Source organism: Plantactinospora veratri (genome assembly GCF_036421995.1).
GTDB lineage: Bacteria > Actinomycetota > Actinomycetes > Mycobacteriales > Micromonosporaceae > Plantactinospora > Plantactinospora veratri.
Genome location: NZ_JAZGQL010000001.1, coordinates 285,975 through 342,558 on the forward strand (window position 1 = coordinate 285,975; position 56,584 = coordinate 342,558).

The window sequence follows — 56,584 nt, forward strand, 5'->3', positions numbered from 1 at the left end:
TGATCACCACGATGAACCTGCCCCGCGAGGTCTTCCCGATCGGCCGGGTCGCCGGCCGGTTCGCCGAGTACGTCGCCGGGCTGCCGATCCTGGTCGCCGTCGCGATCGTCTACGCCTCGCTCGACAAGATCGAGTTCGGGGTGTCGCTGCTGGCACTGCCGCTGGCGATCCTCATCCAGGCGACCCTGCTGGTCGGGATCGCCCTGCTGCTCTCCTCGCTCAACGTGCTGATGCGGGACATCGAGCGGCTGATGCGGCTGGTCACCCGGGTGCTCTTCTACGCCACCCCGATCATCTATCCGCTGACCCTGGTCCGGGACTCCACGCTGCCGGACTGGGTCAAGATCATCTACGAGCTGAACCCGCTGGTCGGGATCTTCCAGCTCCACCACGCGGTCTGGTACCCCGACGAGTTCCCCGACGCCCGGCTGCTCGGAGTGGCGGTCGGCGGCAGCCTGCTCGTGCTGCTCGCCGGCTGGTGGGTGTTCCGCCGGCTCGAACCCGCCGTCCTGAAGGAGCTGTAGTGGCCGGGGCGATGGTGCAGGCGGAGAACCTGGGCATCCGGTTCGTCCGCAACCGGCGGCGCAACCTGCGGCTGCGGGAGATGTTCATCCACCGGGGCGGCCGGCAGCCCGCCGCCGGGGTCTTCTGGCCGCTGCGCAACGTCTCGTTCACGGTCGCCCCCGGCGACACCGTCGGGATCATCGGCCGCAACGGCACCGGCAAGAGCACCCTGCTCCGGCTGATCGCCGGGGTGCTGATCCCGGACGAGGGGCGGATCCGGGTCGGCGGGGCGGTGGCACCGCTGCTGGAACTCTCCGCCGGCTTCTCCAACGACCTGACCGGGCGGGAGAACGTGCACCTGGTCGGCTCGCTGCACGGGCTCAGCCCGAGCTTCCTGCGCCGGCACTTCGACGAGATCATCGAGTTCTCCGGCGAGCAGATCGCGAAGGCCATCGACACCCCGGTCCGGCACTACTCGTCCGGGATGAAGGTGCGGCTCGGCTTCTCGGTGATCGCCCAGCTCCAGCACCCGGTGCTGCTGATGGACGAGGTGACGGCGGTCGGCGACGCCGACTTCCGGAAGAAGTGCTACGACACCATCGACCGGCTGATCGCCGAGGGCCGTACCGTGATGCTGGTCTCGCACAACGAGAACGATCTCACCCGGTTCTGTAGCCGGGGACTCTACTTCGACGGAGGACGATTGCGGGTGGACGGCACCATACGCGAGGCTCTTGACGCATACCACGACGTGGTCAGGCCGTGATGCTGGCGATCCTGCTCACCCCCACCCGGCCGGGCGCGCCGCTGACCCGCCCCGACGGCATGCCGCTGGCCGCCGGACTCCGCGAGCAGTTGCGCGCGGCCGGCGCCCGGGACGTGGTCAGCACCGACGATCCGGGCGAGGTCGCCGTGCTGGTCGGCACCGCCCGGGAACCGGTACTCCTCTGCTCCGGCGACCTGGTCGCGCACACCGCCGTACTCCGGCACCTGGCCACCAGTCCGATGCCCGGCACCGTCGCCCTGGTGCTGCCCGAGCCGGGCGCCGGCCCGGTCGGGGTGGTCGAGGACCGCAACCAGGTGGTCGCGGTCGGCGCCCCCGCCGGGCAGGCCGGCGCCGTCGGCACGCTCACCGCCGCGCCGACCGGCGCCTCCGGCGGAGCGGTACGCGTCGGCGTGCCCGACCTGCCCGCACTGGTCGCCGCGGCCCGGGCCGTCGCCGAGGCGCCCGCCGGCCCGGCCCCGCTGCTGGACCGGCTGCTCACCGCGCTGACCCGCCCCGAACCGGCGACCGGCACCGGCATCACGATCTTCGCCCACCGGGTACGCCTGCTCGTCGCCCGTCGGGTCGCCGACCAGGCGGCGCTGGCCGAGGCGGAGGCGGCGGTGGCGGCGGTCGACTCCGACCGGGCCGAACTGCGGCTCTCGGTCAAGGAGAAGGACGACTTCTTCACGACGTACTTCGTCAGCACCTGGTCGCCGTGGGTGACGAAGCTCTGCGCCCGGCTCCGGCTCACCCCGACCGGGGTGACCGCGATCTCGGTCGCCTTCGCGCTGGCGGCGGCGGTGCTCTTCGCGTTCGGCGACCGGCCCGCGCTGGTGGCCGGCGCGATCCTGCTCTACCTCGGCTTCATGCTCGACTGCGTCGACGGGCAGCTGGCCCGCTACACCCGGCACTTCAGCCCGTGGGGTGGCTGGCTCGACACCATCGCCGACCGGGCCAAGGAATACCTGGTCTACGCCGGCCTCGGCATCGGAGTCGAACGGGCCGGCGGCCCCGGTTGGGCACTGGCGATCGCGGCGATCACCCTGCAGACCGTCCGGCACATGACCGACACCTGGTACGGCGCGCTGCACGACGAGGCGGCCAAGCGCCCCCGCCCGGCCGGGCAGGCCGGTACGGGTGGGCTCGGCGACCGGCTCAGCCAGGCGTCGAACCGGGTGCAGGCCGACACCGGCTCGTTCACGTACTGGGCGAAGCGGACCGTGGTCTTCCCGATCGGCGAGCGGTGGGCACTGATCGCGCTCACCGTGGCGATCTTCAGTCCGCTGGTCAGCCTGGTCGCCGTACTGGTCTGGGGCGGGTTGGCGGCGGCGTACACGCTGGCGCTGCGTACCCTGCGGGCCCGGTCGATGCGGGTGGCGGTACTGACCGGCGTCGACACCACGCTGCACCGCGACGACGGGCCGGTGGTCCGCTGGCTCGCCGCGCTCGGCCGGGGTGCCGGGCTGTCCGGGCCACTGCCGCTCGCCCTGCTCGGGGCGGCGGCCGGGCTGGCCCTGCTCGGCGCCGGGCTGACCGGGGTCGGCACCGGACCGGCACGCTGGCTGGTACCGCTGGCGGTGCTGGTCGCGCTCGTCGCCGGGCTGCCGGCGGCGGCACCGCACGGCGGCGCGCTGGACTGGCTGGTGCCGGCGGCGCTGCGGGCCGCCGAATACCTGCTGGTGATCGGGGCCGGGCTGCTGGTCGACGCGGACGGCGCGGTGATCTTCGCGCTCCTCTTCGTGCTCGCCCTGCGGCACTACGACCTCACCGCCCGGCTGGAGAAGCGGGAGCGTGCGCCACTGATGCACACGCTCGGGCTGGGCTGGGACGGCCGGCTGATCCTGCTCGCCGCCGCCGTACTCGTCGGCCCGGTCGCCGGCCGGGTGGCGCTGCTGCTGCTCGCCGGCTATCTATCGGTGATTTTCCTGGTGAACGCGCTCCGTGGCTGGGTACCCAGGGACATTCCCGCGCCACGGCAGCCGGCCGACGCCGCCGTCGGGTCCGGTGGCCACCCCACCGCCTCCGACACCTTCGCGACCGCCGGGGCCGGGGAGGGGTCCGCCGCGACCCCGGAGCGACCGGACCGGACCGGGACGCCGCAGCGGCGGGAGTGGGACGGATGACGCCGCCGGTGGGGTGACCGGGCACCCGCACGGGCGGCGCGGCGGAGAGGGACGCATGACGCTGCCAGCGGGGGTACGGCGCCGATGGCGCTGATCAGTTTCGTCGTGCCGGTCTACCGGGTGCAGGGCTACCTGCGGGAGTGCCTCGACTCGATCCTGCGCCAGCCGGTGACCGACGTCGAGGTGGTGGTGGTCGACGACTGCTCGCCGGACAGCTGCGGCGAGATCATCGCCGAGTACGCCGCCCGGGACGATCGGGTCCGGGTGGTGTCCCTCGACCGCAACGTCGGGCTGGGCGAGGCCCGCAACGTCGGCCTCGACCTGGCCACCGGCGAGTACGTCTGGTTCCTGGACAGCGACGACTGGCTGGTCGAGGGCTGCCTGCCGGCGGTGGCGGAGCGGCTGCGCCGGGTCGGGCCGGAGGTGCTGCTCGTCGACCACGTGCGGGCGTACTGGGACCACCGGACGCTCGGCAGCGGCCTGGACCGGGCGGTGCCGGACTCCGGCGCCGAGGTCTTCACCGTCCGGGACCGGCCGGAGGTGCTCGGCGTGCTGCACACCGCCTGGAACAAGCTGGTGCGCCGCAGCTTCCTGGTCGGGGCCGACCTGCGCTTCGGCCCCGGCTGGTACGAGGACGTGTCGTTCAGCTATCCGGTGCTGCTCGCCGCCGGCCGGATCAGCGTGCTGGACGTGGTCTGCGTCAACTACCGGCAGCGGCGGTCCGGTGCCATCACCCGGACCCGGGACGACCGGCACTTCGAGGTCTTCCCGCACTGGCACCGGGTCTTCGAGCTGATGGCGCGCTGGGGACCCGAGTACGACGACCTCCGTCCGCTGATCTTCGAGCGGATGGTCTGGCACTACCTGATCGTGCTCGGCAACGGGCGGCGCCTCTCCCCGGAACTGCGCCGGAGCTTCTTCGACCAGGTGGTCGCGGACTACCGGCGCTGGCTGCCGCCGGGCGGCTACCGGGTGCCGGGCGGGGTCGACGGGCTGAAGCACCGGCTGGTGGCCGGCGGGCACTGGCGGACGTACGCCGTGTTGCGCGCGCTGCACCACTCCCGGCGGCGGGGCGGGGCGGGGCGGCTCGTCCGGCGGTCGCTGCCGTTGTCGCCGTCGCGCCACCCGACCGCCCCGGTGGCGCTGTCCCGGCTGCCGGCGGCGCTCTCCGAGGCCGCCCGGCTGGGCCGCAAGGCGCTGCTCCGGGCCTACTACCACGCCCAGTTGCGCCGTCCGGTCGATCCGGCGCTGGCGCTCTACGCCGCGTACTGGTACCGCGGCTACGCCTGCAACCCGGCGGCGGTCTACCGGAAGGCCCGGGAGTTGGCCCCGTGGATCCGGGGCGTCTGGGTGGTACGCCGGGACCGGGTCGCCGACCTGCCGCCCGGGGTGCCGTACGTGGTGGCCGGCACCCGGGCGTACTTCCGGGCGCTGGCCCGGGCGCGGTGGCTGGTCAACAACGTGAACTTCCCGGACTACGTGGTCAAGCGGCCCGGTTCGGTGCACCTGCAGACCCACCACGGCACCCCGGTCAAGGTGATGGGGCTGGACCAGCAGCGCTATCCGCACGGCGCGGCCGGACTGGACTTCCCTGGGCTGCTGCGCCGGATCGACCGCTGGGACTACAGCGTCAGCGCCAACACCTTCTCGACGCAGATGTGGGAACGGGCCTATCCGGCGGAGTACCGGACGCTGGAGGTCGGCTATCCGCGCAACGACCGGCTGGTGAACGCCGGGCCCGCGCAGGTCGAGGCCGTCCGGCGCCGGCTCGGCATCGACTCCGGCGAGCGGGTGCTGTTGTACGCGCCGACGCACCGGGAGTACCGGCCCGGGTACTCGCCGCCGTTCGACCCGGCCGCCCTGCTGGAGGTACTCGGTCCGGCCGGCCGGCTGCTGGTCCGGGGCCACTATCTCGACCCGGGTGCCTGTCCCGCCCCGGCAGCCGCGGCGGGTCGGGACCGGGTGCGGGACGTGACGGACCATCCGTCGGTGGAGGAGCTGTACCTCGCCGCCGACGTACTGGTCACCGACTATTCGTCGGCGATGTTCGACTACGCCACGCTGGACCGGCCGATCGTGGTGTACGCCCCGGACTGGGCCGAGTACCGGCGCGAGCGCGGGGTCTACCTGGACGTGCTCGCCGAGGGGCCGGGGGTGGCGGTGACGGGCTTTCCGGAGCTGTTGGCGGCGTTCCGCAGCGGCGCGGTGTACGCCCCGCCGGCCGCCCTGGCCCGGGGGCGGTTCCGGGAGCGCTTCTGCGCCCTGGACGACGGCCGGGCGGCCGAGCGGGTGGTCCGGCGGGTCCTCCTCGACGAGCCCGACTGAGCGGGCGCGGGACTCCGCCGCAGTCGTACACATGTTCCATCCACAGCCTGTGGATAGTACGTGTGTACGACGGGGGTGGGCTCAGTCGACCGGGGTGGACTGGCGGCGTACCCGCTGCCGGACCCGGTCGGCGGCGAGCCCGGCGTACCGGCCGGCGACGAACCGGGTGGCCGAGGCGAGCGACCGGATCCCGCCGACCGGGATCGTCTCCACTCCGGCCAGGGCCGCCCGCCGGGCCCGCTTGTCCGGCCGGACCACCAGGCGGGGCCGGGGGGAGACCCACTTGTTCTCCGGCAGCAGCCGCAGGTCGGCCACCCCGAAGTCGTCGCCGCTGACCCAGCGCCGCCCGGCCACCTCGGCGACCACCTCGTCGAGGGCCTCGTCCGGTCGGCGTACCCGCAAGGCACGGCTGCGCGCCGAGGTGCGCCAGAGCGACACCCCGTCGTCCGGTGCCGTCGCCCCGACGGTCAGCAGCCGGACCAGGCCGACCTGCCACTGGTCGGCGACCGCCAGCAGCCGGCGTACGGTGTCGGCGTCGACCCCCAGGTGCGACCCGAGTTCCAGCAGGTACGGCGAGGGGTACGCGGTCGTCGGCGGCTGCCCGGCCAACTCCACCCGGGGCTCCGAGCGGTACGTCGCGGCGAGCAGCCGCCGGTCCAGCAGCGGGTCGGCGAGTACCGAGCGGCGGTCCTCGGTCAGTTCGGCCCACTCCGCCACCAGCACCACCCGCAGGTCGGTCTGGTCACCGGCGAGCAGCCGGTCGACGCAGGTGCGGACCATCTCGTACGGCCCGTCGGCCCGGACCACCGCCACCACCAGCGGTACCGCCCAGCTCCGGTGTGCGGCGGAGCGCAGGTAGCGGGGCTGTGGCATCAGGTCGGCCAGGAACGGCCGGTTGTACCGGCGCAGCGCCTCGCCCCGGGTCATCATGTGCGACGGTCCGAGGTGCCAGCTCCGGGCCCGGGGTTCGGGCACGAAGACCGCACCCGCCTGGGCCAGCCGGTAACCGAACTCGGTGTCCTCGCCGAGCCGCAGTTCGGGGTTGAGCCCGCCGGTCTCGGTGTAGAGGCTGCGCGGCAGTGCGGCGGTGGCGCCGACGTGCGCCCGGAAGTTCAGGTGGTCGCCGCCCCGGAGCTGGTCGGTGTCGGCGATCAGGCGTTCGACGTACTCGTGCGGCTCGGAGTCGTCGAGCCGGAAGAGCCGGTCGACGGTGCCGGCCGCGCAGCTCTCGGCGACCTGTTCCGGGGTGGGCCAGCCGGCGTCCACGAAGCGCTTGTAGCCGAGGGTCACCACCTCGTCGCTGACGTGCTGCCAGCGGGCCTGCGCGGCCACGTGCTCGGGGAAGACGACCATGTCGGCGTCGAGCCAGTGCAGGATCTCGCCGTCGCTGCGCGCCGCGCCGACGTGCAGCGCGGCCGACCGGCCCCAGCCGTCACAGTGGTCGGCGACCCGGAGCAGCCGGCAGTTGTCGGGACGGATCGGGGGCAGGACCAGCGGCGGGTCGCTGCCGTCGTCGACCACCACCACCTCCAGCAACCCCGACGGGTACGTCTGGGCGCGCAACGCGGCCAGGGTGAGGTCGAGTGAGGGTTGGCAGTCGTGGGCCGGGACGATCAGCGAGACGGACCGGGTCGGCTGCCAGTCGCCCAGCTCGGGTGGGGTGAGCCGACTCCAGTCGTTCCGAAACAACCGGACCGGGGGATGGGCCGTCGTGGCCCGGGTGCGGCTGGACACGCCGCACAGTGTAACTACCCCGTCGCCGTGAGCTGATAATCGCGCGCCGCGTGGCGGGTGTCGGTCGAAATCGGCCGGCACGTCGACTACCGTAAGTGCCTTCGCGATAGCGCCACGTAGGCTGGCGCCGGTGCTCGGCCGACGAAGGGATCGGCGTGCCAGGCAGGGACGACCCGGAGAAGTACCTCCGCTGGCGGGTTGCCGTCGGCGAACCCGACGGCCGGCGGCGGTGGTCGCCGGTCATGTTCGGCTCCCGGCTGACCCGGATACCCGGCCCGCCCATGCCGACCCGGGTGCCCGCACAGGGCGCGGCCGAGCCGGTGACCCGAGACCGCTCCGGGCCCGCCTGGCAGCGGATCTTCGTTGCCCGGATGGCCGTCGCCGCCCGGTCGGTGACCTGGCTGCGGCACCTGCTCGACCATCCGGTCGGGCTGACCCGGGTACGCCGGGTCAACGTCGTCGTGCAGGACTGGGAGATTCCGCAGCGCGGCTGGTCCGGCCGGCTCGGCCCGGTACCGCACCTGCTCGCCCAGCGGATCACGCTGCCCCGGCACGACCGGGGCCGCGCGGTCGTCGAGATCGAACTGCGCTGGTCCGTACCGCTGCGCTCGGTGCTGGCGGCCGTGTTGCCGCTGCTCACCCCGGTCCGTCCACTGCCGACCCCGGGCAGCCCGGAGGTGACCGCCCAGGACGTCTTCCCGGGCTGGCTGGGCGCCGGCCCCGGCCTCGCGGTCGCCGCCGGGCAGTTGCCGGGCAACCCGGCGGTCCGACCGTACGACCTGGTGCTCCGGCCGGACGGCGGTGACCCGTCGGTGGCCGGCGACGGGGCGGGGACGGCGTACCGGGCCCGGCTGACCGTGGACCGGCTCGGCGTGCCGGACACCGAGGACGGCGGCCGGACCGGGCCGGTACTGCTCGACGCCGAACACGCCGTCCCGGTCGGCCGGTACGGGCCGTTCGGGCCGGATGCGCCCCGGGCCGAGCTGACCTTCTCGCCCGGACCGGACGGCGGGAGCTGGCGGATCCGGGGACCGGCCGGGCTGGACCGGCAGGGTCGGCTCGACCGGCCGTGGCTGACCGAGCAGGACTGGGCGGCGCTGGCCGGGATCGGGCTGCTGCACTGCGTGGTACCCGGACTGCGGCCCCGGGCCGAGGCCGCCCTGCTGCTGCACCTGGCGCTGGCCGGGGTACTGCTCTGGGCGCCCGGCCTGCCGGTCTCCTGCCGGGCGCAGTTGGCCGACGAGGTGGTCGAAGTGCTCCGCGCCCCGCTGCCCGACCGCCCCGGCGGCCGGCCCGACCCGCGGACCGAGCTGGAGTGGGAGGCCCGGGCGGTGCGCCAGCGCCGGGCGGTGTTGCGCCGGCACGCCCGGGGCTTCGCGCTGCCCCGGTTGGCGGCGGTGACCTTTCCCGGCCTCGGCGCGCTGCCGCCGGTCTCGGTGCTGCTGGTGACCCGGCGGCTGGAGCACGTCCTCGACGCGGTCGCGGCGGCGGCGGCACAGAGCTATCCCGAGCTGGAGATCGTGCTCTGCCTGCACGGCACGGGCCTGCCGGTCGAGCTGCGCCAGCGGCTGGCCGACTGCGGCCGGCCGGTGGAGGTCGTCGAGGTGCCGGCCGGGCAGAGCTTCGGCGAGGCGATGGTCGTGGCGACCGCCCGGGCCCGGGGCACCCTGGTCACGAAGTTCGACGACGACGACACGTACGGGCCGGAGCACGTCTGGGATCTCGTTCTCGCCCGGCACCACTCCGGCGCGACGATGGTCGGCAAGGCGGCCGAGTTCGTCTACCTCGGCGCGCTGGACACCACCGTGCGGCGGGACGCCGGGGCGGCCGAGAGCTTCGCCCCGGTCGTGGCCGGCGGCACGATTCTGATCGGCCGGGGCGATCTGGCCGAGGTCGGCGGCTGGCGCCCGGTGCCGAGTTCGGTCGACCGGGGACTCATCGACCGGGTCCGCCGGGCCGGTGGGCTCGTCTACCGGACCCATCCGCTCGGCTACGTCTATCAGCGTCGGCCGGCCGGACACACCTGGGATCCGGGGCTGGAGTACTTCCTGCGGGACGGCGGCGCGCAGTGGACCGGGCTGCCCCGGCACGGTGAATTCGGTACCTCCGGCACCGATCCGGGGCGCCCGACCAGCCGGTGGAAGTTTCATCAGCGGAGGTCGAATCGAGTCTGGTAACCGTCATGTCACAACGTGAACATGGCACGTTTACCCGATGGGATTCTGTGATGATCCTCGTCACAGTCATTCCCGGGGCCGGCCATAACGCTGCGGGGAGGTGACGGTGACTACCGTCGCGCTCAAAGACGTCACGAAGGTATTCCCGGATGGGACAGTGGCGGTCGACAACGTCAGTCTCGACGTCAACGACGGCGAGTTCATGGTGTTGCTCGGGCCTTCGGGCTGCGGAAAGTCCACCGTACTCAGGATGGTCGCCGGTCTGGAGGACCCGACGACCGGCGCCGTGATGCTCGACGGCGAACTGGCGAACGACCTGCCGCCACGGGATCGTGGAATTGCCATGGTTTTCCAGGATTTCGCGCTGTATCCACATATGTCGGTGGGGGCGAACATTGCCTTCCCGCTCCGGCTCTCCGGCGTCGAGGAAGGGGCCCGTGGCGAGCGGGTCGCCGACGTGGCGAGTGCGCTCGGGATCGGCGACGTACTCGGCCGCAAGCCCAGCCAGCTCTCCGGCGGGCAGCGGCAACGGGTGGCGATGGGCCGGGCGATCGTCCGGCGCCCCGGACTGTTCCTGATGGACGAGCCGCTCTCCAACCTGGACAGCGGCCTGCGGGCGGAGCTGCGGGCCGAGATATCCGGGCTGGTCCGCGAACTCGGGGTGAGCACCATCTACGTCACCCACGACCAGGCCGAGGCGCTGACCATGGCCGACCGGGTGGCGATCATGCGCAAGGGCGTCCTCCAGGACGTCGGGACCCCGACCCAGGTGTACGGCCGCCCGGCCACCCTCTACGTCGCGGCGTTCCTGGGCAGCCCCCGGATGAACCTGCTGGAGGCCACCGTCTACGTGCACCTCGACCGGTACGTCGCGCTCAACCTCGGCGAGCAGGCGCTCTATCTGCCCTGGGACGACATCCGGGCCCGGGCGGTCGCGCACTACCACGGCGAGCGGATCGTGGTCGGGATGCGGGCCGAGGCGCTGACCCCGGTGGCACCGGACACGCCGGGCGACGTGTTGCAGGGGCGGATCCGCTACCTGGAGCACCACGGGCACGAGTCGCTGGCGTTCCTCGACATCGGGGCGACCGCGATTGTCGTCGACGACCTGGGTGGCCCGGTGACCGACGAGCGCCCGGCCGGCGGTGGCCGGGGGCTGCGGCGGCTCGGCCAGGTGATGCAGCGGCTGACCGGGCGCGCCGTCGGGTCGGGTCAGCATCCCCAGGAGGAGCGGGGCGGCCGGGGCGGCAGCGTGCTGGACCCGGGCCGGCACCACCGCCGTCCGGCCGAGCTGGCGGTACGGTTGGCGCCGTACCCGGCGGTCACCTCGGGCCACCCGATGGCCGTCTCGGTACGCATGGACGCGGTGCACTTCTTCGACGAGCGCGGCGACCGGATCGACGTGGGGTGGCGCTGACCGACCCACGTCCCTTAGCGTCTGTCGATTCCCCCATTCATAGTGGTCCCGTTAGGAGAGCCGCTCGTGTCACAGGAACGACCCGGCCTGCTCGTGATCGAGCGGATACTCCGCGACCGGCAGAGCATCTGGCAGCAGATCGTCGCCGAGCGCGACCTGAACGCGCTCACCGGTCAGATGCTGGCCAGTTCGGCGATCGCGCTGGCCTGTTACGGCGCCGTGCTCGGTGCCTTCCACAGCGTACTGATGGCCCTGACCTCGGCGGTGAAGCTGCCGCTGCTCTTCCTGGTCACGCTGGCCATCTGCCTGCCGACGCTGTACCTGTTCAACCTGGTCTTCGGGGCCCGGCTGTCGATACGGCAGGCCATCTCGATGGTGATGGTGGCGATCACGGTCACCTCGATGCTGGCCGTGGCGTTCGCGCCGATCAGCCTCTTCTTCCTGATCACCGCGCCGAACTACGCCTTCTTCAAGTTGCTCAACGTGGCGATCCTGACCCTGTCGGCGCTGGTCGGGCTGCGCTTCCTGACCGGTGGCATGCAGGTGCTCAACGCACACGGCCTGCTCGCGCCGGCCGCCGCCGGGACCGCCGGCCAGCCGGCCGTTGCCGCTCCCGCGCAGGCCAGCGCCTGGGCGGCGCCCCAGCCGGTGACGGCGCCCCAGCCGGTCGCGGTCGGCGCCGTGAACGGCGAGACTCCGTCCCCGGCGAGCACGGCCAACGGGGACGGGCCGGCTCAGCCGGCACCGGCCACGGCCGCCCAGCCGGCGGTCGCCACGCCAGCCCCGGTCGAGGCGGCGGCCCCGGCTGCCGCGCCGACGGCTCCGTCCCAGCCGGCTGCGGTGCAGGTGCCGCCGGGCCAGGCGGTTCCGGGGCAGATGATCGGGGGACAGTTCGTGCCGCAGTACGGCTACCGAGTGCCGGATCCGCACCCGATCGGTCGGCCGGCAGCGCCGCACTCCACGTCCGGCGGCCCCCGTCCGGCGAGCATGACCCTGCTGCACATCTGGATCCTGCTCTTCGGGTTCGTCGGCACCCAGTTGGCGTGGACGCTGCGGCCGTTCTTCGGCGACCCGGAGCGGCCGTTCGCGCTCTTCCGCAGCATCGACGGGAACTTCTACGCGGAGATCCTGCACAGCCTGGGCAAGCTCTTCTGAGGTCGTCGGGGGCCTTGCCGACAAAAGTTACCAGCGAGTAGCGTACGGCCATGTCTCCCGACGTACAGCAGATCGCCGCCGGCCTGCTCGAGGCCGTACCGTTCGCCCGGACCCTCGGCTTCGAGCTGGTCGAGGTGACCCCGGACGGGTCCGGCGGGATCCTGGCCGTCGTCCGGCTGCCCGACTCGCCGCCGACGCACAACCACGTCGGCGGCCCGCACGCCGGTGCGCTGTTCACGCTCGGCGAGACCGCCTCCGGCGCGGTCGTGCTCGCCGCGTTCGGGCAGCTCTTCGCGCGCGCGGTGCCGCTGGCCACCCGGGCGGAGATCCGCTACCGGCGGCTGGCGATGGGTGCGGTCCGGGCGACCGCCCGGCTGGGCCGCCCCGCCGCCGAGGTGGTGGCGGAGTTCGAGTCCGGCGCCCGGCCGGAGTTCCCGGTCTCGGTGGAGATCGGCACCGAGGACGGCGTGTCGACCACCGAGATGACCGTGTACTGGACGCTCAAGCCGCGCTGACCACGGCTCCCCGGAGAGCCGGTCCGGGTCCCCCTGAACCGTCCCTGAGTTCCGCCGCCCGCGGTGGACGACGACCTCATATGAAGGCAGGCTACATGTAGTCAGCTGAGATATGGGGAGGTGTCGGAATGGCCGGCGGGGGATCGCGGCTCTGGCTGCGGGTACTGCTCGGAGTCTTCTCGGTCGTCCTGCTGTTCTGCGGGGTCGGCACGGCGGTGGGCACCTGGGTCTGGACCCAGAACGTCGTCGACACCCGTGGCGAGGTCGACTTCGTCAACCGGCTGGCCGTACCGCCACTGGCCGAGTCCCGGATCGACGGCCAGGGGCGCCGGGTCTTCGACCTGCGGGCCCAGCCCGGCCAGCGCGATTTCGGCCAGGGCGGCAGCACCGCCACCTGGGGCTTCAACGGCGAATACCTCGGCCCGACACTGCGGGCCAAGCGGGGCGAGCAGGTGCTCGTCAACGTCGTCAACGGGATCGGCCGGCCGACCAGCGTGCACTGGCACGGCATGCACCTGCCGGCGGCGATGGACGGCGGCCCGCACCAGATGGTCCGGCCCGGCGCGACCTGGTCGCCGCAGTGGAAGATCGACCAGCCGGCCGCCACGCTCTGGTACCACCCACACCCGCACGGCGAGACCGCCGAGCACGTGTACCGGGGACTCGCCGGGATGTTCATCCTGGACGACGAGCCGTCGGCCGCGCTGGCGCTGCCCCACCGGTACGGCGTCGACGACGTCCCGCTGATCGTGCAGGACCGCAAGTTCGGCTCCGACGGGCGGTTCGACGAGAGCCGCTCCAGCCTCGGCGGCGTCGGCATCCTCGGCGACACGCTCCTGGTCAACGGGACCGTCGGGCCGTACCTGGACGTCACCACCGAACGGGTCCGGCTGCGGCTGCTCAACGGCTCCAACGCCCGGACGTACGACTTCGGGTTCGCCGACGACCGCGCCTTCGCCCTGATCGGCACCGACGGCGGCCTGCTGGAACGCCCGCACCGCACCGGCCGGATCCAGCTCTCGCCCGGCGAGCGGGCCGAGATCGTGGTGTCGGTGCGGCCGGCGGAGCGGGTGGTGCTGCGCAGCTACCCGCCGGACCAGGGCGTCGAGTTCCTCGGCGGCCGCTTCACCGGCGGCGACGACACCTTCGACGTACTCGAACTGCGGGCCGCCGGCAACCTCGCGGCGTCGCCGGAGGTGCCGGACCGGCTGGTACCGGTCGACCGGCTCGACCCGGCCTCGGCAGCGCAGACCCGGCGGTTCCGGATGAACGGACGCCAGATCAACAACCGGCCCATGGACATGGACAGGATCGACTTCGCGGTCACCCGGGACACCACCGAGATCTGGGAGATCGAGAAGCAGGACGCCACGCCGCACAGCTTCCACGTGCACGACGTGCAGTTCCAGGTGCTCTCGGTGGACGGCCGGGAACCGCCGCCGGAACTGGCCGGCTGGAAGGACACCGTACTGCTCACCGCCGGCGACTCGGTGCGGATCATCGCCCGGTTCGCCGACTACACCGACCCGAACATGCCGTACATGTTCCACTGTCACCTGCTCGACCACGAGGACCTCGGCATGATGGGACAGTTCGTGGTGGTCGAACCGGGCCAGCGACCGGGCCGACCACCCGGCGGGCACGGGCACGCCCAGCACCGCTGACCGGATGGGCTCCCCCGGCGGCAGGATCGCCGGGGGAGCCCGACGGGCGCATCGGCGTGGCCGAACCCGAAACCGTGCCGCGCGATGGCTTCCCGGTTAGGTTGTTAGGCGTGTTGGGCCTACCCGCGCACGTGACCGCCTGCCTCTTCGACCTCGACGGCGTACTGACCCAGACCGCCCGGGTGCACAACGCCGCCTGGGCGGAGACCTTCGACGACTTCCTCCGGCGGTGGGCGGAGGCCACCGGTGAACCGTTCCGGCCGTACGACCCCGGGGACGACTACAACCGGTACGTCGACGGCCGCGCCCGGGCCGACGGGGTGCGTACCTTCCTCGCCTCCCGGAACATCACCCTGCCGGAGGGCGATCCGGACGACCCGCCGACCCTGGACACCGTCAACGGGGTCGGCAACCGCAAGAACGTCCTCCTGCTACAGCGCATCCACACCGACGGTGTGCTGCCGTACCAGGGATCGGTGGACTACCTGCACGCCGCGCGGGCGGCCGGGCTGCGCCGGGCCGTCGTCTCGGCCAGCGCCAACGCCGCCGACGTGGTCGCGGCGGCCGGCCTCGAACCGCTGATCGAGGCCCGGGTGGACGGCGTCGTCGCCCGGCTGCGCGGGCTGCGCGGCAAGCCCCGTCCGGACACCTTCCTGGCCGGCGCCGACCTGCTCGGGGTCCGCCCCGACCAGGCCGTGGTCTTCGAGGACGCGTTGGCCGGGGTGGCGGCGGGCCGGGCCGGAAACTTCGGCTACGTGGTCGGGGTCGACCGGGTGGGCCAGGCCGACGCGTTACGCGCACACGGCGCCGACATCGTGGTGCGCGACCTCTCCGAACTACTCACCGGAGCGGGCGGCGACCCGGCGGCGAGCGGTCGGGACGGTGCCGGAACGGCGCAGGCCGGGCCGGAGGTGGTCCGGTGACTGCGAGGAGGGGCCGATGATCCGGGAACGGGCCTATCCCGTCGAGCCGTGGCACGTCCGGGAGACCCGGCTCGACCTGGACGTACTCGCCCAGTCCGAGTCGGTGTTCGCGCTCTCCAACGGGCACATCGGGCTGCGCGGCAACCTGGACGAGGGCGAGCCGCACGGCCTGCCGGGAACGTACCTGAACTCCTTCTACGAGCTGCGGCCGCTGCCGTACGCGGAGGCGGGTTACGGCTTCCCCGAGTCGGGCCAGACGATCGTCAACGTCACCAACGGCAAGCCGATCCGGCTGCTCGTCGACGACGAGCCCTTCGACGTCCGGTACGGCGAACTGCTCAGCCACGAGCGGGTGCTCGACCTGCGCGGCGGCACCCTGCAACGGTCGGTCGAGTGGCGCTCCCCGGCCGGGCGTACGGTGCGGATCTGCTCGACCCGGCTGGTCTCGTTCACCCAGCGCTCCATCGCCGCGATCGAATACCGGGTGGAGCCGGTCGACGGCCCGATGCGGTTGATCATCCAGTCGGAACTGGTCGCCAACGAGCAGCTTCCGGCGCAGAGCCGCGATCCCCGGGTGGCGGCGGTGCTGGAGTCGCCGTTGCAGTCCGAGGAGCAGCTCGTGCACAGCGACGGCGCGCTGCTGATCCACCGCACCAAGGCGAGCGGGCTGCGGGTGGCCGTCTCGATGAGCCACGAGGTGTACGGGCCGGAACGCAAGCTGGTCGGCACGGAGGCGTACGAGGACTGGGCCCGGACCACCGTCACCTCGGTGATCAAGCCGGGTGAGCAGCTCCGTCTGGTCAAGTTCGTCGCGTACGGCTGGTCGAGCCGCCGGTCCCGCCCGGCGCTGCGCGACCAGGTGGCGGCGGCGCTGGCCGGCGCCAAGTTCTCCGGCTGGGACGGGCTCTGCACCGAGCAGCGCAGCTATCTCGACACCTTCTGGGACGACTCCGACGTGCGGGTGGAGGGCGATCCGGAGGTGCAGCAGGCGGTCCGGTTCGGTCTCTTCCACGTGCTACAGGCCGGCGCCCGGGCCGAGCTGCGGCCGATCGCGGCGAAGGGCCTGACCGGGCCGGGCTACGACGGGCACGCGTTCTGGGACACCGAGACGTTCGTACTCCCGGTGCTGACCTACACCCTGCCGTCGGCGGTCGCCTCCGCGCTGCGCTGGCGGCACTCCACCCTGCACCTGGCCCAGGAGCGGGCCCGGACGCTGGGCCTGCGCGGCGCCGCCTTCCCGTGGCGGACCATCCGGGGTCAGGAGACCTCGGCGTACTGGCCGGCCGGGACGGCCGGGTTCCACATCGCGGCCGACATCGCCGACGCGGTACGCCGGTACGTGCAGGCGACCGACGACGAGCAGTTCGAACGCGAGGTCGGGCTGGAACTGCTGGTCGAGACCGCCCGACTCTGGCGCTCGCTGGGGCACCACGACCGGCACGGCCGGTTCCACCTCGACGGGGTGACCGGGCCGGACGAGTACACGGCGGTGAAGAACGACAACGTCTACACCAACCTGATGGCCCAGCGGAACCTGCTGGCAGCCGCCGACGCCGCCGCCCGGCACGGCGAGGAGGCGTGGAAGCTGGGCGTCGACGACGAGGAGACCGCCGCCTGGCGGGACGCCGCGCACGACATGCACATACCGTACGACCCGGAGCTGGGCGTGCACCCGCAGGTGGAGGGCTTCACCCGCTTCCAGGAGTGGGACTTCGGGGGCACCCCGCCGGAGCAGTACCCGCTGCTGCTCAACTACCCCTACTTCGACCTGTACCGCAAACAGGTGATCAAGCAGGCCGACCTGGTGCTGGCGATGCACTGGCGCGGCGACGCGTTCAGCGACGAGGAGAAGGCGGCGAACTTCGCCTACTACGAGCGGCGTACGGTCCGCGACTCGTCCCTGTCGGCCTGCACCCAGGCGGTGCTGGCGGCCGAGACCGGGCACCTCGAACTCGCGCACGACTATCTGGGCGAGGCGGCCCTGATGGACCTGCACGACCTCAACCAGAACACCCGGGACGGCGTGCACGTCGCCTCCCTGGCCGGGGCGTGGATCGCCCTGGTGGCCGGGTTCGGCGGGATGCGCGACCACACCGCGACGCTCTCCTTCGCACCCCGGTTGCCGAGCCGGATCGACCGGCTGGAGTTCTCGCTCCGCTACCGGGGCGTGCACCTGCGGGTCGACGTACGGCCGCACGAGGCGACGTACGAGCTGCGCGACGGCGAGCCGGACGACGCCCTCGAGCTGCTGCACCACGGGGAGAAGGTCCGGATCACCTGCCTGGAGTCGGTGACCCGGCCGATCCCGCCGGCCCGCCCGACCGGTCCGCAGCCCGCCCAGCCGGCCGGCCGCGCCCCGGTCCGCCGCACCCCGGAGAGCGAACCCAGCTGACCGTCCCACCTCGACGGTCCACTCCGACAGGCCAGGGGTGGACCGGGGCGTGGCGGCTCGGCTCAGACCAGCGACAGGTGTACGTGGTTGGTGTGGTCGCTGGACGGGTCGCCGTGTGCGCCGCCGTACGACTTCCAGCCGATCGTCGGCAACCAGATCTGCCGGTACCAGATCACGTACAGCACCCCGAGCCGGTCGGCGTTGCGGACGAAGAACGCGGCGAGGTTGTTGCCGTACGTCCGGTCGGCGCCGGTGGCGGCACCCCGGAAGCCGCCCGCCTCGGCGGAGAAGTCGCAGGCCCGCCCCTTCGGGTGCTCGTACGGCCCACCGGAGCGGTAGCAGCCGGTGAAGCGGCCGAACCCGGCCCGGCGTGCCTCGGTGTAGGCGTGCAGGGTGCGTGGCGTGACGCAGCCCGTGGTGGTCGGGTCGGGCTGGCTGCACGACTGTGGTGGCCAGGAGCCGTCGGCGGCGCGCGGCGCGGGTCGGGCCACCGGTGAGCTGGCGCTGACGAAGCCTCCGGTGGAGGCGCCGCCGACCTGGGCCAGCGCCCGCTCGGCGGCCTGCTTCTGCCGCAGCATGATGGCGAGTTGGCGGCGTTCCTCGACCACCTCGGCGTCGAGGGCCTGCTTCGCTCGGGCGGCCCGCTCCCGGGCCTGGCTGAGTGCGCGCAGTACGTCGTTGTCCCGCAGGGCCACCGCCTCCAGGCCACGGGCGCGCTCCAGGAGTTCGTCGGCCGAGCCGCTGTGCAGCAGTACCAGCACCGGGCCGATCCGACCGGTCTGGTACGCCGTCCGGGCCACCTGTTCCACCCGGGGCCGCAACTGCGCGATCCGTTCCTCGACCCGGCGTAGCTCGGCGACGATCCTCGCCTGCCGGGCTTTCGCGTTGGCCAGCGCGTTCCTGGCCTGTAGGTAGCCTCGGCCGGTCGATTCGAGCACGTCCCGCAGGAGCGGGGTGTCGCCTTCGTCGCCGAGGACGGCGGGGCTGTTCGCCTCCGCGACGCCGGGCCGGAAAGCTGCCCCGGCGAGCGCGCCGAACGTGGCGAGCAGGGCCAGGGCCAGCGGAAACCGCCGACGTGTGGATCCCGTCATGCATGTCCCTCCGTCGCCCGCCTACCGAGTTAGCTGACGGGTTCGGGACGGAACAAGTCCCTACCGCGGTTGCGGACTCACCCCACCTACCTGGGTCCCCGGTTCACCCGAAGGTGATTCGGCGGCGGTCACGCCGGCGCGGAGGGGTGCGCCACCGGGCGAAACCGGGGTCAGCTTACCTGATCAACTAGGTCGAACAGGTGGATTTCGGAGCGACCCGGCGTGGAAGTTGTGCCGATCGTCGACTCCGGGCCGGGCGGCTACCTGCGGCCGCCCGGCCCGGTCCCGGCTGAGGTCAGCTCATGTCGTGGTCAGCCGCGCGCCGCCCACACCGGACTGTCCACGTAGTGGTTGTCGTAGCGGTCCTGGGTCTCGCCGACCTCCTGCCAGGTGGCTTCGCCCCGGTGCACCCGGTCGAGGAGCCGGTAGTAGTCGAACCGCGGCCTGCCGGGGGTGATCACGACGAGGAAGTCGGCGTCCTGACCGGCGGCGGGGGCGAAGGCGTGCGGGGTGTTCGGCGCAACGAAGAGCGTGTCTCCCTTGTGCAGGGTGTGCAGCGCGTCGCCGACGAGCATTTCGAGGGCGCCGTCGATAACGAAGAACAGCTCGCCGGAGCGGGTGTGCAGGTGCGGCGGGGCGCCGTCGGTGCCGCTCTTGAGCAGGGTGCGGTTGCTGGTCAGGGTGCCGCCAGTGTGCTCGGGGTCGAGTAGCAGGGTGATCACGCTGGTCGGGTCGCTCTCCAGAACCTCGGCTTCGGCTGCGCGTACCAGGGTCATTGTCGGCTCCTTCGTCGTCCGCTGATTCCTGGACATTACGAGTCCAGGATCAGGTCGCGCTAGCGATCATGACCGGCGTCACAAGTTCTGGACATGTAGAGTCCAGGACTATGCGGATGAGCCAGGGCGTCGAATGGGCCCTCCACACGTGCCTCAACCTGAGCTGGCTGGACGACCCGGTGCCGACCGGTACGCTCGCGGCGTTCTACGAGCTGCCGCCGGCCTACCTGAACAAGCAGCTCCAGGCCCTGGTCCGGGCCGGGATCCTGGTCTCGACCTCGGGGCCGCGCGGGGGCTTCCGGCTGGCCCGGGCCCCGGAGGCGGTCTCCCTGCTGGACATCGTCGCCGCGATCGAGGGCCCGGAGGAGCTGTTCCGGTGCGACGAGATCCTCCGCAAGGGGCCGGGGGAGCATGCCGGCGTCGACTATCGACAGTCCTGCGCGTTCGCCCAGGCAATGCGTGGCGCCGAGCTGGCCTGGCGACGGGAGCTGGCCGGCAAGAGCGTGGCGGACGTCCGGGCCGACGTCGAGCACGGGCACCCCGAGGCCCCGGCCAACACCCGGACCAGGATCGCGGAACTGCGCTAGCGCGGTCTTCGGTCACTTATGCGGGCGCCACGACGTGCGGTGGGCGAGCGGTTACGTCCCCGGTTCCCGTACGTACACGCCCTTGCCCTGATGGCCGACGATCAGCCCGGCCTCCCGCAACACCAGCATCGCGTTCCGGACGGCGGTGTTGCTGGCGTTGTACTGGGCGCGCAGTTCGGACACCGATGGCAGCTTGTCGCCGGGCTTGAGTTCACCGGAGGCGATCTTCGCTCTGATGTCGGCGACGATCCGGGTGTAGATGGGCTCGATCGGCATGGTGGAAAGCTCTCTGCTTGGCGGCCCACCAATTCGATCACGTCGCGATCCCCGGCATCAAGCACATGGTGCTTCTAGTGTTGACTGTGCGTACATTGTCCTCTAAGTTTTGCCTCTGGGAGACCTGCTTGGCGGCGGTGTCATCCCACGAACGAGGAAACCCGGACTCCTGGACGGGGGGCCACGGCGCTCCTCCCGGTCCGCAGCGCGAGAAAGGGCGGTGGACTACCCCGTTGCCGTACCGCCGATCGGGCTGCGGTGGCGGGGCGGAATGGGTCGGCCGGACCCGAGACGGCCGACCCATTCTTTCCAGGGAAAATCCCAGCAGAAGGGACTACGACGTGCGGCATCTGCTCCGGCGCATCCTGACCAGACCGAGAGCGTCCACCCGGTTGTACTCGGTGGTCGGCGGACACCGCTCCGCGTCGTACCCGCCGATGCGGCCCTGGCAGGTGCGGAGCCGGCGGTTCCGGATCACCTGGCGTGGCCTGGACCCCGACGAGGTGGTCACCTTCCTCGACCGGGTCGCCGACGAGATCGGCGGCCTCCAGGCCGAACTGGCCCGCAGCCGGCAGGAGACGGCCCGGATCAAGGACGCGCTCCGGCGCTGGCAGTCGGCCCAGGCGCGACAGCCGTTGGCCCGATGATGGCCGTCGAACTGCACCGGTACGTCATCCACCTGCCGATCCTCACGACCGACCTGCTCCGGGCCCGCGTCCTGGCCCGGACCGCCGCCCGGGCGCTGACCTTCCTCTGCGTCGACGCACAGGAGACCACCGTGTCGGAGGAGCAGCACCAGGACGTACGTCATCGGGTGTTCTGCCCCCGGCGGCTGCCCGACGGCCGACGCTGTGGCCTGCGGATCGACCACGACGTTCCGTGTACCGGGCGGCGGTTGCGGCGGCGTTCGATATGACGGCGACGGTCGCCGGTCAGCCGCGTGCGTCGAGCGGAACGTGCAGCTCCAGGTGCGCGGAGAGGGCGCGAAGGAAGTCCGGGGCGTCGAAGACGGCGCCCGCGGAGGCGACGCCGGTGGTCCTGGTCCGGCCGGTGAGGATGCGGTCGACGGCCTCCACCGCGAGCGGGGCGCTGATCGCGTAGATGTCCTGGCCAGCGGCGACCACCCGGCGTTCCGTGCCGCCGGAGCGGACGAGGACGTCGACGACGAAGGTCTGCGCGGAGCGGCCGCGCTCGTCGACGGCGGTCGGTGCCGAGGCGCCCGGCGCGGCCAGCTCCCTCGCCGCCGTGGCGGTCATGTAGGTGCGCACCTCCGGTACGGCCAGGTGGCTGGGCACGGTGACGATGTCGGCCATCGAGAACTCGCCGATGACCTCCTGGGCGCCGAGCGGAGCAGGGAAGGGCCACTCCAGGATCGGCAGGGCGTCGTCGTGGTACTCCAGCCGTCCGCCGGTGTAGCGGACGCGGCGGCCGCCCCGGCGCTGCCCGGAGACCGTGCCCGAGGCGAGCGTTCCGGCGGTGGGGTGCCAACCGCTCAGGCCGTACGCGATGTGCGCCTCGTCCGCCGCCGTCCAGTCACCCATCGCGGTGGTGACCAGCAGATCGCCGAGGCCGCCGTAGAAGGCCATCGCCGGGACCACCACGAGGTTCGCGGCGCGGGCCCGCTCGGCGAAGTGCGCGAACGTGTCGACGTTCGCCTCGATCTCGGCCGCGACGTCGACGTACGGGATACCGGCGCGCAGCGCCGCCTCGACCAGCGGGGCGGCGGTGCTGGCGAATGGTCCGGCGCAGTTGACCACGGCGGCCGCGCCGTCCAGCGCGCGGTCGAGCGAGGCCGGGTCGTCGACCGACGCCTGCCGCCCCTCCAGTCCCGGTCGGGTCTGCGCCAGTGCCAGCAGCCGGTCCCGGTCGCGCCCGAGGAGCAGCGGGACGTACCCCCGCTCGCGCAACTCGGCGACCACGAACCGCCCGGTGTGCCCGTACGCGCCGAAGACCGCCACCTGCCGACCCGATCCCATTACCGCTCCCACCAGCTCGAAGTGATCCACTACGGAGATCCTGTCCCCGTCGGCTCACCGATGCCAGTGTCCGGAACGACATGACCCGTACAATTTCCGACATGAGTTCTTTCCCGCGCTCGGTGGCGGTCGCCGCAACCGACGGGATGCTGCACTTCGAGCTGGCCATGGCCTACGAGGTGTTCGGCTCCGCGCCGGACGCCCTGCCCGGCCCCTGGTACGACGTCCGGGTGAGCGGCACCCACCCCGTCCGGGTCGGCCGGTTCCTGCTGGAGCCGGACTGCGGGCTGGACCGGCTGCCGGACGCCGACACCGTGATCGTCCCGGCCCTGGCGGACGTCGACGAGGATCCGCCGGCCGACCTGGTCGAGGCGGTGCGGGCGGCACACGAGTCGGGCGCCCGGGTGGTCTCGCTCTGCACCGGCGCCTTCGTGCTCGCCGCCGCCGGCCTGCTGGACGGACTGCGCGCCACCACGCACTGGGCGCACACCGAGCAACTGGCCGCCCGCCATCCCCGGGTCGAGGTCGACCCGGACGTGCTCTACGTCGACAACGGCAGCGTGCTCACCTCCGCCGGCAAGGCCGCCGCGATGGACCTCTGCCTGCACCTGGTCCGCCGCGACCACGGCTCGGCGGTCGCCAACGTGGTCGCCCGCCGCCTGGTCGTGCCACCGCACCGGGCCGGTGGCCAGGCCCAGTTCGTCACCACTCCGGTGCCTGCCCAGGACGACCATCCGCTGGCCGAACTGCTTCCCTGGGTGATGCGGCGGCTGGACCAGCCGCTCACCGTGGAGGACCTGGCGCGCCAGGCGAAGATGAGTTCACGCCACCTGGCCCGGCACTTCCACGCGGTGACCGGCACCACCCCGCTGCAATGGCTGCTGACCCAGCGGATCCGCCGCGCGCAGGAACTGCTGGAGACCACGGACGACAGCGTCGACACCGTCGCCTCAGCCGCGGGCATGGGCACGGCCACGACACTGCGCCGCCACTTCCAGCGCACCATCGGCGTACCGCCGGACACCTACCGGCGTACCTTCCGGGCCTAACGGTCGCGAGGGTCCTCGGAGTACCGCTCACCGCTGGACGGCATCCCCACCGCGTCGCGGGGCGGCGTCCGGCGCGGGTCGTCCAGCGACCTCGCCTTCGCCGCCTCGTCCGCCCATTCGCTCCGATCGGGATTCTGCTGCTGTCCCGCCTCGTCGGCGCGGGCCGAGCCGGACTTCGCCTTGCCGGGTTTCTGGCGGGCCATGACGTCCCTCACGTTCCTCTGCCGGTCGGCGCGAACGCCGTTCCGGTACCTGTCGGACGATCCGGCCTTCCCCGGCTGGGTACCGGCAAACCCCACCACCGCAGCGGCCACCGGCGGGCGGTTGAGCCCGGCGCCGCCGGGTAAGGCCGACGAAGGGCGGCGTGGCGGGAAAGGCGGAGTGCCGGTACGACCGACACGGACCGGAGAGTCGCGCCGGGAAGAGGCATGGGAGGCAGCCGGATGGACATCCGGACCAGCGATACCACGATTCCGGCCGGAGACGTACGGCTGACCGGCGACCTGGTCGTGCCCGCCGACGCGCGCGGGATCATCCTGTTCGCGCACGGCAGCGGCAGTTCCCGGCACAGCCCGCGCAACCGGATGGTGGCCGAGGCGCTCAACCGGTACGCCCTGGCCACCGTGCTGGTCGACCTGCTGACCCGGGACGAGGAGGCGGTCGACGACCGTACCGGGGCGCTGCGCTTCGACATCGGCCTGCTCACCGGCCGACTCGTCAGCATCGTCGACTGGCTGGCGACCGGCGAACCGGCCGGGAGGCTCCCGATCGGCCTCTTCGGGGCGAGTACCGGAGCCGCCGCCGCGCTCTCCGCCGCCGCGCAGCGCCCCGAGCAGGTGTACGCGGTCGTCTCCCGGGGCGGCCGCCCAGACCTGGCCGGCGCCGACCTGGCACGGGTACGCGCCGACACCCTGCTGCTGGTCGGCGGGCTGGACGACGAGGTGCTGCGGCTCAACAACCAGGCGCTGACCGAACTCGACGCCGGCTCGGAACTGCGGGTGGTACCGGGTGCCAGCCACCTCTTCTCCGAGCCCGGCACGCTGGACCAGGTGGCCCGGGAAGCGGCGGAGTGGTTCGTCGCCCATCTCCCCGGCTGAGCTACCCCTCCGACTGATCGACGCGCCGGGCCGAGACCCGGACCGGGCGGACGTGCACCGGTTCTCCATACTCGAAGGATGACGGCGGTGCCCCGCGACCTGAGTACGACGGACCTCGGCTACCTCAACGGTGGTGCCTGGGGCGCCGTCCGGGCCGGGCTGGTGACGCTGCACGGCCGGGGCGGTGTGACGGCCGCCCGGCCCGGCAGGCTCAGTCGGACCGGTGGCCTGCCGGCGTACGCGGAGCCGCTGGAACGGGCCCTGTTCGCCGCGCTGTACGGCACGATGTCCCCCCGGGAGGTGGCCGGCCGGCGGCGGGTCCGGCAGGCCCTGGCGGAGCAGCGGGAGGGCCTGATCGGGCTGGGGCTGCTCCGCCCGGCCTGGCGCCGGCTGCTCCTGCCGGCCACGCTGCTGCTCGTGCTGCCGATGCTGGTCGCCCGGCTGGTCGCGGCCGACCTGCTCGGCGTCGGCGTCGGCCTCCTGGTGGTGCTGGCATTCGTCGGAATGGCCGGCTGGTTCCTGCCCCGGCGCACCCTCTCCGGCGAGCGCACCCTGCGCGACGCCCGGCGCCGGCATCCCCTTCCGGTCGGCCCGGACAGCGGTCCCGCCGGGCTCGACCCGGGGTTGGCGGTGGCGCTCTACGGCAGCGCCGGGGTTCTGCCGGCGGTGCGGGAGTTCGTCCGGGACAGCGGGCTGCTCGACGGCGGGACGTGGTCCCGGTTTCTCGGCCACCCCACACTGGACGGCTCGATGCCGGCCGGCGGGGCCACCGGGCACGCCTGAGGGCGACCGGTAGCCGTAACGCACCGGGCCCGGCCCGGGAGCGGGTCCCGGACGGTCAGCCCAGCCGGGGAGCGGGCTGACCGGTCAGCTCGGAGCGGGTCGCGGCGGGCCGCTGCGCCGGCTCGGTCGGCAGCACCGGAAAGCCGTCGGTGCGGTAACACAGCTCGTCGGAGGTGATGATGCCGACCTCGTGCTCCGGCAGGTCGGCCAGCCAGCGCAGCCCGGCCTGACCCATCGCCACCCCGGCCGTCGCGTACGCGTCGGTGCGGCCGAGGTCCGTGCCGACCACGGTGACCGAGGTCAGTTCGGTTGCCGGTGCACCCCGATACGGGTCGATCACGTGGAAACCCCGCTCGTACGTGCCGGAGGTGGCGACCGCGAAGTCGTTCCCGCCGAGCACCCAGCAGATCTTGTCCTCCTGCCACGGGTGCCGGATGCCGATCCGCCACGGCTCGCCGGGCCGGGGGCCGCCCCGGGCCCGGATGTCCCCGCCCGCGTTGATCCAGTGCGAGCGGCAACCCGCCGCCAGCAGCCGGTCCGAGGCCACCTGCACGGACCAGCCCTTGACGTAGCCGGACGGGTCGAACCGGCCGGTCGCGTACGCGTCGAAGTAGCCGTCGGTCTCCCGCCACAGGTCGGCGCAGGTCTCGACCACCAGCCGCAGGTCGGCGGAGCAGTCCTGGATGGACAGCTCACCCCGGTCGAAGCGGTTGACCTCGCTGTGCTCCTTGTAGGTGCTGAACCGCTCGTCGACCTCACGGAACCAGTCGAACGTCTGCTCGGCCAGTGCCTCCAGGCGCCGGGCCGGCAGCGGATCGGTGAGCTGCACGCTGATCGGCGTACCCATGATCTGCTCGACCCGACGCAGCCCGGTGGTGCCCATCGGAGTCAGGCCTTCGCCTTGTCGAGCGCCGACTGGAGGGACGCCTTGTAGGCCGCGCTGGTCAGGCTCGCCCCGGAGACCGTGTTCACCTTGCTGGCGCTGGTGGCGGCGAGCGACTGCTGGCGCAGCTTCGGGATCGCGCCCTCGTTGATGCTGGCGCTGGTCGGATCCTCGTCGGGATAGGTCGCGTCCGCACTGGTGACCTTGCCACCGGCGACCTTGATGGTCACCTTGATGGCGCCGTAGTCGTAGTTGGCGGTCGCACCGACGAAGGTGCCGTCCTTCAGCCCGCCGGCCGGCGCCTTGGCCGGCGGCTTCTTGGCCGGCGGCGCGGTGGTCTTCTTCCCGGCCGGCGCCTTGGCGCCCGGCGTCGGGCTGGCGGTCGCGTCGCCGGCATCCTCCTCCAGCGCCACCTGGGCGGGGTCGTCGGTCGAGGTGCCGAGCTTGGCACCGATCAGCAGGGTGGCGCCGATGGCGGTGCCGAGGACGGCGAAGGCGGCGCGACGCACGGGATGTACCTCCGTAGGGGGTGGATTGCCGAGGGGATCGGAATCTGTCCTGGGGCTCAGAATTCGAACGGGTCGAGGTGGATCTGCCGGCGCGGTACCCGGAGCTTGCGCATCGTCCGCATCGAGACGTCGACCAGGCCGGGCGGCCCGCAGAGGTAGACGTCCCGACGGCGTACGTCCGGCACCAGCTCGCGCATGCCCTTGGCGGTGAACAGGTGCCGGGGCGCCGGGTCCTCGCGCGAACCGATGACGTACCAGACCTGGGCGTTGCGGGACCGGGCCAGGAAGTCCAGCTCGTCGCGGAAGAGCAGCTCCTCCTCACTGCGGGAGCGGTAGATCACCACCGTCTGCTCGGGCAGGTCCTCCAGCAGCGCCCGGATCGGCGCGATGCCGCTGCCACCGGCGATGAGCAGGGCCCGGGGCCGGATCGCCCGGTCGGCGGTGAAGACCCCGGACGGTCCCTCCGCGAAGATCCGGGTGCCCGGCTCCAGGTATTGCAGCGACTCGGTGTGGTCGCCGACCACCTTGACGGTCAGCCGCAGCCACTGCTCGTTCGGCGCCGCCGAGAGCGAGAACGGGTGCGCCTGCCACCAGCAGCCCTTGGTGAGGAACCGCCACCGGAAGTACTGCCCGGCCCGGGCGTCCAACTCGTCGAGGCGGTTGCCGGAGATGTAGATCGAGACCATCTCGAACGCCTCCGGCACCACGTCCTCGACCCGCAGCCGGTGCCGCAGGTTGAAAGCGATCGGGGAGATGATCCGTCCCCAGAGGACACAGACGATGACGAAGACGTAGAGCCCGGCCCAGAAGTACTGCCCGAAGCCGGGCTTGGACAGCTCCTGCCCGGCGGCGAACTGGTGGCCGTAGCTGAACAGCAGCACCAGATAGGTGCTCAGGTGCAGGTAGTACCAGAGTTCGTAGTTCATCATCCGGCGGATCGCCCGGATGGCCAGCAGCGCGATGCCGACCAGGATGCCGGTGGCCACCGTCGCGCTGATCATGTCCTCGTACGTGCTCAGCAGCGACCAGGTGCCCTCGACGATCGGGGTGTTGGTGAGCTTGCTGTAGCCGACCGCGATCAGCCCGGCGTGCGCCAGGATGGCGAGCAGCAGGAAGGCGCCCAGCTCCCGGTGCCAGATCAGCAGCGAGTGCGCCCCGATCCAGCGTTCCAGCCAACGCACCCGGCTCATCAGCAGCACCTGGGCGAGCAGCAGGAACCCACCCACCATGCCGGTGAGCCGGCCACCGGCGATCAGGATGTCGGCGGTGGTCCGGATCGACCCGGCCGGGGTGTTCAGCCACCACAGCTCGACGCTGGTCGCCAACGCCGACCAGAAGACGATGTGGAAGAAGAGCCGGCCACTGCGGTCGTACGGCTCGACCTCGGCGGTCTCCCGGTGCCGGGCCGCCTCCGCCGCCCCGCTGATCGGGTTCGGCCGGTACGCCGGTGCCGGCGCCTCCTCGGCGTACGACCACGGCTCGCGGCCACGGGCCGAAGCCGGTTCACGGCCACGGGTCGGAGACGTCCAGTCGCCCTCGGACCGGGTCGGCTCCGCCGGGGCGTACCGCTCGAACTCGTCGTACGGTTCGCGGTCGCGCCCCCGGGGTGGCCGGTCGTAGGGGTCCTCGGACGGCACCCGGGGCAGCAGGCCGGTCACCCATTCGGTGAGCGGCTCGGCTGTTTCGACATCCCGACGACGAGTCACGAAGAATATGTACCGGTTGGCGGTGCCGGAAACCAGTCCGAGCGGCCCGCTTAGTTCAGTCTTAAGAATCGCTTGGCTGGGGGCTAAGGAAGCGACCGCGCGGTGGCCCGGGCGCTCTCCCGCCCCCGGACCACCGCACCCCCCGTTGGTCGACTTCCGTCGATCCACCGCCACGGACGGTCGATCGTCACCCACTCAGCCCCGCCGACCCGCCCCCTCCCGAGCGGCGAGGGGGCGGATCACGTGCCAGGCGCCGTCAGCGGGCCGGGGCGACACAGAGGATGAAGTCCTCCAGCGTGCCGATCGCGCCGTCCTGGTAGAGGTACTGCGTGTAGTCGGTGGACTCGCAGGCGGACTCCTTGATGGTGCCGTCCTTGCGTAGCAGTACCTTGAGCGCGCCCTTGGCGCCGCAGCTCGCCTCGTCGACCTCGTCGGTCGCCTCGTCGATGGTGAGGCAGTCGCCCTTCTTGAACTGGTCGAGGTTGCCCTCGATCGACTCCTCTCCCGGGGTCGGCGAGGGCTTGCCCTTCGGCGGCGTCGCCTTGGCGCTCGCCGTCGGGCTCGGGGTCGTGTCGGCGGCCACGTTCGACGGCTCGTCGTCACCGGCCCAGAGATACGACGCGATGCCCCCACCGCAGCAGAGCAGCACGACACCGAGGACGATGCCGATGACCAGCGGCGCCTTGCTCTTCTTCGGCGGAACCGGCGCGTCGAACTGTGCCGCCGGCCCGGCCGGTGACGAGGGCGTCGACGGGTAACCGCCCGACTGCGGGTAGCCACCCGACTGCGGGTAGGACTCCGACGACTGGGAGTACGGGCTGCCGCCCGACTGTGGGTACGGACCGCCGGACGACGGGGCCTGCGGGTAGCCGCCCGAGGAGGGCGGCGGGTAGCCGGAACCGCCGCCCGCCGGACCGCCGTACCCGCCGGGCTGGCCGGAATGGCGCGGGTCCTGGGGCGGCTCTCCGGGACCGTAGCCCGGAGGTGGATATGTGGACATCATTGCCTTTCGCGATGAACTGTAAGGTCGCGCCCCCTGCGAGGCCCGTTGGCCGAGGCCGTTGGGGAGCAGCGTTCGGAGCAGCAGCATTATGGGCCCACCCGGCTCGCCCGGCGCGCCCGGACCGGGACGGTGGCGGTGCACGTCGATGGTCGGGTGCCCGGCGCTCGATCCGGTGTCAGGGACTTCCCCGCACCCGAGTCCCCCCGAACGCCGACCCCCGTGACCGGCCCGCCCCCCGCGGGCCTCTAGCAGCTTGGGGATGTCCGCCACACAACTGCCACACGATTGCCACACGCCACGCCGCCGCAACCCAGCCGCACCGCCCCATGCTGGGCAGACACCGTAGTACGGTTTCATGTCCGTGATTTGCCTGCGGCTCAGGGAGACGGCGAGTGAGGTTCGGGGTGCTCGGGCCGCTGCGGGTCTGCACGGACTCCGGCGCCGAACTGGTGCTGCGCAGCCGACACCAGCGCACCGTGCTCGGCGCGCTGCTGGTCGGTGCCGGCCAACTCGTCACCGTCGACCGGCTGGTGCAGACGCTCTGGGGTGACAACCCACCGGCCTCGTACGCCTCCAACCTCCAGACCTACGTCTCCCGGCTCCGGGAGCGGCTGCCCGGCCTGACCATCGAGCACCGCAGCGACGGCTACCTGCTGCGGGTGCGGACCGACGACCTCGACGTACTGGTGTTCCGGCGAGAGGTCGCCACCGGCCGGGCGGCGCTGGCCGCAGGCGATCCGGCGCTGGCGGCCGACCGGTTCCGGCGCGGGCTGCGGCAGTGGCGGGGACGGCCGCTCGCCGACCTGACGGTGCCGACGCTGGAACCCGAACTCGCGCAGTGGGAACTCGAACGGGTCGGCGCCCAGGAGGACTGCGTCGACGCCGAGCTGCGCGCCGACGGCGACCTCGCCACCGTCCTGTCCGAACTGCACCAACTGGTGACCGAGCACCCGATGCGGGAACGGCCGTACGGCCAGTTGATGGTGGCGCTCTACCGCGCCGGGCGCCGGGCCGACGCGCTGGCCGCGTACCAGCGGGCCCGGGAGATCCTCGTCACCGAGCTGGGCGTCGAGCCGGGGCCTGAACTGCGCCGGTTGCACCAGGCGGTCCTGCGCGGCGAGGAGCCGTCGGTGGGCCGGGTCGGCAACCGGCCGGAGGTCGCACCCCGGTCGCCGTTTCCGGTCTGCCAGTTGCCGCCGGCCCTGTCGGGCTTCGTCGGCCGAGCCGGCAGCATCGAGCGGATCGAGCGGTTGCTGGCCCCGGCGGACGGCGGGGTGCCGGTGGTGGCGGTCTCCGGCCAGCCCGGCGTCGGCAAGAGCGCCCTGGCGGTGACCGTGGCGCACCGGATCCGGGAACGGTTCCCGGACGGGCAGCTCTTCGTACACCTGGCCGGTGCCTCGGCCGCGCCCCGGGATCCGGCCGCGGTCCTGGCCGACCTGCTCCGGGTGCTGGGCGTGCCCGGTTCGGCGCTGCCGCAGAACCTCTCCGCGCTGGCCGCCGCCTACCGGGCCCGGCTCGCGGACCGCCGGGTGCTGGTCGTCCTCGACGACGCCGCCACCGCCGCCCAGGTCCGGCCGCTGCTTCCCGGTACCCCCGGCAGCGCCGTGCTGACCACCAGCCGGCGCCGGCTCAGCGGTCTGATCGACGCCCGGCACCTGCCGGTCGGCCCGCTGACCGACGACGAGGCCCGGGCGCTGCTCGCCGACGTGGTCGGCCCGGAGCGGGTCGCCGAGGAGCCCGGCCAGGCGGCCCGGATCGCCGCCGCCTGCGGCAACCTGCCGCTGGCGGTGCGGATCGCGGGTACCCGGCTCGCCACCCGGTCGTGGCCGCTGGCGATCCTCGCCGACCGGCTCGACGACGAGCGGCAGCGCCTCGACGAGCTGGCCGCCGGAGACCTCCAGGTCCGGGCCAGCCTGGCGCTGAGCGTGCAGGCCCTCTCCCCGCCGACCCGGGAGGCGTTCGGCCTGCTGGGTTCGCTCGGCCCGGTCAGCTTCGCGGCCTGGGCGGTCACCGAGCTGCTGGAGAGCGCCGACGCCGACCGGATACTCGACGAGCTGGTCGAGGCGAGCCTGCTGGAGGTGACCCGGCCGCCCGACGGCGCCGAACCGCGCTACCGCCTGCACGACCTGCTCCGGGTCTACGCCGAGGAACTCGCCGCCGCCGACGACCGTTCCGCACCGACGCCGGACCGACCGTCGTCCACGATGGAGGTTCCGGGGCGGCGGGCCGGGGCGCAGCGCCGGCTGGTCGCGGCGGCCGCCGCGCTCGCCGGCAGCGCCGCCCGCCGGCTGCCCCGGACCCTGACCTGGGCCCGCCTCGCGGAGCCGGCCGGAGGGGTACGCCCGCCGCGCGCCGCCGACCGGGCCGCCGCCGACCCGCTCGGCTGGTTCAGCGCCGAACTCGACCTCCTCACCGGCCTGCTCGGACTCGCACCGCAGTGCGGTGCCGAACGAGCCGCGATCGACCTCGCCGAGCGGCTCGCCCCGTTCTGCTGGGTGCACGGGCACTGGACGGCACTCCAGGCGGTGCAGCGGCTGGCCCGGCAGGCCGCCGAGCGGATCGGTGACGACCGGACGATCGCCCGCGCCGACTTCGTGATGGGCCTGCTGCAACTGGCCCGGGGCGACCTGGCGGGCGCGGCGCGGCGGCTGCGCGACGGTCGGGACCGTTACGAGCGGCTCGCCGACCGGCACGGCCTGGCCTGCCTGCTCAGCGACGAGGCGGTGCTCTACGACTACCAGAACCGCGCCGAGGACGCCGCGTCGACGGCCGAGCGGGCGGTGGCGCTCTTCCGGGCCGAGGGGGACCCGCTGGGCGCCCTGCTGGCCGCGCCGGTGCTCTCGGCCGCGTACCGGGGGCTGGGGCGGCTGGACGAGGCGCTCGCGGTGGACGAGGCGGCGGTGGCCGAGGCAGGTGAACTGGGTGCCGCCGAGATCGTCACCGCCCGCTGCCTGAACGCGCTCGCGGTGACCCGGCTGCTCCGCGACGAACCGGCGCTGGCGTACGCCGCCGCGGAGCGGGCCGTGGCACTGCTGCGTACGGTCAACGACCGGTACGTGCTACTGGCCGCCCTGCGCCACCTCGCCTCGGCGGCGATCTGCCTCGGCCGGCGTGCCGAGGCGGTGCACCGGCTCCAGCAGAGCCACGACCTGGCGGTGCAGTTGGGCGACCGCCCCTGGGCCACCGGCCTGGAACGGGACCTGGCGGTGAGCTGGATCGGCGAGGGGCGGGCGACGGCGGCGGTCGGCGTACTGCGCCGCTGCGCGCGCACCTTCGAGGAGATGAGCATGCCGTCGGCCCAGGCGGCCACGCTGAACATGCTCGCCCGGGCGTACGACGAGACCGGTGACCGGGAGGCGGCCCGGGACGCCCGGTTCTGGGCCGGGATCCTCAGCGATCCCCGGGACACCCGTACTCCGGCGCTGGCCGGCATCGTGCTGCGGCTGGCCGACGCGCCGGGACTGGTGAGCAGCGGCTCCTGACCGCCCGAGCCTGAGGTGTAAGGAAGGGCCCCCGCTACAACAGAAAACGATATGCGGGGGCCCTTCCTTACATCGGGAAACGTCGTACCCGGCCGGTAGTTTTGGCAGGTGAACCGTACCGATCGGCTTTATGCCCTGGTGGAGGAGTTGCGCGCGGTCGCACCCCGACCGCGCAGCGCACGCTGGCTCGCCGACCGATTCGAGGTCGACGCGCGCACGATCAGGCGGGACATCGGCGCCCTACAGGAGTCCGGCGTGCCCATCTACCCCGAGTTGGGTCGGGGTGGCGGCTACGTGCTGGACCGGGCCTACACGCTGCCGCCGGTGAACATCACCCCGCGCGAGGCGATCGCCGCCGCCGTAGCGCTGGAGACGATGGCCGACACCCCGTTCCTCGACGCGGCGCGTTCGGTGCTGCACAAGATCCTGGCGGTGATGCCACCGTCCGGCGTGGAGGCGGTGACCGAGCTGGCCGGCCGGATCAGGCTGACGGCGCTGGAGCCGGTGCCGGCGGCGGCGCCCGCCCGGCAGGTGCTCCGGACCGCCGGTGACGCGCTGCTCAGCCGCACCGTGCTGGCCATCGAGTACGTCGACCGCAACGGTGCCGCCTCGCAGCGGCTGATCGAGCCGGTGGAGCTGCTCGGCGCCGGCCGGCTCTGGTATCTGGTCGGCTGGTGCCGGCTCCGGCAGGAGGTACGCGGGTTTCGGCTGGACCGGATGCGCCGGGCCGCACCGACCAACGAGACGGCTCCGCCCCGCGCGATCGAGCCCGCCTGGCGGGGTGGGTTGGACGTGCCGGCGACCCGGCTGCGACTGCCCGGACGAGTGGATTCGTCGGGAAAAGCGGACAGGATGCTGTCCTGACCTGCGTCGAGAATGGTGGGTGACGAGGCCGGCGCGGTGCCGCCGACGTGATCGGCGGGCCGGGCCGGATCACCGCCCACGGGAGGACTCTCGCGATGACCATCAACACCAACCACAGCTCGGTCGTGACCCCCGTCGACTCCCGACCGATGCTCTGGCAGAACTGGATGGCGCTGCGCAACGGCGACCGGTCGCTCGTCGAGGAGATCCTCGCGCCCAGTGTTGTCGCCCACCTGCCGGTGCCGGGCGGGTCGCCGGAGCAGGTCCGGGGCCGCCAGGCGCTGGTCGCCTGGGTCTCCGGCCGGCACGCCGGCTGCCCGGACGCGCAACTCGCCGTCGAGGTCGGCCCGATCATCGGGCCCGACCTGATCGCCGGTCGGTGGAAGCTCACCCGGGCCGGCGACGACCCGGACAGCGTCTGTCCACACCGGATCGTCGTGGCCTGCTCCGGGGTCGACATCCTGCGGGTCGACGGTGACCGGATCGTCGAGTACTGGAGCCACGACGACAGCGTCCGGCTGGACCGCTGCCTGACCTACAGCGCCGCCTAGTAACGGCCCGGGTGCGGGGCGGGACGGTACTCGTACCGCCCCGCACCCGGCCCTCCCCACCGGCCGGGCCGGTGTCCCCCGTCGACGCGGTCCGGACACCGGCTCGCCCGGCGTACCGGTCAGGCGGGTGCGGCCTCGCCCCGGTAGCTGCCGAACGACCAGCGGTTGCCCTCCGGGTCCCGGACCAGGATTTCGCGCCCGCCGTAGTCGGTGTTCCGTCGGTCCTGGACCACCTCGGCACCGGCGGCGACCGCCCGGGCATAGAGCGCGTCCACGTCGTCGGTCACCGCGTACGCCCCGAAGCTGCCCGGCCGCAGCGGCCACGGGTCCGCTGGATCGTCCCGGGCGGAGCCGAGCATGATGCCGCCGCCGGGCGGCCAGCGGAGCTGGGCATGATGCACCACGTCACCCTCGGCGCTGACCATGACCTCCTCGAAGCCGAACGCGTCGACCAGGAACCGGATCAGCCCCCGGGCGTCCCGGGCCCGCAACGTGGGCCAGACCTGCGGCGGCGGAGGCGAGTTGACTGTCATGCGGCCGAGTCTGCCGACCCGGCCCCCGCCCCGGCTTGGACGTTTCGGAACCCGCCGCCACCGGCGTTCCGGAACCCGCCGCCACCGGCGTTCCGGAACCCGCCGCCACCGGCGTTCCGGAACCCGCCGCCACCGGCGTTCCGGAACCCGCCGCCACCGGCGTCCCGGAACCCGCCGCCACCGGCCTCTTCGGCCAGCCATCGGCTCGGCGGGCAGCCGGCGAAGGCCCGGAAGTCCCGGTCGAGGTGCGCCTGGTCGTAGTAGCCCGCCGCCACGGCCACCTCGGCCAGCGCACCGGCCCGACCCGGCCCGGGTGCGCGCTGGAGCAGCCGGCGGGCCCGGTCGAACCGCACCACCCGGGCGGCCCGCTTGGGGCTCAACCCGATCTCGACCCCGAACGACCGGCTCAGATAGCGGGAACTCCAGCCGGTCTCCCGGGCCAGTTCGGCGACCGGCACGGTGCCGCCGCTGGCCAGCAGGCGCCGCCAGGCGTGCACGAGTTCGGCCGGGAGCCGGGTGTCCGGGGCGAGCCGTTCGGTGAGCAGCCGGTCGAGCAGCGCGAAGCGTCCGGCCCAGCCGTCGGTGCCGTGCAGCCGTTCCCGGAGCTCGTCGGCGAAGGGCCCGAGCACCGTACCGGCGTCGAGGTCGGTGTGCGCGAGTTCTCCGGCCGGCAGCCCGAGCAGCGCCCGGGCACCGAGCGGGCTGAGCGCCAGTTGGATCCCGGACTGCCGGCCGGGGTGTGCGATCAGCGCGGGCGCGGTGTGTAGGCCGCCGAGCAGCGTGTCGTACCGGCCCGGCGGGGCGGCCGGATCCGGGTGGACGGCCACCACCAGCGGGTCGTCGAGGGTGACGATCAGCGTCAGGTACGGCGACGGCAGCCCGCGGTGCCGCCCCGGCGGGTGGCCGCTCTCGCGGTAGCCGACGTAACCGGCGAGATACGGCCGCAGTGCCGGCGCCGGACACCGCTCGACGAACTCCGACCTCGGCTCGTTCGGCACCCTGTCACCTCCCTCGCGGGTCCGACCAGCCTATGTCCGCCGGCCGGGCGCGGCGGCGGGCGTTTGCGGAGTATCCCGCCGGGTAGCCCCGGACCAGGCGGTGGAGGGGGAGGATCATGCGGATCGGCATCGTCGGCACCGGGCACGTCGGCGCCACCCTGGCCCGGTTGTTCAACAAGGCGGGCCACGAGCTGGCGGTGGCCAACTCGCGGGGGCCGGAGACGCTCCGTGGGCTCGCCGACGAGCTGGGCGAACGGGTGCATCCGGCGACCGTGGCGGAGGCGGCCCGATTCGGCGACGTGGTGGTGGTCTCGGTACCCGTCGGCCGGTACGCCGAACTGCCCGCCGAGCCGATGAGCGGCAAGACGGTGATCGACACCGGGAACTACTATCCGGATCGGGACGGCCGTAACCCGGAGCTCGACCAGGACCGGACCACCTCCAGCGAGCTGCTCCAACGGCACCTGCCGGAGGCACACGTGGTGAAGGCGTTCAACACGATGCGCTGGGACCACCTGCGCGAGTACGGCCGCCAGTCCTCGGCGCAGCGGCGGTACGGCATCCCGGTCTCCGGCGACGACGACCGGGCGAAACGGCAGGTCGCCGACCTGATCGAGCAGGTCGGGTACGAGCCGGTGGACGCCGGCCGGCTCACCCAGGGGCGCCGGCACCAGCCCGGTACCCCGGTCTATCTCGCCGACCTGGACGGCGCCGAACTGCACAGCCGGCTCGGCGCACCGTAGCGCGACAGGTCACTCTCCACCGGGCAGGTCACTCTCCACCGGGCGGCTGCGGCTCCACCGGGCGGCTGCGGCTCCACCGGGCGGCTCCGGCTCCACCGGGCGGCTCCGGCTCCACCGGGCGGCTCCGGCTCCACCGGGCGGCTCCGGTTCCACCGGGCCAGCGGGGAGTCAGTCACTTCTGCGGCGGGTTCCGTCCGGCGTCGCCGGGTTTGGTCGGGCCCGTCCCGTGCTCCTCGCCGGTCCGCCCGTCCCGGTCGTCCGGCGGGACCCCGTCGCCGTCCCGGTCGCCGCGCGCGTCCCGGTCGTCGCCGTTGGCGGCACGCCGGTCGGCCGCCACCGTGTCGACCACGTTGTAGAGGACCGCGGCGATCGGTACCGCGACGAAGGCGCCGACGATCCCGCCGAGCAGGGTGCCGGCGGTGACCACCAGCAGCACCACCACCGGGTGCAGCCGGACCTGCCGTTTCATGATCAGTGGTTCGAGCAGGTTCCCCTCGGTCTGCTGCACGGCGATCACCGCGGCCAGCACCAGCAGCGCCGTGGTCGGCCCCTTCGCGGCCAGCGCGACGAGTACCGCGATGCTTCCGGCGACGGTGGCCCCGATGATCGGCACGAAGCCGCCGAGGAACGTGATCACCGCCAGCGGCAGCGCCAGCGGGACGCGGAGCAGCACCAGGGCGAGCCCGATGCCGAGCGCGTCGATCGCGGCGATCAGCATCGTGCCCCGGGTGTACGCGCCCAAGGTGTGCCAGCCGGCCCGACCGGCCGCCGCCGCCCGGGGGCGGGACCGCTCCGCCACCCGGCCCAGCACCCATCGCCACATCGGGCGCCCGTCCTTCAACAGGAAGAACAGCAGCACCAGGACCAGCAGCAGGGCGCCGGCCGCCTCCGCCACGGTCGCCGCGCCGCTGACCGGGTCCGGAGCCGACTTCTGCACCCCGGTCACGGCCTGCCGGGTCAGCTTGTCGAGCTGCTGCTCGCTGATCGGCAGCGTGCCGGTGAGGAACTCCCGGGTGCGCTCCAGCCCCTGGTCGAGCTGTTGGGCCAGGTCGGAGAACTGGTCGGCGGTCAGCCGCCAGACCAGCAGTACGGCTCCGCCGAGCAGCGCCAGCAGCAGCAGTACGGCGGCCAGCGCGGCGAGCGCGGGCGGAAAGCGGTACCGGCGCAGCCGGCTGGCCACCGGATCGAGCAGCCCGGCCAGGAACAGGGTGGCCGCGAGCGCGATGCTCAGCGGTGCGAGCCGGGTGGCGATCTGCGCCAGCACGTACGCCCCGGCCGTGACGACGAGCAGGCAGGCACTGGCCAGCACCGCCCAGCGCACCAACCAGGGGAGACGGTCCAGTAGCTGGCTGGGGCGTCCGCCGTACCCGTTCGAGCGGTCGGCCGCGTTGCCCATGTCCGCCTCCTGTCGACCTCGGCGCCACGGGTACCCGCCCGATGCCCGGGCGACACCTGCCGCTGTCGGCCGATCTGTGCGGTTCCGGCGGGAAAAGCTGCCCGCGACCCGACCCGGTCAGGAGGCGGAGCCGGGCTGCCGTTCCGGCCGGCGGGGAGGCACCACGCCCGACGTCCGGCCCGGCGCCGGCGAGTTGTGCCCCGACGGCGACAGGTTCCGGCCCGGTGCCGGCGAGCCACCGCCCGGGGTCGACGAGTTGCCGGTCGGCGGGGCGGCACTCCGGCTCGGCGTCGGCGCGTTCCGGCGGCGCAGCGCGCGGCGGTAGTAGTCGTCCCGGTGTGCGAACTCGACCGGCAGCGAACCGGGCAGGTCGACACCGCGCCGGGGGTCGGCGAGGGCGTCGGCGTGCAGCGCGAGCCCGGCGCGGCTGAGCAGCGCGTCCCACTCCGGCGGGGCCAGCTCCACCATGGCCGGATTGGCCAGCCGGAACCCGGCGACCGCCCGCCGGATCACCGTGGCCAACCGGCGTACGCTCTGCCGCGAGTCGAGCGGCCCGCCGGAGAGCGCGAGCGCCGGCCGGCCGATGGCGCGTACCGCGTCGCAGACGACGAGCAGCCGCTCACCCGTCACCGCCGGGCCGGTCTGCGGACCGGCGCCGGGGGCGAGGATGCGCAACCCGGCCGGCCACTGCCAGCGAATCTGCCCGGTCACCACCCGGCTGGTGACCGGCCCGGTCCGGCGCCGGTGCCGTGGATCGGCCCCGAGCCCGGGCGCGGGTCCGATGTGGCAGTCCACGCAGACGTACGTCAGTCGCCGGTCGGTGACGGTCACCTCGGCCGGACGCGGCAGCGACCAGGCCAACTCGTCCGGGCCGGCGTGCGGGGCGAGCAGGTATCCGGCGACCTGGACCCGGTCACGCCACAGCACCCGCTCGTCGGTGTCCAGCACGAGCCGGCGGTGCCAGTCGAGCCGGGGGAAGTAGGTGTCGTCCTGGTCCGGGTCGTCGAAACGGTGGGGCCGGATGAAGAACGGGGACGCGTTCTCGGTCATGGGGGAGGGCCTCCCGGGTACGGGACGTCGTACCTTCTAGGCTGGCGGACTTCCGATCCGCTGTCACGACGGTTGTTGGGGGGTCGGACGCTCGGCTGACCCGCGGACGGCCGTTGGGTGACGGATGCTGGATCTACGGCCGCGTCGAGGTGACGCCGTGGGGATCGGCGGCCCGCTCCGCGCCGGCTAGTTGCCGATCTCGTCGGCCCGGACGAGTCCGTCCTCGATGGCCCGGGCCAGCAGCGCGGCCTTGGTGGCGGCGGGCCGGCCGGCCCGGGCGTACTTGATCCGGGCCCGGTCGACGTACTGCTTGACGGTGTGCTCGCTGATGTTCATCCGGCGCGCCACCGACGCCTTCGACATCGACTGGAACCAGAGCAGCAGCGCCTCGCGTTCCTTGTCGGAGAGCACCGGTCGGTCGGTGCGCCGGTCGCCGACGATCGCACCGGCCAGCGCCGGTGGCACGTACGGCCGGTCGCTCGCCGCCGCCAGTACGGTGTGCACGCAGTGCTCCCGCCCCTCCTGCTTGGCCAGGAAGGCGACCGCACCCGCGTCCAGGACGGCCAGGATGGTGTCCGGGTCGCTGTGTTCGGAGTAGACCACCACCCGCCGGCCGGCGCCGCTCAGCTCGGCCACCTTGTCGATCACCATCCGGCCGCGCAGCCGCAGGTCGAGCAGGATCACGTCGGCCGGCGGTTGGCCGGCGGCGAGTACCGTCTCCGGGTCCTCGCCGGTCGCCACCACCGCCAGCCGTGGCTCGGCGGCCAGCCACGAGCGGATCCCCTCGATGACCACCGGATGGTCGTCGACGATCGCGACCGTGATCCGCGATCCTCCCGGGGTCACGCCGCCCGCCACCGGGTCTGCACCCATACCAGTTCCTCGTTCTCCTCGTAGACGTACTCGACCTCGCCGCCGGCAGCGGAAAGCTCGTCGTCGCCGATTGCTCCGACGGTGTCACCGGGGTCGACCGGCTCGGACGTGATGATCGACGTGCCGGGCGTGGTCAGGCTCACCACGACCTCGTCGGGTTGGCCGACCACGGTCAACCGGGCCCACCGGGTCGCGGCGGCCAGGGTCGTGGTCAGCGGTTCGGCGAGCTGGCGGCGGATCTCCACCGGCAGTGGCGGCAGCGTGCCGACGGCCACGAAGTCGACCGGCAGGCCGTTGCGTTCCACCACGTCGACGCAGGCGCGCAGCTCGTGCAGCAGCGGGTCCGGCACGTCGTCGGACTCGGCGATCAGGCGGCGCAGCCGGGACGCCTCCAGGGCGCAGCGGCGCTGCACGGCCGGGTCCGCCGGATCGGCCCGACCCTGCGCGAGTTCGGTCAGGATGGCCCCGGCGGTCCGGTCCAGGGCGGCCAGCCGGTCCCGCCGGGTCTGGTGGGTCCGGCCGGCGGCGGCCCGCTCGGTCTCGATCGCCGTCCGGGCCGCCGCCGCCCGGGCGGTGGTGCCGGCGAGGGTGCCGAGCAGGTTGACCGCGATCATCATCGCGATGGGCAGCGTCGCGTTGCCGTAGACGGCCATCGCGTACCGGCTCAGGTCCGCGGCTCCGCCGCCGCGCAGGGACAGCACCCCGACCAGGGCGATCGCGGCGCCGACCGCCAGTACCGCGACCAGGGCCGGGATCCGGCGACCCCAGAGCAGGAGTACGACGAACCAGCCGAGGGTCGCCCAGCCGAAGTTGGCGGAGTCGAAGACCAGCGACCCGGGTACGCAGGCGAAGACCACCACGTCGACCAGGAGCAGTACCCCGACGAGTGGCCAGGTCGGCGAGGGGGTCCCGCGCAGCAGGTTGACCGCGGCGATCACCCCGACCGCGCCGAAGACGAGCCACCCGCCGCCGACGAGCCAGGGCAGCCGGTAGTGCTGCCATTCGGCGAGTACCGCCGGCAGGTTGATGGCCAGGTGCCAGCCGAAGGCGATCAGCACGGCCGCGATCCGGGGGCCACGTTCGACGGTGGCGGTGACCGTACCCGCCGCACCGCCGGCCAGGTCAGTGGACATCCGGCCACTCCAGCCGGATCCGGGTGCCCCGGCCGGGCGTTGAGGTGACCTCGGCCCGGCCGCCGACCGTCGCCATCCGGCCGTGCACGGACTCCCGCAGGCCGTACCGGTGCCGGGGGACCGTGGCCGGGTCGAAGCCGGGCCCGTCGTCGACCACCTCGACCGCGACGGTGTCGCCGCTGCGGCACAGTCGCACCGAGGCGGTGGCTCCCGGTGCGTGCCGAAGCACATTGGACAGTGCCTCGCCGGTGCTGTGGGTGACCGCCTCGGCGACCGGGGCCGGCACCGTGCACGGCTCCAGTGCCGCGTCGGCCCGCAACTCCGGCAGCCGGCCGAGCAGTGCGCGCAGCCGCTCGTCGAGCGCGATCAGCCGGACCTCGTCCTCCGGTTCGACGCCGGACGCCGACCGGTCGCCGGCCAGGCCGGCCAGGGTACGCAGGTCGGCGGCGGCCCGTTCGCGCAGCAGCGGTGAGCGCCCGGCGACCGCGCCGAGACCGACCACGGTGAGGGTGGAGAGCACCGTGTCGTGCAGGTCGCGGTTCTGTTGCCGTTCCGCCGCCCGGGCGGCCCGCGCGGTCACGGCGGCCCGGGCGGTCTCCTGGTAGGCCGCGAAGGCGGCGTCGGCGAGCCGGCTGCTGCGCCGGGCCACCCCGGCGAGCGCGGCCGCGCTGCCGGTCTGCACGACGAGGGTGACCGCGTGCCCGACCGCCTCGGTGTCGTCGCCGGCCAGATGGGCGCCGAACCCGTACGCGGCGGCCACCAGCAGCCCGGCCGGGACGGAGCGGGCGGGCGAGAGGACGAACTGGGCGACGATCACCGAGGTGCTGGACTGGATCGCCACCCAGCTCACCTCGCCGGGCAGCACCTCGGCGGCGACCACGTTCCGGATCAGCAGGCAGGTGCCGACGGTGAGCAGGATGTCGACGGCCATCGCCGGCACCGGCCGTCGCTCGCGGACCACCAGGACCGCGAAGAGCACCGACCAGGCGGTCAACAGGCTCACCACGACGACGAGCAGCGGGGTGGAGACCGGTGGGGTACGCACCGCGAGCGCCGCGACCGCGCAGGCGATCCCGCAGGTGAGCCGGAGCAGGGCCGGGAAGATCGTGTAGACCCAGCCCAGCGCGCTCGCCGCCGGCATCTCGGCGGCCGGTGGCGGGTCGACCGGCCCGGGTTGCCCGGCCGGGGCGGCGGCGGTGCCGGGGGAGACAGTCAACGTGCCCGATCCTCCCGTCGCTCCGCCGCGGCGGCGGCACGTCCGAACCGGACCTCGCCCCTAGACATCGATGTCGAACAATAGCAGAGGCATAACGGCTGGTTTGCCCCAGATGACACCCGTTGCCGGCCGTCTCCGGTCGACGGAGACGCCGGACCGGCCCGGCGCGATTTGACCACCGGACGGGGGTCACGGTGACGGCCGGACGGGGGTCAGTGTGACAGCCGTACGGGGGTCAGCGCGACCCGTACGGTCGGTCGGACGGCTGTGGCGGGACCGGGTAGTCGAGAATCAGGCGTGGTCGTTGGCGGGTGGCACCGCGTTGACCGGCATCCGGTACATCCACACCGGATAGTCGACGTTCGAGGCGCCGCCGGAGAGTCCCGGGGTCCGGTTGAGCTGGGCCGCCGGGATCCAGAGCTGCCCGGTGCCGTCGAGCCAGAGCGCGTCACCCCAGACCAGCCGGGGATCGGCGACCAGCGTCTCGATCCGGCGGTCCAGGCCGATCGCCAGGATGCGCCGCCGGTCCACGTCGCTCAGATAGATCACCCCGGCCGCGTCGATCGCGGTACCCCCGGTGGTCGGGGTGTCCACCCACGGCTCGACCTGCTGCGCCACGACCTCGGGCGGAATGTCCGGGTCGTCGAGGCAGCGCGTCTCGATCCGGTGCAGCGGCCCGGAGGCGGGCTGGTAGTAGAGGTACCGCCCGTCCGGCGAGACCTCCAACTGGTCGGCGTGGATCCGCAGTTCCCGGCCGTGCGCGTCGCGGAGCATCTCGCCGTCCGCCCGCAGCGGGCGGCGCGCGACGGTACTGGCGTGCCCGTCGAGTACCCGCCGGCACGCCCCGGTCGCCAGGTCCAGCACGATCAGCCCGGGTGCGCCCGCGTCGGTCAGGTAGCCCATCCGACCGTTGAACCGGACGTCGTCGACATAGCTGTTCGGCCGCAGCGCCGGCCCGAGGTCGTAGCTGCGGACCACCGTCGCCGACTCCGGCTCCACCACGATCAGCCGCGGACCACCGGGTACGACCGGCAGCCCGATCCCCGGACTGCCGGCATCGACGATCCAGAGGTTGCCGTCCGGCCCGATCCGCAACCCGTTGACGTGCACGAAGGCGCCCTCGGGATCGAGGTCGTCGCGTATCTCGTTCCAGGCGGCGTCGGGATAGGGGACGATCCGGCCGTCCGAGACGACCTCCCCGACCTGGATCCCGGGGCCGTCGGCGGAGGGGAAGCTCACGAAGACCCGGCCGTCAGCGGTGGTTGTCACGCCGGTCCAGACCCGGTCGGCGGCGGTCACCGGACGCAGCCGGGGATTCTCCTGGATGGTGGGGCGCACGCCGCCGAGCCTATCGTCGGACACGCCCCGGAAAGTCCCTTTTATTGCAGCTCAATGCTCATACCGTGGCCCACATGCCGATCCCGCCGTACGTCGCCCGGTTGCGGGCCGCAGTCGGATCCGAACTGCTGCTGCTGCCCTCCGCCTCGGTGCTGCCGGTCGACCCGGCCGGCCGGCTGCTGCTGGTACGGCACCGGGGGCACACCGAGGGGTGGGGGCTGGTGGGCGGTGTGATCGAGCCCGGCGAGTCCCCGGCCGAGGCCGCCGTACGGGAGGCCGCGGAGGAGATCGGGGTGCGGGTGCGGTTGGTCCGGCTGCTCGACGTACTGGGCGGGCCGGAGTTCGAGGTGACCTATCCGCACGGCGACCGGGCCGCGTACGTCACCGCCGTCTACCAGGCCGAGATCGTCGCCGGGACACCCGTGCCGGACGGTGACGAGGTCGGCGAGGTCGGCTGGTTCGACCGGACGGAACTTGCCGCCCTGCCGCTCAGCCGGTTTGCCCGAGCCGTGCTCCGGACCACCGGGTACCTCGGCGGATCGCCGGGGCACCAGCGGCGCTAGTCAGGGCATTTACGGCGTTTCGGGTCATCTCCTCGGGCACGATGGCCGGGTGGAGTTCGCCCCGGCCGAAACGCCCGCCCGCCGCCGGCCCGCCGGTGCGGTGGTACGCGGCGTACTCCATCACCTGTCCGTCCGGGACGGCGGCCACGACGCCGGCCGGTCGGCTGCCGGTACCGGCTGACGGGCGGCCCGGGTGGACGGCGTCATCGACACCCTCACCGCACTCTCCGGCTGGGCGGCGCTGCTGGTGGTCGGCGGGCTCGCCTTCGGCGAGTCCGCCGCGTTCGTCGGGCTGTTCCTGCCCGGCGAGACCGCACTGCTGCTCGGTGGCGCGCTCGCCGCGACCGGCCGGGTGAGCCTGCCGGCGATGGTCGTGGTCTCCACCGTCGGCGCCATCGCCGGGGACAGCGTCGGGTACGAGATCGGTCGCTGGACCGGCCCGCCGCTGAAACGCAGCCGCGCCGGGCGCTGGGTCGGCGAGGAGCGCTGGGGTCGGGCCGAGCGGTTCGTGGCCCGGCACGGCCCGCTGGCGGTGCTGCTGGGCCGGTGGGTCGGGGTGCTCCGGACCCTGGTTCCGGCACTGGCCGGGATGAACCGCATGCCGTACCGCCGGTTCCTGCTCTTCAACGCCCTCGGCGGCGCGGCCTGGGCGACCACCGTGGTGATGGTCGGCTACCTGGCCGGCGCCTCGTGGCGGCGGATCGAGAACCACCTCGGCGAGGCCGGTGCCGGCCTCGCCGCGCTGGTGGTGCTCTGCCTGGCGGCGTGGTGGTTGTTCCGGCGACGGCGCCGCGCCCGACGCGGGGCCCGGCCGTGACCGGGCGGGCGTCACCGGCGGTCAGCGGGCCCCGACGGGTACGTCGACGATGCTGGCCAGCAACTCCTGGGCCCGCCGGGCCCGGTCCATGTCCTCCCGCTGGATGCGGTCGATGAACTGCCGGATGTCGTCGTGCCCCTCCGCGTCGTTCTTGTACTGCTCGTAGACCTGACCACCCTTGAGGGCGTGGTACTGGATCGACACGAGGTCATAGACGATGTTGTCGGCGTGACCGTGGACCTTACGCATCGTGGTCTCCCTCCCTCGGCTTCCGTCGCCGGCTACCCCGTTACCGGCCGTTGAATCACCACCGGCGGCTCGGCCGGGGCGGTCCGCTGGTCGGCCGGCGAGCGGCTCGGCCGGGGACGGGGTCGGGTTCGGGGGCGGGTCCGGGTTCAGGGGCGGTCAGTCGGCGTTCGGCCAGGGTGAGGCGGCCACGACGACGCCGTACAGCAGGTGGTCGGCGAGCAGTGCCATCCGTTCCCGGGCATCGTGGTGGCGGCGCTCGTCGATGCCGAGCAGGGGCGCGAGGCCCGCCTCGAAGACCGCCCAGAAGGCGAAGCCGTACGCCGGACCAATCCAGGGCCGCCGCCGCAGCGACCGGGGCAGCAGGCCGAAGAGCATCCCGCCGCCGGCACCGTAGGCCCAGTGGACCAGTTCGACCAGGGCCTGCCGGCGGTCCACCGGGATCCGCCGGAACAGGCTCGGCGCGGTCTGCCGCAGGACCTCCTCGGGCGGGGTGCGTTGGACCAGCCCGAGGCCGGTGGTCCCCTGCCGGAAGCCGGACATCGCCATCGCGGCGAACGCCCCTCGGGTGGTGCCCCGCAGCGCCGCCGAAGCCGCCCGCCTGGGGTGTCGAACCGTCACCTGGGGCTCCTCTCCGTGCCGGCGAGCCGTGCGCCGCCCTCGCTGCTACCCGGGCAGAGCGCCGGGAAACCGGAACCAGGGCCGGAACTTCACGGGTGACCCGGCGCGGCGATCAGCCGACCGGGTAACCGACGCCGACCCGCCGGCCGCCGTTCACCGATCCACGGCGAGGCGTACGCCGAGACCGATGAAGATGCCACCGGTCGCGGCGTCGATCCGGCGGCGTACGGCGGCCCGGCGGCGCAGCCAGCCGCCGATCCGCCCGGCGAACACCCCGACGGCGCCGTCCACCAGGAACTCCAGCCCGATCAGGATGGCGCCGAGGATCGCGAACTGTAGCCAGACCTGCCCCAGCGCCGGGTCGACGAACTGCGGCAGGAACGCGATCGTGAAGGTGACCATCTTCGGGTTGAGCAGGTTCGTCAGCAGCCCGCTCAGGTACGCCTTCCGGCCCGACAGTCCACCCCCGGTCGGCAGCTCGGCCCGGGCATCGCGGCGGTGCCGGATCAACTGCACGCCGAGATAGATCAGGTAGGCGGCGCCGACGATCCGGACCACCGCGAACGCGGTCGGCGCCGCCGCGAAGAGCGCGGCCAGTCCGGCCGCCGCCACGGCCACGTGCACCGCCTCGCTGGTCGCCACCCCGGCGGTGGCGAGCAGGCCGGCCCGGGAGCCGCCGCGCATCCCGCAGCCGAGCACGAAGAGCATGTCCGGACCAGGCGTGATCATGGCGATGATCGTGGTCAGGGTGAACGCCAGTAGCAGATGTTGGTCGATCGGCATCCGGAGATCCTTCCACCGGTGCCGCTGCCTCCGGTACCGAAAATGGCTGGGCCCGGCCCTCCGGCGGCGCCTAACCTGCCAGCGGCGACAGCCGCGAACGTCGAGTCGTTGCCGAGGGAGCCCTGTTGGCCAGCACCGACCGGCAGCCCGTCGAGGTGCCGACCGACGAGGCGCTCGTCCGCCGGCTGCTCGCGGCCCAGTTTCCGCAGTGGGCGGAGCTGCCCGTCGTGCGGACCCGGGTCTGGGGGACCGACAACGCGATGTACCGGCTCGGCGGCGACAGGGTGGTACGCCTGCCCCGCTTCGCCCGGTGGGCACCCCAGGTCGACCGGGAGCACCGGTGGCTGCCCCGGCTGGCCCCGCACCTGCCGTTGACCGTCCCCGTCCCGCTCGCGCTCGGGCAGCCGGCCGAGGGCTACCCGTTCCGGTGGTCGGTCTATCCGTGGCTCGACGGCGAGAACCCGGCGCGCGGGGGCGGGCCCGACCCGGACCGGTTGGCGCGGGACGTGGCGGAGTTCATCCGCGCGTTGCGCCGGATCGACCCCACCGGCGGTCCGGCACCGGACGCCAGCAACGCCTTCCGGGGCGTACCCGTGGGCGACAGCCGGCCGTCCCTCGCGACGGACGGCAGCCTCCGGCGGCGGATCGCGGCCCTGGCCGGCCTGGTCGACATCGACGCGTTGACGGCGGTCTGGGACGCGGCGCTGGCGGCGGTGCCGGCCTGGGACGGCCGGGGCGTCTGGATCCACGGCGACCTCGCCGCCGGAAACCTGCTCACCGTCGACGGCCGGCTCCGCGCCGCGATCGACTTCGGCTGCCTGGCCGTGGGCGATCCGGCCTGTGACCTGATGGTCGCCTGGACGCTGCTGCCGGCGGGCAGCCGCGCCGTGTTCCGGGCCGCGCTGGAGGTCGACGACGCCACCTGGGCGCGGGGCCGGGGCTGGGGTATGGCGATGCGGGTGCCCGCACCGGAGGACTTCTCGACCGCCGACCCGGACCGGGCGGCCTACGCCCGGCGGATCGTGGCCGAGTTCGTCGCCGACCACCGGCAGGCCGGCTCCGGGGACGAAGGGGCCGGGCACGAGGAGGCCGGGGATCGATCCGGGTTCCGGCTGTCCCGGGAGTCGCCCACCGCGTGAGCGCCGGCCCGTCCAGTTTCCTGGTACGCAACGGTGCGGAGGACCACGATGGTCCTCCGCACCGGTCGTGCCGTCGGTCGGTCAGCTGGCGCTACAGGTGGGTGACATCCCTGTGCCGCTGCCGGTGCCCTGGAAGCCGAACTCGGTCGACTGTCCGGCGGCTATCCGGCCGTTGTAGCTCACGTTGGTGAAGGTGACCGCGCCGCTGGTGCCACTGCGGTTCGCGTTCCAGGAGTTGGTGACGCTCGCCCCGGACGGCAGGGTCATCCCGACCGACCAGCCGTTGGTGCCGGACGAGCCGGCGGTCACCCGTACCGTGGCCACGAATCCGCCATTCCAGGAGTTCAGCGACACCGTCGCGGAACAGCCGCCCGGCCCCTGCGTCGGCGGGTCGGTGGGCGGGTTCGTGGGTGGGTTCGTCGGGGGGTTGGTGGGCGGGTTCGTCGGCGGGTTGGTCGGGGTGACGCCGTTGTTCAGCGCGCTGAGCGTCGCGTCGTACGCCGGCTTCTTGTTGCCGTTGCAGTCGAAGAGCAGCGGGGTGCCGCCGCTACGCCACGAGTCGCAGTCCCGTACGCCCCACACGGTGATGCCGGTGCAGCGGGCGACGGCGAGGCAGTCGTTGACCACGTTGCGGTAGGTGTTCGCCTGGGTGGTGCCGGAACCCTCGATGTCCAGCTCGGTGATCTGGACGTCGACGCCGAGCGCCGCGAAGCTGGAGAGCGTGGTGCGGTAGTTGCTCGGGTACGGTGAGCCGCTGTTGAAGTGCGACTGGAGGCCGACGCAGTCGATCGGTACGCCGCGCTGCTTGAAGTCCTGCACCATCCGGTACACCGCCTGGGTCTTGTCCCAGGTCCAGTTGTCGGTGTTGTAGTCGTTGTAGCAGAGCTTGGCGTTCGGGTCGGCGGCGTCGGCGGCCCGGAAGGCGGCCTCGATCCAGTCGTTGCCGGTGCGCTGGAGGTTGGAGTCGCGGCGGGCGCCGCCGTTGCCGTCGGCGAACGCCTCGTTCACCACGTCCCAGGAGTCGATCTTGCCGGCGTAGTAGCTGGCCACCCGGGTGACGTGGTTGAGCATGGCCTGCCGCAGCGCGGTGCCGGACATGTTCTGCATCCAGCCCGGTTGCTGCGAGTGCCAGGCCAGGGTGTGGCCGCGGACCTTCCAGCCCCGGCTGGTCGCGTGGTTGACGATCCGGTCCGCGTTGGTGAAGGTGAACTGGTTCTGCTGCGGCTCGGTCGCGTCGATCTTCATTTCGTTCTCGGGCGTGACCTGGTTGAACTCGCGGTTCAGCACGGTGGTGTAGGTGCTGTCGCTGAGTTTGTTCGCGGCCACGGCCGCGCCGAAGTAGCGCCCGCCCCGCTCCGCCGCCGACGCGCCGAGCGTCGTCGCCGCGTTGGCGGAGGAGGCGAAGGTGAGGGCCGCGCCGGCGGCGAGCACGCCGACGGCGAGTGAGACCAGTGCGGCACGTGGGCCGGGTCCCGCCATCAGGCGCCTGGGGTCAGGGACGGTTCTGCTGCTCATGACCTGTTGCCTCTCGGGTCCGGGAAGGGGTGGTGTGCGGGTGTGTCGTCGATGCGCCCGTCCGCTGTGGTGCCGGCTCGGTGGACGGTGTCGGCTGGATGAGCGGCCCGGGACGACCCGAGCCCGGACGACCTCGGCGAGCCCGGCGCAGAGGTCGCCGCGGCGACTCGTGTCGTGGTCCGAGCGACGACCACGGCATCCGGCGCCAGCGGGGTAAGCCCGTGTCATGGGCATGGGACTGGGGGTTCAGAGACACTCAACCTTACCGTTGTATCGACAAAACTCGATTCACGAGGCTAACGGAAAGATTCCGAAACTTCAATCGCCCCCACTCGGACCGTATCGGCGCAGGCAAGGATATGGACAGCTTTCACCGGTATTCCGAAGTCCGGTCAGGCCAGGCATAGTCCCTGGTAAAGAGCATCAGGCAAAGCGGCGTCGGGTGGGCGCGGGTCAAAGCCCGGACGACCGAAACCTTTCGGCAAACGTGCCGCATCGCCGGCATCGTCCGTCCTGAGTGGGATTCGTCGATAACGATGGATGGGGCCCGGATCGCGGCGATCTCACGAGTCCGGATCGGCGGAATTCTCCCGCCCTGCCGACGACGACCCGGGCGTACCGGCTTCGGCGGCGACCTCCGCGAGCCGCCGCCGCAGGAACGCCCGTTCCGGTTCGTTGCCAACCAGGTCGAGCGCCTGACGGTACGCCGCAGCGGCCTCCCCGGCGCGACCCAGCCGACGCAGCAGGTCCGCCCGGGCAGCCGGCAGCAGGTGGTAGCCGGCCAGCCGGCCCTGCTCGTCGAGCGCGTCGAGCAGCCGCAACCCGGCGGCCGGACCGTCCCGGAACGCCACCGCCACCGCCCGGTTCAGTTCCACCAGCGGTGACGGCGCCAGCCGGGCCAGTACGTCGTAGAGCGCGACCACCTGCGGCCAGTCCGTACCGGCCACGTCGGCGGCCTCGCTGTGCAGCGCGGCGATCGCGGCCTGCACCGCGTACGGGCCGGGGCGGTTGGTCAGTGCGCCGGGCACGAGCCGCCGGCCCTCCTCGATCCGGTCACGGTCCCAGAGCGTGCGGTCCTGCTCGTCGAGGAGTACGAGGTCGCCCTCGGGGGTGCACCGGGCGGCCCGGCGGGCGTCGACCAGCAGCAGCAGGGCGAGCAGCCCGGTCACCTCCGGTTGCCGGGGCAGTAGCCGGTGCAGCAGCCGGGCCAGCCGGATCGCCTCGTCCGCCAGGTCGGCCCGGACGAGCTGGGGACCGCTGCTCGCCGCGTACCCCTCGGTGAAGATCAGGTAGATCACCCGGAGAACCTTGGGGAGCCGGGCCGGCAGTTCGGCGGCGTCCGGCACCCGGAACGGGATCCGGGCGGCCCGGATCTTCCGCTTCGCCCGGCCGATTCGCTGGGCCATCGTCGGCACCGGGACCAGGAACGCCCGGGCCACCTCGGTGGTGGTGAGTCCGGCCAGGCAGCGCAGGGTCAACGCGATCTGCGTCTCGCCGGGCAGCGCCGGGTGGCAGCAGGTGAAGAAGAGCGCCAGCCGCTCGTCCGGCAGGTCGCCGCCGTCGGCCGGCTGGGGTGCGGCCGGCTCGTGCCGGACGGCCTCGGCCTGGAGTACGGCCAGCCGGGCCGCGTAGGCGCGGTCCCGGCGCAGCCGGTCGACGGCCCGACGCCGGGCGGTGGTGAGCAGCCAGGCCGCCGGACGGGTCGGCACACCCTGCACGGGCCAGTGCAGCAGGGCCGCCTCGATCGCGTCCGAGGAGACCTCCTCGGCGAGGTCGAGGTCGCCGAAGTGCCGGACCAGGGTGGCGAGCAGTCGCCCGCGCTCCTCCCGGAAGACCTGCTCCAGAATGTCGGCGGTCGGCCGCTCGCCACCGGACACGGCTAGCCGTCCTGACCGCCGTCGACCGGGCCGCCCGGCCGGAGCCGGCCGCCGGACCGCCCGGCCACGGGCGCCGTCGTAGCGCCGGTCACGGCTGCTCGAACTCCATGACCGGTCGAATCTCGACCTTGCCGCGCAGGGCCCCGGGGCAGCGGGCGGCCCAGCCGATGGCGGCGTCCAGATCCGGCAGGTCGACCAGGTAGTAGCCGCCGAGGATCTCCCGGGTCTCGGCGAACGGTCCGTCGGTGACGGTCGGCTCGCCCTCCCCGCGGACCTGCACCGTCGTGGCGGTCTCGGTGCCCTGCAACGCCTGGCTGGCGAGCATGGCGCCCGCGTCGGCGAGCAGTTTGTCGTACGCCCAGTACGTGTCGATCTCCGCCTGGATCGCCTCTGGATCGGTCGGTTCCTGGGCCGGGTCGCCGTAGATCAGGAATATGTACTTCACGTCGATCTCCTCCGTCTTCGTTCCGTTCCGCCTGGATCCGGCTGCCGGTGTCAGCGGCTCGCTCCGGATCGGAGGGCAGCGGACTACTGCACAGCATGACGACGAACGGGCCCGCCGGAAACGACAGCCCGGCACCAACTTCCCGCCGACCTGCCCGAGCGGTTCGGTGGCGAGGTCGTGACCGAGCGGCGGGGCGTACCCGGGGCGGAGAATGGCGGGATGCGGATTGCGGTGACCGGCGGTGCCGGGACGGTCGGACGGTTCGTGGTCGACCACGCGTTGGCCGACGGGCACACGGTGGTGGAGATCGACCGGCCGTCGGCCCGGTACGTCAGCAGCGGTGTGCCGCCCGAACTGGTACGCCGGCCCGCCGACGTGACCGACTATCCGGCGCTGCTGCGGGCGCTGGACGGCTGCGAGGCGCTGGTGCACCTGGCGGCGTATCCGAAGCCGTGGGACGAGCCGGACCACGTGGTGCACAACGTCAACGTCACCGCCAGCTACAACGGGCTGCGGGCCGCCGTCGAACTCGGGATCACCCGGGTCTGTCTGGCCTCCAGCGTCAACGCCGTCGGCGGCGGCTACAGCCGGAAGCCGCGCTTCGACTACTTCCCGCTGGACGAGCGGCACCCCAGCTACAACGAGGACCCCTACAGCCTGTCGAAGTGGCTCGGCGAGGCGCAGGCGGACAGCTTCGCCCGCCGGTACGCGGAGCTGCGCATCGCCAGCCTGCGGCTGCACGCGGTGGTACCGACCCGGCCGAGCACCGAGCCCGGGTCGGGGAACTGGGCTCTGGCCGTCCGCGACCTGTGGGGGTACACCCTGGGCCGGCCGGCGGCCCGAGCCTGCCTGCTGGCGCTCACCGCCGACTTCACCGGCCACCAGGTCTGCTACGTGGTCGCCCCGGAGACCACCTCGGGCATCCCCAGTGAACAGCTGCGCCGCGAGCACTACCCGGACGTGCCGGTCCGCGGCGAGCTGCACGGGAACCAGGGCTTCTTCGACTGTACGAAGGCGGAGCGGCTGCTCGGCTGGCGCCACGACGGGTAGCCGGGGTGCCCGGCGACGGGCGCCACTCCGACAGTTCGACTTTCCTTGACAAGAAGACTTGTCGGTGGCAGGCTTGCCGCATGTTCGACATCGCAGTGATCGAGGATCCGGCGGCGGCCGAGGCGTCGCTCGACCCGATCCGGGCGCGGCTGCTGGCCGAGCTGGCCGAGCCGGCCTCGGCCACGATGCTCGCCGCCCGGGTCGGCCTGGCCCGGCAGAAGGTCAACTACCATCTCCGGGCACTTGAGCAGCACGGCCTGATCGAGCTGGTCGAGGAGCGCCGCAAGGGCAACGTCACCGAGCGGGTGATGCGGGCGACCGCGGCGTCCTACGTGATCTCCCCGGTGGCGCTCTCCGCCGTACGGCCCAATCCGAGCCAGTCCCCGGACCGGCTCTCGGCGCGGTGGCTGCTGGCGGTCGCGGCCCGGCTCGTCCAGGACGTCGGTGCACTGATCACCGGCGCGGACCGGGCCGAGAAGCGGGTCGCCACCTTCGCGATCGACGCCCAGGTGCGGTTCGCCTCGGCGGCCGACCGGGCCGCCTTCGCCGAGGAACTGGCCGGGACGGTCACCAGGCTCGTCAGCAGATACCACGACGAGTCCGCACCCGGCGGCCGCGACCACCGCGTGGTGGTCGCACTGCACCCGCACGTCCCGGCCGAACCGGAGAGCCCCGAACCCACCGGTTGACCGTGCCACCGGCCCGCGCTGGCACCTCTGCTGGCGGGCTGCGGCGACGCGCACCGGACAGACATCCCGACGAGGCCGGCACGGTCGGCCTGGTTCCGCACGTCAGCGAATTGGAGACTTCTACCGTGGGACACGAATTCGAGCTGCGCAAGGAAATCGAACTGGCCGGGACGCCGGACCAGGTCTGGGCGGCGATCGCCACCGGCCCCGGCATCGACTCCTGGTTCATGGGCCACACCGAGGTGGACCCGCGCGAAGGCGGCCGGAACACGTTCGCCATGGCCGGTCACACCGAGGAGTCGACGGTGACGGCCTGGGAGCCCGGCAAGCGGTTCGGGTACGGCACCGAACCCGGCCCGGACGGCACGTTCATGGCGATCGAATACCTGATCGAGGGGCGTGACCAGGGCAGTACGGTGCTGCACCTCGTGCAGAGCGGTGTGCTCGGCGACAACTGGGAGACCGAGTACGAGGCGATGCGGAACGGCTGGGACATGTACCTGGCCACCCTGGCCGCGTACGTGCGGTACTTCCCGGGCCGGCACGGCACCCAGGTCGCCGCGTTCCGGCCCGGTGCCGGCGAGCCGGACCAGGTGTGGGCGGCCGTGGCGGGGGCGTTCGGCATCACCGGCGCGATCACCGAGGGCGCACCGGCCCGGCTCACCCTCGACGGACTGCCGCCGATCGAGGGAGTCGTCGACATCACCGGCCTGCCCACCTATTTCGGGGTACGCACCGACGACGCGCTCTACCGGTTCCTGCACTCCGGCACCGACCGGGGCAGCGTGCTGGTCCTCGGCCACCACATCTTCGCCGACGACGTGGACCAGGCCCACGCCGAGCGGGTCTGGCAGGACTGGGCCGCCCAGCTTCCGATCCGCTGACCTGATCCCGACCACACCCGGTGTACGACCCCCGGAGACCGGATCGGGGTCGTACACCGGGTGGAGTACCGATTTCGACTCCGATCGGCAGACGTGCCACGGCACACCGGTTACCTAGCGTCGGGGCATGGCACAACGACGTCTGCGCTGGGTCGGGCTGGTCGTGGCACTGGTCGGGCTCACCTTCAACCTCGGCTGGTTCTTCGTCCCGCCGCACGTCTGGCTCGACGACCCCGGTCTGGTACCGATGCCCGAGGCGCTGCTCGGCTGGTGGGTGATCGCCATCGGCGTCGTACTCGTGCTCCGGAGCCTGCGGCCGCGGAGCCGGCGGTGACGGCGGTGACGGCGGAGCCGGCGGTGACGGCGCTGACGGCCACCCGGCGGAAGGTGCTCGGCTGGCTCGGCGCCGGCACCGGCCTGCTCGTCGCCCCGGCCGCCGGATACGCCGGCTACCTCTGGGCGGAGTCCGGGCGAAGCAACGTCGGTACGCTGTCGTTCCGCAACCGGCTGCCGATCCCACCGCTGCTGCCGCCCACCGCCGACGCCGACGGGCGCAAACGGTTCCGGCTCACCCTGGCGGCCGGCCGCACCGAACTGCTCCCCGGCACCAGCACCACCACCTGGGGCGCGAACGGGCCGATCCTCGGCCCGACGCTGCGGGCCCGGCGCGGTGACCGGGTAGCGGTCGACGTGACCAACAACCTGCCCGAGACCAGTTCGGTGCACTGGCACGGCATGCACCTGCCGGCGGTGATGGACGGCGGCCCGCACCAGCCGATCCAACCCGGCCGGACCTGGCAGCCGTACTGGACGGTCGAGCAGCGGGCGGCGACCCTCTGGTACCACCCGCACCTGCACCGGCGTACGGCGGCGCACGTCTACCGGGGTGTCGCCGGCCTGTTTCTCGTCGACGACGACGAGAGCGACGCGCTGCCGCTGCCCCGCCGGTACGGCGTCGACGACATCCCGCTGATCCTCCAGGACCGGAAGCTGCACGACGACGGCACGCTCGACGAGTCCGGGCTGGAGTTCGGCGGGTTCTCCATCACCGGCCTGCTCGGCGACCGGATCCTGGTCAACGGCGGCTACGACCCGTACCTGGCGGTCGACGCCGAGCTGGTCAGGTTCCGGCTGCTCAACGGCGCCAACGCCCGGGTCTTCTCCGTCGGGTTCGCCGACGACCGGGAATTCTCGCTGGTGGCCACCGACGCGGGGCTGCGGGACGCGCCGCTGCCGCTGCGCCGGCTGATGCTCTCGCCGGGTGAACGCGCCGAGATCGTCGTCCGGTTCCGCCCCGGGGAGGAGGTGCTGCTGCGCGGCTTCCCGGCGCCGATGGGCGGCAACGCGCTGATCCGGCGACTGGCCGGCGGTGCCGACACCTTCGACCTGCTGAAGATCATCGCGGCCCCGGCCCTGCGGCCGTCGCCCGCGCTGCCGCCCCGGCTGGCCGCCGCGCCGCCGGTGCCCGCACCGACCAGGGCCGAGCCGACCAGGGCCGAGCCGTACCGGATGACGATGGGGGACTTCCGGTTCGACGAGCGGGTGATGGATCCGACCCGGATCGACCGGGTGGTCCGGGCCGGTTCGGTGGAGACCTGGGAGATCGGCAACACCGGCGGGATCCCGCACAACTTCCACGTGCACGGCGCGGCGTTCCACCTGCTCGACGTGGACGGCCGGCCGCCGGCACCGCAACTGGCCGGGGAGAAGGACACCGTGTACGTGCCGCCGGGCGGCCGGGTCCGGCTCGCCGTACGCTTCCTGGCGCATTCCGACGTACGGGCGCCGTACATGTTCCACTGCCATCTGCTCGCCCACGAGGACGCCGGCATGATGGGACAATTCATCGTCGTCTCGGCCCGGGACGAACCCCGGGTGCCGGCCGACCTCGCCGGCACACATCCGGGGCACGGGAAGTGAGGTCCGATGCGCCGGTTGGACGTGCTGCTCGCGCTGGTCAGCGCCGTCGCCATCACGCTCGCGACCGAGGTGGCCGGTGAGCCGTCCAGCCGGGACTCCACGGTCGCCGCCGCCGCCCTCGGGGTGACGACCGGCGGGCTACTGCTGTTCCGGCGCCGGCATCCGGTGCTGGTGCTGGTGCTCTCGCTGGTCGCCATCATGGGCTACAACCTGACCGACTTTCCCAGCGTCTCGCCGATCTGGCCGCTGCTGCTCCCGCTCTACACGGTCGCCCGGGCGGGGCAGCCGTTGATCGGGGCGGCGGTCGGAGTCTCGACCCTGCTGATCTCCACCGGCTGGGTGATGAATGCCGGTGTCGAACCGCTCCGGCTGCTCGACGGGGCACTGCGGGAGGCCGCCATGCTGGCCCTGGCCCTGGTCGCCGGCA

Annotated in this window: 54 protein-coding genes, 1 pseudogene and 1 riboswitch (2 of these 56 only partly in view); of the genes and pseudogenes, 31 read left to right on the top strand and 24 right to left on the bottom strand. The window is 73.0% G+C overall.

Annotated elements, in window-relative coordinates:
* From V1634_RS01280 to V1634_RS01295, 4 genes are all read left to right on the top strand, one after another.
* Positions 1–524, top strand: partial view of an ABC transporter permease gene (locus V1634_RS01280; protein WP_331205852.1) — the 3' portion only. Its footprint begins 304 nt before the window's first position; only the last 524 of its 828 coding nucleotides appear in the window; the start codon falls outside the window, past its left edge; its stop codon occupies positions 522–524.
* An 80-nt stretch (positions 525–604) separates the two neighbouring features.
* Positions 605–1,270, top strand: a complete 666-nt coding sequence (locus tag V1634_RS01285) for an ABC transporter ATP-binding protein (protein ID WP_407951701.1) — start codon at positions 605–607, stop codon at positions 1,268–1,270.
* On the top strand, positions 1,270–3,393 hold the full coding sequence (locus V1634_RS01290) for a DUF5941 domain-containing protein (protein WP_407951702.1): 2,124 nt from the start codon (positions 1,270–1,272) through the stop codon (positions 3,391–3,393). The genes V1634_RS01285 and V1634_RS01290 overlap by 1 nt, the downstream gene beginning before the upstream one ends.
* Positions 3,394–3,477: 84 nt before the next feature.
* Positions 3,478–5,718 (top strand): bifunctional glycosyltransferase/CDP-glycerol:glycerophosphate glycerophosphotransferase, encoded by a 2,241-nt coding sequence (locus V1634_RS01295; RefSeq protein WP_331205854.1) that lies wholly within the window; start codon positions 3,478–3,480, stop codon positions 5,716–5,718.
* 81 nt (positions 5,719–5,799) lie between these two features.
* Here the strand turns inward: V1634_RS01295 and V1634_RS01300 are convergent, their stop codons facing one another.
* A complete protein-coding gene (locus V1634_RS01300) occupies positions 5,800–7,452 on the bottom strand; it encodes a glycosyltransferase (RefSeq protein ID WP_331205855.1) in 1,653 nt (550 codons plus the stop codon).
* A 155-nt stretch (positions 7,453–7,607) separates the two neighbouring features.
* Here V1634_RS01300 and V1634_RS01305 point away from each other — a divergent pair, with 155 nt between their 5' ends.
* The 7 genes from V1634_RS01305 to V1634_RS01335 all read left to right on the top strand — a co-directional run bounded on the left by V1634_RS01305 (position 7,608) and on the right by V1634_RS01335 (position 17,695).
* Complete coding sequence (locus tag V1634_RS01305) at positions 7,608–9,629, top strand: hypothetical protein (protein WP_331205856.1); 2,022 nt, start codon at positions 7,608–7,610, stop codon at positions 9,627–9,629.
* 106 nt (positions 9,630–9,735) lie between these two features.
* Complete coding sequence (locus tag V1634_RS01310) at positions 9,736–11,046, top strand: ABC transporter ATP-binding protein (RefSeq protein ID WP_331205857.1); 1,311 nt, start codon at positions 9,736–9,738, stop codon at positions 11,044–11,046.
* Between the two features lie 66 nt (positions 11,047–11,112).
* On the top strand, positions 11,113–12,201 hold the full coding sequence (locus V1634_RS01315; RefSeq protein ID WP_331205858.1) for a hypothetical protein: 1,089 nt from the start codon (positions 11,113–11,115) through the stop codon (positions 12,199–12,201).
* Between the two features lie 50 nt (positions 12,202–12,251).
* Positions 12,252–12,716: a DUF4442 domain-containing protein gene (locus V1634_RS01320; RefSeq protein ID WP_331205859.1), complete on the top strand. Its 465-nt coding sequence runs from the start codon at positions 12,252–12,254 to the stop codon at positions 12,714–12,716.
* Between the two features lie 128 nt (positions 12,717–12,844).
* Positions 12,845–14,380, top strand: coding sequence for a multicopper oxidase family protein (locus V1634_RS01325; RefSeq protein ID WP_331205860.1), 1,536 nt, complete (start codon positions 12,845–12,847; stop codon positions 14,378–14,380).
* 110 nt (positions 14,381–14,490) lie between these two features.
* Positions 14,491–15,303 (top strand): HAD-IA family hydrolase, encoded by an 813-nt coding sequence (locus V1634_RS01330; RefSeq protein ID WP_331205861.1) that lies wholly within the window; start codon positions 14,491–14,493, stop codon positions 15,301–15,303.
* A gap of 16 nt (positions 15,304–15,319) precedes the next feature.
* Positions 15,320–17,695 carry a glycoside hydrolase family 65 protein gene (locus V1634_RS01335; RefSeq protein WP_331205862.1) on the top strand — a complete coding sequence of 792 codons (2,376 nt, stop codon included), beginning with the start codon at positions 15,320–15,322 and terminating at the stop codon, positions 17,693–17,695.
* A 62-nt stretch (positions 17,696–17,757) separates the two neighbouring features.
* Here the strand turns inward: V1634_RS01335 and V1634_RS01340 are convergent, their stop codons facing one another.
* Both V1634_RS01340 and V1634_RS01345 read right to left on the bottom strand, forming a co-directional pair.
* A complete protein-coding gene (locus V1634_RS01340) occupies positions 17,758–18,786 on the bottom strand; it encodes a coiled-coil domain-containing protein (RefSeq protein ID WP_331205863.1) in 1,029 nt (342 codons plus the stop codon).
* Positions 18,787–18,789: 3 nt separating this feature from the next.
* Positions 18,790–18,920: riboswitch (cyclic di-AMP (ydaO/yuaA leader) on the bottom strand.
* 177 nt (positions 18,921–19,097) lie between these two features.
* Positions 19,098–19,562, bottom strand: coding sequence for a cupin domain-containing protein (locus V1634_RS01345; protein ID WP_331205864.1), 465 nt, complete (start codon positions 19,560–19,562; stop codon positions 19,098–19,100).
* A gap of 110 nt (positions 19,563–19,672) precedes the next feature.
* On the opposite strand from V1634_RS01345, the gene V1634_RS01350 reads away from it, so the two are divergent.
* Positions 19,673–20,149, top strand: coding sequence for an RrF2 family transcriptional regulator (locus V1634_RS01350; RefSeq protein ID WP_331205865.1), 477 nt, complete (start codon positions 19,673–19,675; stop codon positions 20,147–20,149).
* 51 nt (positions 20,150–20,200) lie between these two features.
* Here V1634_RS01350 and V1634_RS01355 read toward each other — a convergent pair whose 3' ends face one another.
* On the bottom strand, positions 20,201–20,425 hold the full coding sequence (locus tag V1634_RS01355; protein ID WP_331205866.1) for a winged helix-turn-helix domain-containing protein: 225 nt from the start codon (positions 20,423–20,425) through the stop codon (positions 20,201–20,203).
* 341 nt (positions 20,426–20,766) lie between these two features.
* On the opposite strand from V1634_RS01355, the gene V1634_RS01360 reads away from it, so the two are divergent.
* Positions 20,767–21,072, top strand: coding sequence for a DivIVA domain-containing protein (locus V1634_RS01360; RefSeq protein ID WP_407951687.1), 306 nt, complete (start codon positions 20,767–20,769; stop codon positions 21,070–21,072).
* Positions 21,069–21,341 (top strand): hypothetical protein, encoded by a 273-nt coding sequence (locus V1634_RS01365; RefSeq protein WP_407951688.1) that lies wholly within the window; start codon positions 21,069–21,071, stop codon positions 21,339–21,341. Before V1634_RS01360 ends, V1634_RS01365 begins: the two co-directional genes overlap by 4 nt.
* 16 nt (positions 21,342–21,357) lie before the next feature.
* Here V1634_RS01365 and V1634_RS01370 read toward each other — a convergent pair whose 3' ends face one another.
* A complete protein-coding gene (locus V1634_RS01370; protein WP_331206103.1) occupies positions 21,358–22,401 on the bottom strand; it encodes a saccharopine dehydrogenase family protein in 1,044 nt (347 codons plus the stop codon).
* Positions 22,402–22,502: 101 nt separating this feature from the next.
* Here V1634_RS01370 and V1634_RS01375 point away from each other — a divergent pair, with 101 nt between their 5' ends.
* Positions 22,503–23,450 carry a helix-turn-helix domain-containing protein gene (locus V1634_RS01375; RefSeq protein WP_331205867.1) on the top strand — a complete coding sequence of 316 codons (948 nt, stop codon included), beginning with the start codon at positions 22,503–22,505 and terminating at the stop codon, positions 23,448–23,450.
* Here V1634_RS01375 and V1634_RS01380 read toward each other — a convergent pair.
* On the bottom strand, positions 23,447–23,665 hold the full coding sequence (locus V1634_RS01380) for a hypothetical protein (protein WP_331205868.1): 219 nt from the start codon (positions 23,663–23,665) through the stop codon (positions 23,447–23,449). The two genes, V1634_RS01375 and V1634_RS01380, sit on opposite strands and share 4 nt — an antisense overlap.
* Positions 23,666–23,893: 228 nt before the next feature.
* Between V1634_RS01380 and V1634_RS01385 the strand changes: the two genes are divergently transcribed.
* A complete protein-coding gene (locus tag V1634_RS01385; protein ID WP_331205869.1) occupies positions 23,894–24,547 on the top strand; it encodes a dienelactone hydrolase family protein in 654 nt (217 codons plus the stop codon).
* Between the two features lie 75 nt (positions 24,548–24,622).
* Positions 24,623–25,330, top strand: a pseudogene (locus V1634_RS01390) (TIGR04222 domain-containing membrane protein); the annotation flags it as partial.
* Between the two features lie 55 nt (positions 25,331–25,385).
* On the opposite strand, the gene V1634_RS01395 reads toward V1634_RS01390, so the two are convergent.
* The 4 genes from V1634_RS01395 to V1634_RS01410 form a co-directional block, all read right to left on the bottom strand.
* Positions 25,386–26,213 (bottom strand): FAD:protein FMN transferase, encoded by an 828-nt coding sequence (locus V1634_RS01395; protein WP_407951689.1) that lies wholly within the window; start codon positions 26,211–26,213, stop codon positions 25,386–25,388.
* A 5-nt stretch (positions 26,214–26,218) separates the two neighbouring features.
* Complete coding sequence (locus V1634_RS01400; protein ID WP_331205870.1) at positions 26,219–26,722, bottom strand: FMN-binding protein; 504 nt, start codon at positions 26,720–26,722, stop codon at positions 26,219–26,221.
* A gap of 56 nt (positions 26,723–26,778) precedes the next feature.
* A complete protein-coding gene (locus tag V1634_RS01405) occupies positions 26,779–28,428 on the bottom strand; it encodes a ferredoxin reductase family protein (RefSeq protein ID WP_331205871.1) in 1,650 nt (549 codons plus the stop codon).
* Between the two features lie 256 nt (positions 28,429–28,684).
* Positions 28,685–29,431 carry an LppU/SCO3897 family protein gene (locus V1634_RS01410; protein WP_331205872.1) on the bottom strand — a complete coding sequence of 249 codons (747 nt, stop codon included), beginning with the start codon at positions 29,429–29,431 and terminating at the stop codon, positions 28,685–28,687.
* 392 nt (positions 29,432–29,823) lie between these two features.
* Here V1634_RS01410 and V1634_RS01415 point away from each other — a divergent pair, with 392 nt between their 5' ends.
* The 3 genes from V1634_RS01415 (at position 29,824) to V1634_RS01425 (ending at position 34,328) form a co-directional block, all read left to right on the top strand.
* On the top strand, positions 29,824–32,913 hold the full coding sequence (locus V1634_RS01415; RefSeq protein ID WP_331205873.1) for an AfsR/SARP family transcriptional regulator: 3,090 nt from the start codon (positions 29,824–29,826) through the stop codon (positions 32,911–32,913).
* 108 nt (positions 32,914–33,021) lie between these two features.
* On the top strand, positions 33,022–33,777 hold the full coding sequence (locus V1634_RS01420; RefSeq protein ID WP_331205874.1) for a helix-turn-helix transcriptional regulator: 756 nt from the start codon (positions 33,022–33,024) through the stop codon (positions 33,775–33,777).
* A gap of 95 nt (positions 33,778–33,872) precedes the next feature.
* Complete coding sequence (locus tag V1634_RS01425) at positions 33,873–34,328, top strand: nuclear transport factor 2 family protein (RefSeq protein WP_331205875.1); 456 nt, start codon at positions 33,873–33,875, stop codon at positions 34,326–34,328.
* 119 nt (positions 34,329–34,447) lie between these two features.
* Here the strand turns inward: V1634_RS01425 and V1634_RS01430 are convergent, their stop codons facing one another.
* Positions 34,448–34,861 (bottom strand): VOC family protein, encoded by a 414-nt coding sequence (locus V1634_RS01430; protein ID WP_331205876.1) that lies wholly within the window; start codon positions 34,859–34,861, stop codon positions 34,448–34,450.
* Positions 34,858–35,859, bottom strand: coding sequence for a helix-turn-helix domain-containing protein (locus V1634_RS01435; protein ID WP_331205877.1), 1,002 nt, complete (start codon positions 35,857–35,859; stop codon positions 34,858–34,860). The genes V1634_RS01430 and V1634_RS01435 overlap by 4 nt, the downstream gene beginning before the upstream one ends.
* Before the next feature lie 116 nt (positions 35,860–35,975).
* On the opposite strand from V1634_RS01435, the gene V1634_RS01440 reads away from it, so the two are divergent.
* Positions 35,976–36,602 (top strand): NADPH-dependent F420 reductase, encoded by a 627-nt coding sequence (locus tag V1634_RS01440; RefSeq protein WP_331205878.1) that lies wholly within the window; start codon positions 35,976–35,978, stop codon positions 36,600–36,602.
* Positions 36,603–36,774: 172 nt separating this feature from the next.
* Here V1634_RS01440 and V1634_RS01445 read toward each other — a convergent pair whose 3' ends face one another.
* From V1634_RS01445 to V1634_RS01470, 6 genes are all read right to left on the bottom strand, one after another.
* Positions 36,775–37,998 (bottom strand): AI-2E family transporter, encoded by a 1,224-nt coding sequence (locus V1634_RS01445; RefSeq protein WP_331205879.1) that lies wholly within the window; start codon positions 37,996–37,998, stop codon positions 36,775–36,777.
* A 117-nt stretch (positions 37,999–38,115) separates the two neighbouring features.
* Entirely contained in the window at positions 38,116–39,048 is a 933-nt protein-coding gene (locus tag V1634_RS01450) for a hypothetical protein (RefSeq protein ID WP_331205880.1), read from the bottom strand.
* 186 nt (positions 39,049–39,234) lie between these two features.
* On the bottom strand, positions 39,235–39,921 hold the full coding sequence (locus tag V1634_RS01455) for a response regulator transcription factor (protein WP_331205881.1): 687 nt from the start codon (positions 39,919–39,921) through the stop codon (positions 39,235–39,237).
* Positions 39,891–41,054, bottom strand: a complete 1,164-nt coding sequence (locus V1634_RS01460; protein ID WP_331205882.1) for a hypothetical protein — start codon at positions 41,052–41,054, stop codon at positions 39,891–39,893. Before V1634_RS01460 ends, V1634_RS01455 begins: the two co-directional genes overlap by 31 nt.
* Positions 41,044–42,270, bottom strand: coding sequence for a sensor histidine kinase (locus V1634_RS01465; RefSeq protein ID WP_331205883.1), 1,227 nt, complete (start codon positions 42,268–42,270; stop codon positions 41,044–41,046). The genes V1634_RS01460 and V1634_RS01465 overlap by 11 nt, the downstream gene beginning before the upstream one ends.
* Before the next feature lie 291 nt (positions 42,271–42,561).
* Entirely contained in the window at positions 42,562–43,608 is a 1,047-nt protein-coding gene (locus V1634_RS01470) for an SMP-30/gluconolactonase/LRE family protein (protein WP_331205884.1), read from the bottom strand.
* A 74-nt stretch (positions 43,609–43,682) separates the two neighbouring features.
* Between V1634_RS01470 and V1634_RS01475 the strand changes: the two genes are divergently transcribed.
* The 3 genes from V1634_RS01475 to V1634_RS01485 are packed head-to-tail and all read left to right on the top strand — an operon-like array spanning position 43,683 to position 44,988.
* The gene (locus V1634_RS01475) at positions 43,683–44,171 is read left to right on the top strand and encodes an NUDIX domain-containing protein (RefSeq protein ID WP_331205885.1); all 489 of its coding nucleotides are present in this window, start codon (positions 43,683–43,685) and stop codon (positions 44,169–44,171) included.
* Positions 44,172–44,220: 49 nt separating this feature from the next.
* Positions 44,221–44,352, top strand: a complete 132-nt coding sequence (locus tag V1634_RS01480) for a hypothetical protein (RefSeq protein WP_331205886.1) — start codon at positions 44,221–44,223, stop codon at positions 44,350–44,352.
* 12 nt (positions 44,353–44,364) lie between these two features.
* Entirely contained in the window at positions 44,365–44,988 is a 624-nt protein-coding gene (locus tag V1634_RS01485) for a DedA family protein (RefSeq protein ID WP_331205887.1), read from the top strand.
* Positions 44,989–45,009: 21 nt separating this feature from the next.
* On the opposite strand, the gene V1634_RS01490 is transcribed toward V1634_RS01485, so the two are convergent.
* The 3 genes from V1634_RS01490 to V1634_RS01500 form a co-directional block, all read right to left on the bottom strand.
* Positions 45,010–45,237 carry a hypothetical protein gene (locus V1634_RS01490; RefSeq protein ID WP_331205888.1) on the bottom strand — a complete coding sequence of 76 codons (228 nt, stop codon included), beginning with the start codon at positions 45,235–45,237 and terminating at the stop codon, positions 45,010–45,012.
* Between the two features lie 156 nt (positions 45,238–45,393).
* Positions 45,394–45,855 (bottom strand): hypothetical protein, encoded by a 462-nt coding sequence (locus tag V1634_RS01495; protein WP_331205889.1) that lies wholly within the window; start codon positions 45,853–45,855, stop codon positions 45,394–45,396.
* A 153-nt stretch (positions 45,856–46,008) separates the two neighbouring features.
* Positions 46,009–46,638, bottom strand: a complete 630-nt coding sequence (locus V1634_RS01500) for a LysE family translocator (RefSeq protein ID WP_331205890.1) — start codon at positions 46,636–46,638, stop codon at positions 46,009–46,011.
* A 125-nt stretch (positions 46,639–46,763) separates the two neighbouring features.
* On the opposite strand from V1634_RS01500, the gene V1634_RS01505 reads away from it, so the two are divergent.
* Positions 46,764–47,777, top strand: a complete 1,014-nt coding sequence (locus V1634_RS01505) for an aminoglycoside phosphotransferase family protein (RefSeq protein ID WP_331205891.1) — start codon at positions 46,764–46,766, stop codon at positions 47,775–47,777.
* An 81-nt stretch (positions 47,778–47,858) separates the two neighbouring features.
* Here V1634_RS01505 and V1634_RS01510 read toward each other — a convergent pair whose 3' ends face one another.
* The 3 genes from V1634_RS01510 to V1634_RS01520 all read right to left on the bottom strand — a co-directional run bounded on the left by V1634_RS01510 (position 47,859) and on the right by V1634_RS01520 (position 51,614).
* Positions 47,859–49,256, bottom strand: coding sequence for an endo-1,4-beta-xylanase (locus V1634_RS01510; RefSeq protein WP_331205892.1), 1,398 nt, complete (start codon positions 49,254–49,256; stop codon positions 47,859–47,861).
* Positions 49,257–49,855: 599 nt separating this feature from the next.
* A complete protein-coding gene (locus V1634_RS01515) occupies positions 49,856–51,169 on the bottom strand; it encodes an RNA polymerase sigma factor (protein ID WP_331205893.1) in 1,314 nt (437 codons plus the stop codon).
* Positions 51,170–51,257: 88 nt separating this feature from the next.
* Complete coding sequence (locus V1634_RS01520; RefSeq protein ID WP_331205894.1) at positions 51,258–51,614, bottom strand: YciI family protein; 357 nt, start codon at positions 51,612–51,614, stop codon at positions 51,258–51,260.
* Between the two features lie 177 nt (positions 51,615–51,791).
* Here V1634_RS01520 and V1634_RS01525 point away from each other — a divergent pair, with 177 nt between their 5' ends.
* The 6 genes from V1634_RS01525 to V1634_RS01550 all read left to right on the top strand — a co-directional run.
* Positions 51,792–52,664 (top strand): NAD-dependent epimerase/dehydratase family protein, encoded by an 873-nt coding sequence (locus tag V1634_RS01525; protein WP_331205895.1) that lies wholly within the window; start codon positions 51,792–51,794, stop codon positions 52,662–52,664.
* A gap of 80 nt (positions 52,665–52,744) precedes the next feature.
* The gene (locus tag V1634_RS01530; RefSeq protein WP_331205896.1) at positions 52,745–53,353 is read left to right on the top strand and encodes an ArsR/SmtB family transcription factor; all 609 of its coding nucleotides are present in this window, start codon (positions 52,745–52,747) and stop codon (positions 53,351–53,353) included.
* 125 nt (positions 53,354–53,478) lie between these two features.
* The gene (locus V1634_RS01535) at positions 53,479–54,237 is read left to right on the top strand and encodes an SRPBCC family protein (protein ID WP_331205897.1); all 759 of its coding nucleotides are present in this window, start codon (positions 53,479–53,481) and stop codon (positions 54,235–54,237) included.
* A gap of 127 nt (positions 54,238–54,364) precedes the next feature.
* Entirely contained in the window at positions 54,365–54,571 is a 207-nt protein-coding gene (locus V1634_RS01540; protein WP_331205898.1) for a hypothetical protein, read from the top strand.
* Complete coding sequence (locus V1634_RS01545) at positions 54,568–56,157, top strand: multicopper oxidase family protein (RefSeq protein ID WP_331205899.1); 1,590 nt, start codon at positions 54,568–54,570, stop codon at positions 56,155–56,157. The genes V1634_RS01540 and V1634_RS01545 overlap by 4 nt, the downstream gene beginning before the upstream one ends.
* Before the next feature lie 6 nt (positions 56,158–56,163).
* On the top strand, positions 56,164–56,584 hold the 5' end (the start) of the coding sequence (locus V1634_RS01550) for a sensor histidine kinase (RefSeq protein ID WP_331205900.1). 896 nt of this gene lie beyond the right edge of the window; the window shows 421 of its 1,317 coding nt (coding positions 1–421); its start codon is at positions 56,164–56,166; its stop codon lies off the right edge, out of view.

Excerpts from the sequence above, each read along its gene's own strand:
- V1634_RS01410 (WP_331205872.1), bottom strand. The coding sequence starts at position 29,431 with ATGATGTCCACATATCCACCTCCGGGCTACGGTCCCGGAGAGCCGCCC.
- V1634_RS01450 (WP_331205880.1), bottom strand. The coding sequence starts at position 39,048 with ATGACCGAGAACGCGTCCCCGTTCTTCATCCGGCCCCACCGTTTCGAC.
- V1634_RS01355 (WP_331205866.1), bottom strand. The coding sequence starts at position 20,425 with ATGCCGATCGAGCCCATCTACACCCGGATCGTCGCCGACATCAGAGCG.
- V1634_RS01395 (WP_407951689.1), bottom strand. The coding sequence starts at position 26,213 with ATGGGCACCACCGGGCTGCGTCGGGTCGAGCAGATCATGGGTACGCCG.
- V1634_RS01445 (WP_331205879.1), bottom strand. The coding sequence starts at position 37,998 with ATGGGCAACGCGGCCGACCGCTCGAACGGGTACGGCGGACGCCCCAGC.
- V1634_RS01540 (WP_331205898.1), top strand. The coding sequence starts at position 54,365 with ATGGCACAACGACGTCTGCGCTGGGTCGGGCTGGTCGTGGCACTGGTC.
- V1634_RS01295 (WP_331205854.1), top strand. The coding sequence starts at position 3,478 with ATGGCGCTGATCAGTTTCGTCGTGCCGGTCTACCGGGTGCAGGGCTAC.
- V1634_RS01430 (WP_331205876.1), bottom strand. The coding sequence starts at position 34,861 with ATGACAGTCAACTCGCCTCCGCCGCCGCAGGTCTGGCCCACGTTGCGG.
- V1634_RS01460 (WP_331205882.1), bottom strand. The coding sequence starts at position 41,054 with ATGTCCACTGACCTGGCCGGCGGTGCGGCGGGTACGGTCACCGCCACC.
- V1634_RS01385 (WP_331205869.1), top strand. The coding sequence starts at position 23,894 with ATGGACATCCGGACCAGCGATACCACGATTCCGGCCGGAGACGTACGG.
- V1634_RS01370 (WP_331206103.1), bottom strand. The coding sequence starts at position 22,401 with ATGGGATCGGGTCGGCAGGTGGCGGTCTTCGGCGCGTACGGGCACACC.
- V1634_RS01320 (WP_331205859.1), top strand. The coding sequence starts at position 12,252 with ATGTCTCCCGACGTACAGCAGATCGCCGCCGGCCTGCTCGAGGCCGTA.
- V1634_RS01290 (WP_407951702.1), top strand. The coding sequence starts at position 1,270 with ATGCTGGCGATCCTGCTCACCCCCACCCGGCCGGGCGCGCCGCTGACC.
- V1634_RS01365 (WP_407951688.1), top strand. The coding sequence starts at position 21,069 with ATGATGGCCGTCGAACTGCACCGGTACGTCATCCACCTGCCGATCCTC.
- V1634_RS01285 (WP_407951701.1), top strand. The coding sequence starts at position 605 with ATGTTCATCCACCGGGGCGGCCGGCAGCCCGCCGCCGGGGTCTTCTGG.
- V1634_RS01340 (WP_331205863.1), bottom strand. The coding sequence starts at position 18,786 with ATGACGGGATCCACACGTCGGCGGTTTCCGCTGGCCCTGGCCCTGCTC.
- V1634_RS01345 (WP_331205864.1), bottom strand. The coding sequence starts at position 19,562 with ATGACCCTGGTACGCGCAGCCGAAGCCGAGGTTCTGGAGAGCGACCCG.
- V1634_RS01350 (WP_331205865.1), top strand. The coding sequence starts at position 19,673 with ATGCGGATGAGCCAGGGCGTCGAATGGGCCCTCCACACGTGCCTCAAC.
- V1634_RS01335 (WP_331205862.1), top strand. The coding sequence starts at position 15,320 with ATGATCCGGGAACGGGCCTATCCCGTCGAGCCGTGGCACGTCCGGGAG.
- V1634_RS01440 (WP_331205878.1), top strand. The coding sequence starts at position 35,976 with ATGCGGATCGGCATCGTCGGCACCGGGCACGTCGGCGCCACCCTGGCC.
- V1634_RS01530 (WP_331205896.1), top strand. The coding sequence starts at position 52,745 with ATGTTCGACATCGCAGTGATCGAGGATCCGGCGGCGGCCGAGGCGTCG.
- V1634_RS01475 (WP_331205885.1), top strand. The coding sequence starts at position 43,683 with ATGCCGATCCCGCCGTACGTCGCCCGGTTGCGGGCCGCAGTCGGATCC.
- V1634_RS01500 (WP_331205890.1), bottom strand. The coding sequence starts at position 46,638 with ATGCCGATCGACCAACATCTGCTACTGGCGTTCACCCTGACCACGATC.
- V1634_RS01490 (WP_331205888.1), bottom strand. The coding sequence starts at position 45,237 with ATGCGTAAGGTCCACGGTCACGCCGACAACATCGTCTATGACCTCGTG.
- V1634_RS01375 (WP_331205867.1), top strand. The coding sequence starts at position 22,503 with ATGAGTTCTTTCCCGCGCTCGGTGGCGGTCGCCGCAACCGACGGGATG.
- V1634_RS01455 (WP_331205881.1), bottom strand. The coding sequence starts at position 39,921 with ATGGGTGCAGACCCGGTGGCGGGCGGCGTGACCCCGGGAGGATCGCGG.
- V1634_RS01325 (WP_331205860.1), top strand. The coding sequence starts at position 12,845 with ATGGCCGGCGGGGGATCGCGGCTCTGGCTGCGGGTACTGCTCGGAGTC.
- V1634_RS01425 (WP_331205875.1), top strand. The coding sequence starts at position 33,873 with ATGACCATCAACACCAACCACAGCTCGGTCGTGACCCCCGTCGACTCC.
- V1634_RS01510 (WP_331205892.1), bottom strand. The coding sequence starts at position 49,256 with ATGGCGGGACCCGGCCCACGTGCCGCACTGGTCTCACTCGCCGTCGGC.